The 57671-nt window shown below is 38.6% G+C and carries 61 protein-coding genes and 1 pseudogene (1 of these 62 running past the window's edge); 46 read left to right on the forward strand and 16 right to left on the reverse strand.

Going from position 1 to position 57671, the window contains the following annotated elements; genetic code table 11:
- The coding region (locus AC27FM_RS11800; protein ID WP_487088823.1) for a helix-turn-helix domain-containing protein at window positions 1-101 on the reverse strand (101 nt) is incomplete at its 3' end.
- 102 nt (window positions 102-203) lie between these two features.
- Here AC27FM_RS11800 and tnpA point away from each other — a divergent pair.
- Window positions 204-407: pseudogene (gene tnpA / locus AC27FM_RS11805) on the forward strand (IS200/IS605 family transposase); the annotation flags it as partial.
- A gap of 226 nt (window positions 408-633) precedes the next feature.
- Here tnpA and AC27FM_RS11810 read toward each other — a convergent pair.
- Window positions 634-2037, reverse strand: coding sequence for an NAD-dependent succinate-semialdehyde dehydrogenase (locus AC27FM_RS11810; protein ID WP_487088567.1), 1404 nt, complete (start codon window positions 2035-2037; stop codon window positions 634-636).
- A gap of 316 nt (window positions 2038-2353) precedes the next feature.
- Between AC27FM_RS11810 and AC27FM_RS11815 the strand changes: the two genes are divergently transcribed.
- From AC27FM_RS11815 to phnW, 6 genes are read left to right on the forward strand one after another with little or no spacing between them, the layout of a single operon-like run.
- Window positions 2354-3388: a phosphate/phosphite/phosphonate ABC transporter substrate-binding protein gene (locus AC27FM_RS11815; RefSeq protein ID WP_487088569.1), complete on the forward strand. Its 1035-nt coding sequence runs from the start codon at window positions 2354-2356 to the stop codon at window positions 3386-3388.
- 11 nt (window positions 3389-3399) lie between these two features.
- Window positions 3400-4155, forward strand: a complete 756-nt coding sequence (gene phnC, locus AC27FM_RS11820; RefSeq protein ID WP_487088571.1) for a phosphonate ABC transporter ATP-binding protein — start codon at window positions 3400-3402, stop codon at window positions 4153-4155.
- Window positions 4155-4946, forward strand: coding sequence for an ABC transporter permease subunit (locus AC27FM_RS11825; RefSeq protein WP_487088572.1), 792 nt, complete (start codon window positions 4155-4157; stop codon window positions 4944-4946). The genes phnC and AC27FM_RS11825 overlap by 1 nt, the downstream gene beginning before the upstream one ends.
- Window positions 4943-5800 carry a PhnE/PtxC family ABC transporter permease gene (locus tag AC27FM_RS11830; protein WP_487088574.1) on the forward strand — a complete coding sequence of 286 codons (858 nt, stop codon included), beginning with the start codon at window positions 4943-4945 and terminating at the stop codon, window positions 5798-5800. Before AC27FM_RS11825 ends, AC27FM_RS11830 begins: the two co-directional genes overlap by 4 nt.
- 16 nt (window positions 5801-5816) lie before the next feature.
- Window positions 5817-6614 carry a phosphonoacetaldehyde hydrolase gene (gene phnX, locus AC27FM_RS11835; RefSeq protein WP_487088576.1) on the forward strand — a complete coding sequence of 266 codons (798 nt, stop codon included), beginning with the start codon at window positions 5817-5819 and terminating at the stop codon, window positions 6612-6614.
- Window positions 6607-7710: a 2-aminoethylphosphonate--pyruvate transaminase gene (phnW, locus tag AC27FM_RS11840; protein ID WP_487088578.1), complete on the forward strand. Its 1104-nt coding sequence runs from the start codon at window positions 6607-6609 to the stop codon at window positions 7708-7710. The genes phnX and phnW overlap by 8 nt, the downstream gene beginning before the upstream one ends.
- Before the next feature lie 80 nt (window positions 7711-7790).
- On the opposite strand, the gene AC27FM_RS11845 is transcribed toward phnW, so the two are convergent.
- On the reverse strand, window positions 7791-8771 hold the full coding sequence (locus tag AC27FM_RS11845; RefSeq protein WP_487088580.1) for a zinc-binding dehydrogenase: 981 nt from the start codon (window positions 8769-8771) through the stop codon (window positions 7791-7793).
- A 157-nt stretch (window positions 8772-8928) separates the two neighbouring features.
- Between AC27FM_RS11845 and AC27FM_RS11850 the strand changes: the two genes are divergently transcribed.
- The 5 genes from AC27FM_RS11850 (at window position 8929) to AC27FM_RS11870 (ending at window position 11181) form a co-directional block, all read left to right on the forward strand.
- Entirely contained in the window at window positions 8929-9519 is a 591-nt protein-coding gene (locus tag AC27FM_RS11850; protein ID WP_487088582.1) for a phosphatase PAP2 family protein, read from the forward strand.
- 52 nt (window positions 9520-9571) lie between these two features.
- A complete protein-coding gene (locus AC27FM_RS11855) occupies window positions 9572-9886 on the forward strand; it encodes a PadR family transcriptional regulator (RefSeq protein WP_487088584.1) in 315 nt (104 codons plus the stop codon).
- A 10-nt stretch (window positions 9887-9896) separates the two neighbouring features.
- Window positions 9897-10505: a hypothetical protein gene (locus tag AC27FM_RS11860; RefSeq protein WP_487088585.1), complete on the forward strand. Its 609-nt coding sequence runs from the start codon at window positions 9897-9899 to the stop codon at window positions 10503-10505.
- A 58-nt stretch (window positions 10506-10563) separates the two neighbouring features.
- Window positions 10564-10809, forward strand: coding sequence for a hypothetical protein (locus AC27FM_RS11865; protein ID WP_487088586.1), 246 nt, complete (start codon window positions 10564-10566; stop codon window positions 10807-10809).
- A gap of 150 nt (window positions 10810-10959) precedes the next feature.
- The gene (locus tag AC27FM_RS11870; RefSeq protein WP_487088588.1) at window positions 10960-11181 is read left to right on the forward strand and encodes a hypothetical protein; all 222 of its coding nucleotides are present in this window, start codon (window positions 10960-10962) and stop codon (window positions 11179-11181) included.
- Between the two features lie 4 nt (window positions 11182-11185).
- Here the strand turns inward: AC27FM_RS11870 and AC27FM_RS11875 are convergent, their stop codons facing one another.
- Together AC27FM_RS11875 and AC27FM_RS11880 are read right to left on the reverse strand one after the other, a co-directional pair.
- Window positions 11186-11497, reverse strand: a complete 312-nt coding sequence (locus tag AC27FM_RS11875; RefSeq protein ID WP_487088590.1) for a helix-turn-helix domain-containing protein — start codon at window positions 11495-11497, stop codon at window positions 11186-11188.
- 256 nt (window positions 11498-11753) lie between these two features.
- Window positions 11754-13163 carry an amino acid permease gene (locus AC27FM_RS11880; protein ID WP_487088592.1) on the reverse strand — a complete coding sequence of 470 codons (1410 nt, stop codon included), beginning with the start codon at window positions 13161-13163 and terminating at the stop codon, window positions 11754-11756.
- A gap of 220 nt (window positions 13164-13383) precedes the next feature.
- Here AC27FM_RS11880 and spxB point away from each other — a divergent pair, with 220 nt between their 5' ends.
- Together spxB and AC27FM_RS11890 are read left to right on the forward strand one after the other, a co-directional pair.
- A complete protein-coding gene (gene spxB, locus AC27FM_RS11885) occupies window positions 13384-15144 on the forward strand; it encodes a pyruvate oxidase (protein ID WP_487088594.1) in 1761 nt (586 codons plus the stop codon).
- 47 nt (window positions 15145-15191) lie between these two features.
- The gene (locus AC27FM_RS11890; protein WP_487088596.1) at window positions 15192-15476 is read left to right on the forward strand and encodes a hypothetical protein; all 285 of its coding nucleotides are present in this window, start codon (window positions 15192-15194) and stop codon (window positions 15474-15476) included.
- Window positions 15477-15498: 22 nt separating this feature from the next.
- On the opposite strand, the gene pstB is transcribed toward AC27FM_RS11890, so the two are convergent.
- The 4 genes from pstB to AC27FM_RS11910 all read right to left on the reverse strand — a co-directional run bounded on the left by pstB (window position 15499) and on the right by AC27FM_RS11910 (window position 19086).
- Window positions 15499-16242, reverse strand: coding sequence for a phosphate ABC transporter ATP-binding protein PstB (gene pstB / locus AC27FM_RS11895; protein WP_487088825.1), 744 nt, complete (start codon window positions 16240-16242; stop codon window positions 15499-15501).
- A gap of 60 nt (window positions 16243-16302) precedes the next feature.
- On the reverse strand, window positions 16303-17190 hold the full coding sequence (gene pstA / locus AC27FM_RS11900) for a phosphate ABC transporter permease PstA (RefSeq protein WP_487088597.1): 888 nt from the start codon (window positions 17188-17190) through the stop codon (window positions 16303-16305).
- Window positions 17180-18109: a phosphate ABC transporter permease subunit PstC gene (gene pstC / locus AC27FM_RS11905; protein ID WP_487088599.1), complete on the reverse strand. Its 930-nt coding sequence runs from the start codon at window positions 18107-18109 to the stop codon at window positions 17180-17182. Before pstC ends, pstA begins: the two co-directional genes overlap by 11 nt.
- Window positions 18110-18192: 83 nt before the next feature.
- Window positions 18193-19086 (reverse strand): phosphate ABC transporter substrate-binding protein, encoded by an 894-nt coding sequence (locus AC27FM_RS11910; RefSeq protein ID WP_487088601.1) that lies wholly within the window; start codon window positions 19084-19086, stop codon window positions 18193-18195.
- Between the two features lie 306 nt (window positions 19087-19392).
- On the opposite strand from AC27FM_RS11910, the gene AC27FM_RS11915 reads away from it, so the two are divergent.
- Window positions 19393-20127, forward strand: a complete 735-nt coding sequence (locus AC27FM_RS11915; RefSeq protein WP_487088603.1) for a winged helix-turn-helix transcriptional regulator — start codon at window positions 19393-19395, stop codon at window positions 20125-20127.
- 41 nt (window positions 20128-20168) lie between these two features.
- Here the strand turns inward: AC27FM_RS11915 and AC27FM_RS11920 are convergent, their stop codons facing one another.
- On the reverse strand, window positions 20169-22829 hold the full coding sequence (locus AC27FM_RS11920) for an HAD-IC family P-type ATPase (protein WP_487088604.1): 2661 nt from the start codon (window positions 22827-22829) through the stop codon (window positions 20169-20171).
- 333 nt (window positions 22830-23162) lie between these two features.
- On the opposite strand from AC27FM_RS11920, the gene AC27FM_RS11925 reads away from it, so the two are divergent.
- The 29 genes from AC27FM_RS11925 (at window position 23163) to AC27FM_RS12065 (ending at window position 48130) form a co-directional block, all read left to right on the forward strand.
- The gene (locus AC27FM_RS11925) at window positions 23163-23951 is read left to right on the forward strand and encodes a tyrosine-protein phosphatase (RefSeq protein WP_487088606.1); all 789 of its coding nucleotides are present in this window, start codon (window positions 23163-23165) and stop codon (window positions 23949-23951) included.
- Between the two features lie 368 nt (window positions 23952-24319).
- Window positions 24320-25171 carry a MerR family transcriptional regulator gene (locus tag AC27FM_RS11930; RefSeq protein ID WP_487088608.1) on the forward strand — a complete coding sequence of 284 codons (852 nt, stop codon included), beginning with the start codon at window positions 24320-24322 and terminating at the stop codon, window positions 25169-25171.
- 696 nt (window positions 25172-25867) lie between these two features.
- On the forward strand, window positions 25868-26155 hold the full coding sequence (locus AC27FM_RS11935) for a BMC domain-containing protein (protein ID WP_487088610.1): 288 nt from the start codon (window positions 25868-25870) through the stop codon (window positions 26153-26155).
- Between the two features lie 11 nt (window positions 26156-26166).
- On the forward strand, window positions 26167-27183 hold the full coding sequence (locus AC27FM_RS11940) for a DMT family transporter (RefSeq protein ID WP_487088612.1): 1017 nt from the start codon (window positions 26167-26169) through the stop codon (window positions 27181-27183).
- Between the two features lies 1 nt (window position 27184).
- Entirely contained in the window at window positions 27185-27469 is a 285-nt protein-coding gene (locus AC27FM_RS11945; RefSeq protein WP_487088613.1) for a hypothetical protein, read from the forward strand.
- 12 nt (window positions 27470-27481) lie between these two features.
- Window positions 27482-27781, forward strand: a complete 300-nt coding sequence (locus tag AC27FM_RS11950) for a BMC domain-containing protein (protein ID WP_487088615.1) — start codon at window positions 27482-27484, stop codon at window positions 27779-27781.
- 18 nt (window positions 27782-27799) lie between these two features.
- Window positions 27800-28108 (forward strand): BMC domain-containing protein, encoded by a 309-nt coding sequence (locus AC27FM_RS11955; RefSeq protein ID WP_487088617.1) that lies wholly within the window; start codon window positions 27800-27802, stop codon window positions 28106-28108.
- Between the two features lie 17 nt (window positions 28109-28125).
- On the forward strand, window positions 28126-29580 hold the full coding sequence (locus tag AC27FM_RS11960) for an aldehyde dehydrogenase family protein (RefSeq protein ID WP_487088618.1): 1455 nt from the start codon (window positions 28126-28128) through the stop codon (window positions 29578-29580).
- A 22-nt stretch (window positions 29581-29602) separates the two neighbouring features.
- A complete protein-coding gene (gene cutC, locus AC27FM_RS11965; protein ID WP_487088620.1) occupies window positions 29603-32170 on the forward strand; it encodes a choline trimethylamine-lyase in 2568 nt (855 codons plus the stop codon).
- Window positions 32171-32195: 25 nt separating this feature from the next.
- Window positions 32196-33149 (forward strand): choline TMA-lyase-activating enzyme, encoded by a 954-nt coding sequence (gene cutD / locus AC27FM_RS11970; protein ID WP_487088622.1) that lies wholly within the window; start codon window positions 32196-32198, stop codon window positions 33147-33149.
- A gap of 50 nt (window positions 33150-33199) precedes the next feature.
- A complete protein-coding gene (locus AC27FM_RS11975; protein ID WP_487088623.1) occupies window positions 33200-33550 on the forward strand; it encodes a BMC domain-containing protein in 351 nt (116 codons plus the stop codon).
- Window positions 33547-33978 carry a EutP/PduV family microcompartment system protein gene (locus AC27FM_RS11980; RefSeq protein WP_487088625.1) on the forward strand — a complete coding sequence of 144 codons (432 nt, stop codon included), beginning with the start codon at window positions 33547-33549 and terminating at the stop codon, window positions 33976-33978. The genes AC27FM_RS11975 and AC27FM_RS11980 overlap by 4 nt, the downstream gene beginning before the upstream one ends.
- A 15-nt stretch (window positions 33979-33993) precedes the next feature.
- Window positions 33994-35136: a 1-propanol dehydrogenase PduQ gene (locus tag AC27FM_RS11985; protein WP_487088627.1), complete on the forward strand. Its 1143-nt coding sequence runs from the start codon at window positions 33994-33996 to the stop codon at window positions 35134-35136.
- Complete coding sequence (locus AC27FM_RS11990) at window positions 35136-35708, forward strand: hypothetical protein (RefSeq protein WP_487088629.1); 573 nt, start codon at window positions 35136-35138, stop codon at window positions 35706-35708. Before AC27FM_RS11985 ends, AC27FM_RS11990 begins: the two co-directional genes overlap by 1 nt.
- A complete protein-coding gene (gene eutJ / locus AC27FM_RS11995; RefSeq protein WP_487088827.1) occupies window positions 35695-36531 on the forward strand; it encodes an ethanolamine utilization protein EutJ in 837 nt (278 codons plus the stop codon). The genes AC27FM_RS11990 and eutJ overlap by 14 nt, the downstream gene beginning before the upstream one ends.
- A gap of 19 nt (window positions 36532-36550) precedes the next feature.
- Complete coding sequence (locus AC27FM_RS12000) at window positions 36551-36853, forward strand: BMC domain protein (protein WP_487088631.1); 303 nt, start codon at window positions 36551-36553, stop codon at window positions 36851-36853.
- Entirely contained in the window at window positions 36847-37110 is a 264-nt protein-coding gene (locus tag AC27FM_RS12005; RefSeq protein ID WP_487088633.1) for a EutN/CcmL family microcompartment protein, read from the forward strand. Before AC27FM_RS12000 ends, AC27FM_RS12005 begins: the two co-directional genes overlap by 7 nt.
- Window positions 37111-37124: 14 nt before the next feature.
- Complete coding sequence (locus AC27FM_RS12010; protein ID WP_487088635.1) at window positions 37125-37751, forward strand: cupin domain-containing protein; 627 nt, start codon at window positions 37125-37127, stop codon at window positions 37749-37751.
- A gap of 11 nt (window positions 37752-37762) precedes the next feature.
- Complete coding sequence (locus tag AC27FM_RS12015) at window positions 37763-38431, forward strand: BMC domain-containing protein (protein WP_487088637.1); 669 nt, start codon at window positions 37763-37765, stop codon at window positions 38429-38431.
- 26 nt (window positions 38432-38457) lie between these two features.
- Window positions 38458-40008 (forward strand): acetaldehyde dehydrogenase (acetylating), encoded by a 1551-nt coding sequence (locus AC27FM_RS12020; protein ID WP_487088638.1) that lies wholly within the window; start codon window positions 38458-38460, stop codon window positions 40006-40008.
- Between the two features lie 17 nt (window positions 40009-40025).
- The gene (locus AC27FM_RS12025; protein ID WP_487088640.1) at window positions 40026-40685 is read left to right on the forward strand and encodes a phosphate propanoyltransferase; all 660 of its coding nucleotides are present in this window, start codon (window positions 40026-40028) and stop codon (window positions 40683-40685) included.
- 12 nt (window positions 40686-40697) lie between these two features.
- Window positions 40698-40994, forward strand: a complete 297-nt coding sequence (locus AC27FM_RS12030; RefSeq protein ID WP_487088641.1) for a BMC domain-containing protein — start codon at window positions 40698-40700, stop codon at window positions 40992-40994.
- A gap of 93 nt (window positions 40995-41087) precedes the next feature.
- The gene (nox, locus tag AC27FM_RS12035) at window positions 41088-42419 is read left to right on the forward strand and encodes a H2O-forming NADH oxidase (RefSeq protein ID WP_487088643.1); all 1332 of its coding nucleotides are present in this window, start codon (window positions 41088-41090) and stop codon (window positions 42417-42419) included.
- A gap of 132 nt (window positions 42420-42551) precedes the next feature.
- Entirely contained in the window at window positions 42552-43232 is a 681-nt protein-coding gene (locus tag AC27FM_RS12040) for a DUF4867 family protein (protein ID WP_487088645.1), read from the forward strand.
- Between the two features lie 686 nt (window positions 43233-43918).
- Window positions 43919-44893 (forward strand): mannose/fructose/sorbose PTS transporter subunit IIA, encoded by a 975-nt coding sequence (locus AC27FM_RS12045; RefSeq protein ID WP_487088647.1) that lies wholly within the window; start codon window positions 43919-43921, stop codon window positions 44891-44893.
- Window positions 44894-44925: 32 nt separating this feature from the next.
- Window positions 44926-45735, forward strand: coding sequence for a PTS mannose/fructose/sorbose transporter subunit IIC (locus tag AC27FM_RS12050; RefSeq protein ID WP_487088649.1), 810 nt, complete (start codon window positions 44926-44928; stop codon window positions 45733-45735).
- Window positions 45736-45753: 18 nt separating this feature from the next.
- A complete protein-coding gene (locus tag AC27FM_RS12055; protein WP_487088651.1) occupies window positions 45754-46665 on the forward strand; it encodes a PTS system mannose/fructose/sorbose family transporter subunit IID in 912 nt (303 codons plus the stop codon).
- A gap of 110 nt (window positions 46666-46775) precedes the next feature.
- Window positions 46776-47156 carry a DUF956 family protein gene (locus tag AC27FM_RS12060; RefSeq protein WP_487088653.1) on the forward strand — a complete coding sequence of 127 codons (381 nt, stop codon included), beginning with the start codon at window positions 46776-46778 and terminating at the stop codon, window positions 47154-47156.
- Window positions 47157-47398: 242 nt separating this feature from the next.
- Window positions 47399-48130, forward strand: coding sequence for a CPBP family intramembrane glutamic endopeptidase (locus AC27FM_RS12065; protein ID WP_487088655.1), 732 nt, complete (start codon window positions 47399-47401; stop codon window positions 48128-48130).
- A 56-nt stretch (window positions 48131-48186) separates the two neighbouring features.
- On the opposite strand, the gene AC27FM_RS12070 is transcribed toward AC27FM_RS12065, so the two are convergent.
- Window positions 48187-48984 (reverse strand): DUF5067 domain-containing protein, encoded by a 798-nt coding sequence (locus tag AC27FM_RS12070; RefSeq protein ID WP_487088657.1) that lies wholly within the window; start codon window positions 48982-48984, stop codon window positions 48187-48189.
- 256 nt (window positions 48985-49240) lie between these two features.
- Here AC27FM_RS12070 and AC27FM_RS12075 point away from each other — a divergent pair, with 256 nt between their 5' ends.
- Both AC27FM_RS12075 and AC27FM_RS12080 read left to right on the forward strand, forming a co-directional pair.
- On the forward strand, window positions 49241-49456 hold the full coding sequence (locus AC27FM_RS12075; RefSeq protein WP_487088659.1) for a hypothetical protein: 216 nt from the start codon (window positions 49241-49243) through the stop codon (window positions 49454-49456).
- Between the two features lie 427 nt (window positions 49457-49883).
- The gene (locus tag AC27FM_RS12080) at window positions 49884-50552 is read left to right on the forward strand and encodes a 2,3-bisphosphoglycerate-dependent phosphoglycerate mutase (protein ID WP_487088660.1); all 669 of its coding nucleotides are present in this window, start codon (window positions 49884-49886) and stop codon (window positions 50550-50552) included.
- Between the two features lie 37 nt (window positions 50553-50589).
- Here AC27FM_RS12080 and AC27FM_RS12085 read toward each other — a convergent pair whose 3' ends face one another.
- The 5 genes from AC27FM_RS12085 to AC27FM_RS12105 form a co-directional block, all read right to left on the reverse strand.
- Window positions 50590-52674, reverse strand: a complete 2085-nt coding sequence (locus AC27FM_RS12085; RefSeq protein WP_487088662.1) for a KUP/HAK/KT family potassium transporter — start codon at window positions 52672-52674, stop codon at window positions 50590-50592.
- A 111-nt stretch (window positions 52675-52785) separates the two neighbouring features.
- A complete protein-coding gene (locus AC27FM_RS12090) occupies window positions 52786-55230 on the reverse strand; it encodes a Xaa-Pro dipeptidyl-peptidase (protein ID WP_487088664.1) in 2445 nt (814 codons plus the stop codon).
- A gap of 98 nt (window positions 55231-55328) precedes the next feature.
- Window positions 55329-56669, reverse strand: coding sequence for a C1 family peptidase (locus AC27FM_RS12095; protein ID WP_487088665.1), 1341 nt, complete (start codon window positions 56667-56669; stop codon window positions 55329-55331).
- Between the two features lie 34 nt (window positions 56670-56703).
- Window positions 56704-57393 (reverse strand): ribose-5-phosphate isomerase RpiA, encoded by a 690-nt coding sequence (rpiA, locus tag AC27FM_RS12100; RefSeq protein ID WP_487088667.1) that lies wholly within the window; start codon window positions 57391-57393, stop codon window positions 56704-56706.
- 1 nt (window position 57394) lies between these two features.
- A protein-coding gene (locus AC27FM_RS12105) for a GNAT family N-acetyltransferase (protein ID WP_487088669.1) crosses the window boundary here: on the reverse strand, window positions 57395-57671 show its 3' portion. The gene runs 23 nt beyond the window's last position; only the last 277 of its 300 coding nucleotides appear in the window; its start codon lies beyond the right edge, outside the window — the gene reads right to left on this strand; its stop codon occupies window positions 57395-57397.

Raw genomic sequence — 57671 nt, forward strand, 5'->3', positions numbered from 1 at the left:
ATTTGATTCCAGACAAATCTATTCGCCCCAAAGTTATATTCGATAAGTTCTTGTTGATATTGATTAGGGTATATCCTTAGCTTCTGTCCTTTTAAAGTCATACGTCACCTCCTTTTGTGTTGAACTAAAATAATATTATAACATTATAATATTCAGGAGTATGTATATGTTAAAGAAACAACGAACTAATGTTTATGATTTTAACTTCCATGGTTAAGTCGTTTAAGGGTACGTCGGCAAGAGCGTGGTTCAAAAAGTACCCAGAAACAAAAAAGAAACTGTGGGGTGGTCACTTATGGTCGAGCAGTTTCTTCATGGGTACGTTAGGAAATATTTCTAAAGACGTAGTAGAAAAATATATTGAGGATCAATTAAAAAAATACAACAATGGTCGCCCAAGACGTTGATTCATCACGGCAATGAATTACTGTGTTTTCTCAATTGACGACCTTATAAAAAATAAAGATCGATTGAATTGGATCTAGATTAGCTGATATTGGTTAAACCCAATATCAGTTTTTTTATCGATATTTTGATCTGCTCTCAAAACAAAAATAGTATGACGATCCTCAGTCAAAAGCTAAGAATGTCATACTATTTAGAATGCATATGTAATTTTTTTGATCGTCAGAACTAGAACAAACCACCAGCCAAGTTATCTAGATCGGGTTTATCAACAGCAACGATAAGTTTTTCGTTTACGAATGCCTCTAATCCGAGGCCACTCATTTCACGACCAAATCCTGATTTTTTGATACCACCAAATGGTAATTCAGGGAGTGTGAACATGAATGTGTTGACAAATACCATACCAGTTTCGATTTGTTTAGCGATGTCAGTTCCGTGTTGTTTGTCACCAGAGAAGACGATGCCACCAAGTCCGTATTCGGAATCATTGGCGAGAGCAACAGCTTCCTCATCACTAGCAACCTTGAATACTTGCGCAACAGGTCCAAACATTTCTTTAGAATAAGCTGGATTTTCTGGTCCAATGTCAGTTAGGACAGTTGGCATGAAGAATTGACCAGGTAGGTCGATTGGTTCGTTACCATATTGAACTTTAGCACCAGCTTTGACAGCTTCATCTACTTGTTTAGTAAGTTTCTCTTTAGCTCTAGCTGAAGACATTGGAGCTAGAGTAGTGCTTGGATCCATTGGATCGCCAGGTTTAAATGTGGCAAATTGCTCTGTCAGACGTTCAACGAACTCGTCATAGAGATTGTCAGCAACTATGAAACGTTTAGAAGATGTGCAGACTTGACCAGCATTATAGATTCTAGCTTTAGCTGCTACGCTCATTACTTGGTCGATATCAGCATCACTTAAGACTACGAATGCGTCAGTACCACCAAGTTCCATAGTTGATTTCTTGAGGTTTTCACCAGCAACTTTATTAACTGATTGTCCACCACGTTCTGATCCTGTTAGTGCCACGCCTTGAACACGTTTGTCAGCAATAACATCAGCAACTTGATCATATGATAGGAATAAGTTAGTCAAACTACCCTCAGGTGCGCCAGCTTCATTGACTATTTCTTCAAAAGCAACAGCTGATCCGGGAGTGTTTGAAGCATGTTTCAAGATCATTGGATTACCAACCATGAAGTTTGGTGCGAAGACACGCATGATTTGGTAGTAAGGGAAGTTCCAAGGTTCAACCATCATGATCGTACCTGTGGCTTGTTTTTCAACCCAAGCTTCACCGGCAGTAGATTTGATAGGTGTTGGTTTGAGTAATTCTTCTGAATTGTCAGCAAAGTAGTCAGCGATTAAGGCGCAGAGTTCTACTTCACCCTTAGCTTCACCGATTAATTTACCCATGTCTAAGACCATTGTTTTAGCAAGGTCATCCTCATTTTGTCTCATTAAATCTGCGATTTTATGTAAGATAGTTGCACGTTCTGAAAGAGGTTGCTTCTTAAAAGATTGATATAGCTTACCATCTATTTCTAGAGTTTTTTGGATATCTTCCGCAGTTGCGTTGTCATATTCCTTTACGACTTCGTTGTTGAACGGATTGATTGTTTTATATGCCATACTAAAATACCTCCAAATTTTGATTACGTTAATATCATACATGTTAGAGTATGGTTTAAGTCAACCGTTTGCATTGATAGTAATTTCACTATCTTTGAAAATTTTTGAGTATCTTTTTGATGATATGAGGTCAAAATAATATCTATTAATCCACTGAAATATAGTTTTCAATAATATTACATTTACATTGTAAATTTTCAGTAAATTTTTAATTTACATTCATCGTCAAACTTTACATTAAATATATAAAACATATACATCCCTTTGTTAAGCTAAATCTGTTCAAAAAAAGAAATAGAAAGTTGGGTATTTTTTAATGAAAAAAGGGAGATTTATAACAGTTTGTTTAGGGTTGATGTTATTACTCGTTGGGGTACTAACAGGTTGTTCGAGTCAAAACTCAGCAAGTGCCAAAAAAGATTCAGGAAAGATTTCAGTAGTATTTTATCCTAATGAATCTGCAAAGAACTTCACCGCTTCACGTGAGGAAATGAAGAAACAGATTCACGAAGCAACAGGTAAGGAAGTAGATATTCAAACAACTACTGATTACAACGTTGCGATCGAAGCTATTGCTTCTGGTAAGGCTCAATTGGCATTCATGGGGGCTGATGGTTATATTCAAGCACATGCACAAAACAAAAAAGTTCTTCCATTCTTACTACAATCTGGTGAAGATGGAACAACTAAAGGTGCCAGTTACCGTTCTTATTTGATGGTACCAAAGGACAAGGCTGATTCTTATAAGAAGGACGGCAAGTATAATATCGACAAGATCAAGGGTGAGAAGATCTCATTTGTTTCAACTAGTTCAACATCAGGTTATGCTGTTCCAACTGATGAAATTCAAAAGCACTTCAAGTTAGCCGATAAAGACAAATTAGCTGAAGGTGGCAAGTTCTTCGACAAAGTTCTTTACGGTAGTTCACATCCCGGTTCAGCTATCAACTTATTGAAGGGTGACGCTGACGTAGCTGCATTCGATGATATTGATTTAGCACCATTCCTAGAAGTTACAGACGGTAGTTATGACAAGATCGGTTCAACATTCAAAGTTAAAGAAGACGCTGATGCTCCATTCGCAGACTTCAAGGGTAAAGAATTAATTAACATCTCAGTTCTACCAGTACAAAATGGTCCATTCGTAGTTAATACAGACTCACTAAGTGAAAAAGATCAAAAAGCTATTCAAAAACGTTTCACATCAAAAGAAGTAACAGAAAATCCTAAGTTATTCTCTAAAGAAGGAGCAAAGAATCCTACTTTATGGCAAAAGAAGAGTGCTAAAACAACACTACTTCCAGTTAACGACGACTGGTACAAACCTACTCATGAATTAATCGGCAAGTAAGGGGTCAAATCATGTTAGAGGTTAAAAACTTAGAAAAGAGCTATCAAAAAGACAAGCCAGCATTGACCGATATCTCGTTTTCTGTTGAACCGGGGACTTTTGTTGCCATCATCGGTCCTTCAGGTGCTGGTAAAACCACAATTTTACGCAGCTTAAATCAATTGATCAAGGATGATGGTGGTCAGATCCTTCTTGATGGTGGTGATCTTAGAACGGCTAACAAGACACAATTACGCAATTATCGTAGACAGATCGGAATGGTTTTCCAAAATTATAATCTGGTAGAACGTCTAACGGTGATTGAAAATGTCTTGCACGGTCGTCTCGGATACAAATCAACTCTAGCGGGGATGTTCGGACGATATACCGAAAAAGAGAAGCAAGAAGCAATGACATTGCTAGGTAAAGTTGGACTTGAAGAGTTCGCTCTCAGACGCTGTTCTGAATTGAGTGGTGGTCAAAAACAACGTGTCGGTATCGCTAGATCACTGATTCAACATCCCAAGGTAATACTCTGTGATGAACCGATTGCTTCATTAGATCCAGCTTCATCACAGACAGTTATGAAATTACTAAAGGATTTGACAACCGAATTCAATATTATTTGTATCGCTAATCTGCATCAAATTGGTCTGGCTAAAGATTACGCTGATAGAATTATTGGAATTCGAAATGGGAAGATGGTTTTTGATGAGGATGCAGACACATTATCAGAAGAAATATTGGGAACATTATATGATCAAAATGTTACTGAGGAGCATAGTTAATGCAGACGCCGGTAAATTACATAGCCAGAAAACACTGGAAACAAACAGGAATAATCGTGCTTATTGGAGGTATCTATTTATTAAGTAGTTGGATATTAAAATTCAATGGTGCCAGTGGGATTCTTTCCATCCCCAAAGCATTCTCTTGGTTATTGATCAATTTTCAACCAACCACTAGATCCGTAAATTACCTGCCAAATATCTGGCAAAAATTAATATCAACTGTCATGTTGGCAATAGCTTCCACTGTCGTAGCGTCTTTAATTGCTATCCTAGTAGCCATATTAGGATCAAAAGTCACAGGTGGTAATAGTTTTGTACAACTGATCGTTCGTGGAATAGCATCATTCTTAAGAAACATTCCATTAGTTGCTTGGGCGATGATCTTACTTTTCTCTTTCAAACAAAGTGACTTCACTGGCTTTTTAGCTTTGTTGTTATTGTCGGTTGGATACTTGATCAGAGCTTTTATGGAAATAATTGAGGACGAAGCAAGTGAAACGATGTTAGCTTTGAAGGCGACTGGTGCCAGTTATTTCCAAGTCATCTTTCAAGCCGTGTTACCACAAATAATGCCAAGTTTAATCAGTTGGATTTTGTATATGATTGAGAATAATGTCCGAGATGCCACTCTGGTAGGTATTTTGACTGGTACTGGTATTGGTTTTGTCTTTGATATATATTACAAAAGTTTTCGATTTGATGCAGCAGGAATGACGGTTCTTTCAATTATCGTTGTGGTAATTGTTCTAGAGCTTTTATCTAATCAAATCAGGAAGGTTATCCTATGATTTCTAATAGTAGTGATGAGAGATGGGTGATGAAGCCTAAGTCTCCACAACCTGAAAAAATAAAATTACGTAATCCTAGTTTATCTAGTTACATGATAAAAGGTGTTATCACCACCTTGGTTTTGATAACCATCTATACATTGATGAATTTGAACACGGCAGATGTAAAAATCGGTGCTGCGTTCCAAGGGTTGATGATGACATTGGATCAAATGTTTTTACAACCCAATGCCGGTAGTGATGGAATGGGACTGCTTCTACAAGCCTTGGGTGTCAGTTTGTTGTTGGCAATTATGACAACGATCATCGGTGCGGTAGTGGGATTTTTCTTAGCAGTAATTGCATCAAAGAATCTAACCAATGCTTGGCTCAGTGGGGGCATTAGAGTTTGTATGGCTGTGATCCGTGCTATTCCTACTATCATCTGGGTATTAATCTTTTCCATCGTTAGTGGTTTAGGTACGAATGCGGCGATATTAGGATTAAGTTTTCACAGTATTGCCTATTTGACTAAGGCTTACTCCGAAAGTATCGAAGAAATCGATCCGTCAATTATCGAAGCTCTTAAGGTTACAGGTAGTAAGTTTTGGGTAGTAGTATTTCAAGCAATTTGGCCCACAATAATTGCTTCATTAGTTTCTTGGACGTTTATCCGTTTAGAGATTAATTTTGCCAATGCAGTTGCCGTTGGTGCCGCAGCAGGTGCTGGTGGTATCGGTTATCAATTATTCGTAGCCAGTGGTATGAGCTTTGATTTCCATGAGGTAGGTATGATTGTTTATTTGATTATTGCAGTAGCAATTTTACTAGAAGTTATCGCAGTTAAGTTAAGGAAGGCATATATCGCTAAATAGGTGAGAGGATAATTATATGATTAAAACAGTAATTTTTGATTGGGCAGGTACAACTGTTGATTATGGTAGTTTGGCGCCCGTCATTGCCTTTAAAAAGGCGTTTGATCGTGCAGGGATAAATGTCCTAGATTCAGAGATCAGACAAGATATGGGAATTGCTAAATGGGATCATATCGGAAAAATTTTGGAGATTCCCAGAATCAAAGAGCAATGGAAAGAGGTTTATCATCGTCTTCCTAATGATGAGGATCGAGAAAACGTCTATGGGTTATTTCAAGAGTCACTGATCAATTACTTGAAGACAACGACAGAACTCAAACCAGGAGTTTTGGATGCTTTCCATTATTTGACTGCACATCACATTCGTGTAGCCACGACAACAGGTTATACCTTGGAAATGATGAATATCGTGAGAAAAAATGCTGCTAAATTAGGCTATTTACCTGAATTAGTAGTTACATCTGAAGATGTTGCAGGTCAAGGCCGTCCTTCTCCCGCAATGATCAAGATGATCCTTTCACAATTTAGCATTGATGAATTAGAAAGTGTTATGAAGATCGGTGATACTATCGCAGACATTCAAGAAGGTAAGAATGCTGGAGTAATTACTGTTGGTATCGTCGAAGGTAGTAGCCTAATGGCATTATCAGAGGAAGCCTTTGCCCGTTTGACGGAGGATGAAAAAATCCTCAAGCGTCGTGATGTTCGCAAGGCCTTTGAGAATGCTGGGGCTGATTTAATAGTTAACAATATGTCAGAATTGCCAGATGTTATTGAAACTTTGAACGCATCTGAGGAGGTTACCAATGGATAATAATTATTTACTACTAACACCGGGACCACTTACTACAAGTGCCACTGTGAAGAAGGCAATGGAATTTGATTACTGTACTTGGGACGATGACTACAAAGAAATCACCCAGTCTATCCGCCAATCATTATTAGCTCTAGCAGATGTGAATCCCTCCAAATACACAGCTGTACCGATTCAAGGTAGTGGTACATATGGCGTAGAATCAGTTATCAGTTCGATCATTCCAGATTCTGGAACTATCTTAATAGCTATGAATGGTGCGTATGGTGAGCGTATTGGACAAATGGCAGATGTGTACGGCATCGACCATGTTGATTTAGTTATCGACGAACAGAGTCCAGTCCTGTTGTCAGACGTTAAGTCAATGATTGAAGAACATCCTGAGATCACTCACTTTGCAATGGTTCATTGTGAAACGACCACGGGTATTTTAAATCCGATCGAAGATATCATTCCTTGGGTTCATGAACGAGGTATTGTTACGATTGTGGATGCCATGAGTAGTTTTGGTGGTATTCCAATTGATGTCAGTGGTATCAATATCGACTTCTTGATCAGTAGCACTAACAAATGTATACAGGGTGTACCCGGTTTTGCATTTGTAATTGCTAAAAAATCTATATTAGAAACAACTGCTGGAATGGCCAGAACTCTCTCACTCGACTTGTATGATCAATACAATGAGATGGAAAAAAGCAACGGTAAATGGCGCTTTACATCACCAACTCATGTTGTTCATGCGTTCGCACAAGCACTAGAAGAACTAAAACTTGAAGGTGGTCTGCAACGTCGTTATAAGAGATATTTATCCAACCAAAAACAGTTGGCTTCAGGAATGGAACATCTCGGTTTCAAAATATTAATAGATGAAAAATGGCAATCACCGATCATTACATCGTTCATTTATCCAACTGAAGATTTTGATTTCAAAGAATTTTACAATGAGCTTAAAGAATCCGGTTTCGTTATCTATCCTGGTAAAATCTCTCAAATACCAACTTTCCGTATTGGTAATATTGGTGAAGTTTATCGAGATGATATTGCTAGATTACTTAAAGCAATCGAGCAAATTCAAAATAGAGAAACAGCGCTGTAAGATCACTTAGTAATAGCACAAGATTATAATATCTTTAGCAAAAAGGCATGTCGCCGATATTTTATCGGGGACATGTCTTTTTATAATGTAGCAATTATTTTACCGATAGTCTTTCGTTCACTAAGTTTGGTAAGACCTTCAGGTATATCTTGAAAAGCAATTGTCTCTGTAATAACCGGATCTAGTTTACCTTCTGATATTAATTGTGCTAGTGATTCTGCCATAACTGATAGGTCGTCCAATTGGTTAGCATATTCAGATTGATGGACTCCACCTAGATTCAAAGCTAAAATACTTTGTCCCTTCGCAGGCAGACTATAATTACTGATTTCAGGTGTATTCAAAATGCAAACGAGGCCACCATTGTAGGCGAGCCTTGATAAATCAGCTTCACTGTTACCAATGTCATTAATGATAATATCTACACCACTACTGTGGGTGATTTCCTTTATTTTATCGTCTATATTCTCATGACGATAGTCAATGATATAGTCGGCTCCTAATTTTTTGACGATATCTTTTTTGTGTTCGGAAACAGTAGTAATGACAGTCAATCCGGCTAATTTAGCAAGTTGAATTGCAATAGTTCCGACTCCACCAGCACCTGCGTGAATCAGGATTGTATGTTTTCCAGTTAGGTTCATTTTTCTATACACGGCTTGATACGCAGTTAAGCCACTACATAAAATAGCGGCCGCTTCTTCATATTTGACCTTTTCAGGTATGCGCGCAACAACGTTATACTTTGCCTTGGCATATTCAGCAAATACTCCGGGTTTGGACAGATCACTGTGGAAAAATACACGTTCACCGATCTTGAAATTTTTAGGGTTATCAATTCCGACAGCAACCACCTCTCCGGCAGTGTCTAAACCCAAAATGTGAGGATAAGTCCACGCTGGATTATGACTTTCAATCAATTTGAAATCCACAGGATTCAAACCTAGGGCGTGTACTTTGATCATTACTTCATCACGTTCGACCACTGGTTTCTCGACATCTTTTAAGGTTACATCACTTATTTTGGTATCATTTGGCGATTCGACGACTAATGCTTTCATAAAAAAACCTCCTCAATTAACTTGATTATAGCAAGCAATGCCAGGATTAATAACAGCAATAGTATTTTATTTATAAAAAGTACCTTGTGTTATTGAGTAAACTACTTTATATTATTTGTTAATCAAGTACTCAATAATATTAAGTAGAGGTTTCATTATGGATATTTATTTATTCAGATTGGTCAATAACCTAGCTGGCAAGTCAGATTTGCTAGATAGCCTAGGTATTTTTACCGCTAAATATACAGTCTATCTATTAGCCGCAGTGATGGTTTACTTATGGATCGCTAAGCGCAACGATTTTCAAACTAGAAAAATGTTGTCGATTGGCTTTGTTTCTTGTGTTATTTCTGAATTAGTAGGTAAGTTGGTTGCAGGGAATATTTATTATCATCGGCAACCCTTTGCGGTGTTATTAGGAGCGCATCAATTAATACCTAAGAGTGTTGGCAATAGTTTTCCAAGTGACCATACGATTGTTTTCTTTAGTATCATGATTATTTTTTTCATTTATTCTAAATCTAGACTACGCTATGTGTTTCCAATTATTGCGTTAATAATTGGCTTGTCTCGAATTTTTGTGGGAGTTCACTACCCAATTGATATTTTTGTTGGTGCAGCGATCGGTACAACGATCAGTATCATCAGTTATATTTATCTCAATGATTCAAAATTTATCAAGAAACTGCTAATGATGATTCACAAATTAGAAAATAAGATATTTAGACGGAGCTTTATTAGTAATTAGGGCTGGCATTCTGTAAAATAGAAGTAATACATCACTTAGGGGATCTGGCCAAATGAATAAGGAAATGTTGAAGGGAACGATAGACTTATTGATTCTATCGGTTCTCAAGGAAGAAGATAATTATGGATATCAAATTTCCAAAACAATCACGGACAAGTCTGATGAAACTTTTGAAATTCAAGAAGCCACTTTATATTTAGCTTTGAAGCGACTAGAAAAACAGGAGTGTGTTGAAGCATATTGGGGTGAAAAAACTCATGGTGGTAAGCGAAAATATTATCATATTACAGATCAAGGAATTAAACAATTAGATAGTATGAAGCATGATTTTAAATCATTATCCGAAGTCGTTCAAATGTTTATGTGAGGTGGATGCGATGAATTATTTTTCTATTAAACAAATTAGTTATAAAACTATCTTAGTCATATCAATGATCTTGTTCTTTGTTTGTTACTATTTGGACAGCATCATTGACCCTAGACAGACGGAGTTTGCCTTCGTTGTCGGATACATGTTTGCAATCATGTTAGCAGCATTTTGGTCGATCATTAATTATATCGATCATCTTAGGATCAATCCGTTGTACAAGACTTATGAATCCATCAGCCAATTTGCCCATGACTTGAATACTTCTGATGATGAAAAGATGGAGATACAGACGATGATGGTCGATTATGTCGAGGATCAGAAGTCACTAGGTAAGGATGAAGATGCGGCTATCTTAGAGATTATCAGTCAGTTCAAAACAGAAGAGTTGCACAAGTCGAACAATAGTGATGTCTTCTTTGTCCACGTTCATAAGTACCTATTAGGTCTAGGTGGAATTCTATTGATTGCTGGGATTTTTGTATACGTGGTGAATAATCTAACGTCTAAGAATGAGGTCTTGACGGTTTTGGAAATAACTTTGATTTGTTATGCCGCTGGCTTTTATTTATCTTTTATTATGTATAACATTTTAAATAAGGTACTAATAAAGAAGTGATATTTCACACTTCCTTCATTTACTAATGCTATAATCTAGCATCATAAGGAGGAATGAAATGCTTACATTAATGGCAACTAGCACATCTAGTTCAGCACCACTTTTAATTGCGATCGGAGTGGCGGTTCTGGTGATAATTTGGTTGTTTATCAAAACAGGCGCCGCACTCTTGCGTCATCCTTTTATCGGAATCTTGTTGATAATTTTTGGTGTTTTAGGCCTATGGAACTTTTTCATCATTGGAATCGGCATTATCGTTGGTGGGATAGTGTTCCTAATCATGACACAATTCTTTAATAACTGATAAAACAAAAGGAACCTCTTGCTTTGACATATCGTCAAAGTGAGAAGTTCCTTTTTTAATAGTTTTATTGCTAAAAGCGTTTTCAAAAATTAAATCATAGGTTATTCTAAAGTTGTAATCAGATTATTTTTAATCAAGGGGGATTAAAAAATGAATGAAACAAAATTATTAGAAAACTTGAAAACTTTACAAGATTTAAAATTTGAAATCTATAATCATTGTTCAGATTCAATTGACTATCATAATTTTGATATCTTAACATTGAATCTTCCAAATCAGACGATCGACTTAGTTGGCGTCTATAAAAAATATGGAGAAGATCACACCGTCGAAGAAATTGCTGATTTAGTGGTAGATGAATACGAACTGTAATCGATTATAGATTGATTACTTTTAATAGTACTTCTGAGACACGTTTTCTTTCGTCTTCCGATAGGTTAGAAAGATATTTGATCAAGTCAAGCGTATAAACATCCGAGAGATTGGAGTTGGTAAAAAAATCTGACAGTTGCATATTTAAAGCAACCGCAATGTCGTTTAATTTTTTTATCCTAACATTATCAACCTCGCCTCTCTCAATACGTGAGATGAAACTCTCAGAAACACCTGATTTTTCAGCTAACTGTTCAATTGTTAAATTCAAAGACCTGCGACGTTCACGAATAAGCTTACTTATTTTACCAAGCATTAAAATGGTACCTCCAGTCAAAAAATGATTCTCTTTAACGATAGATTAATTAGATTGTTCATTGAAGAGCAAGGTATGATTAATTAGTTTATCAAAAAGGGCATATTAGCACAATCAAAAGCGCTTTCAAAAATTTTTATCTTGCTTTATGTTTGTGAAAATACGTCAATGAAACTTTTTTACAGCATTTACCACAATTATATATTTTATTCCTTAAAGAAAACTAAAAAATCTCAAGTTATTTTCAAGAATAATACTAATTTCTTAATTTAGAGTGCTTGTATGAATAATTAAAATAGATGATCAATCCAATTGAGAACCAGACAACGAATCTCAACCAAGTTTCCCAATTTAGACCGGCGACTAACAGAATACAAAAGGCGATAGCGATTATTGGTGTCACAGGTACCCAAGGTGCGCGGAATCCACGATGGATATTAGGATACTTGTGTCTCATCCAGAGCACTCCAGCTGATACAAGGATAAATGCTGTAAGTGTACCAATATTAACTAATTCCGAAAGAATATTCAAATTTATGAACCCAGCTGCGATTGCTGTGATAATACCGAAGAACCAAGTTCCTTTGTATGGGGTCTGATGTCGCAGGTCAACTTCACCAAAGAACTTGGGAAATAAGCCGTCACGTGACATGGAATAGGTGATACGTGATTGACCGTAAAGTTGAACCAAGATAACGGTTGTCATTCCCAGAATAGCACCAATACTGACGATGATGCCCAACCAAGTTTGTCCAGTAGCTTTTAAAACTGCCAAAATAGGAGCATCGAGGAACTTGGAAAAGACAGTGTATTTAACGACACCAGTCATGATCAGTGTCATTGCGATATATAGAATGGTTGAAATCCCAAGGGATAACATGATCCCTCGTGGTAATGTTTTGCTGGGGTTCACAGTTTCTTCAGCACTAGAAGAAACTGAATCAAAACCAATAAATGAGAAGAATACAATTGATGCGGCAGGGATGACACCTGCGGCAGTGCCCTTGTGGAAGGAATACAGTCCATAGGGCGTGAATGGTTTCCAGTTGCTTGGTTTGATGAACCAAATCGTGCATGCAATAAATAAAATAATAACGCCTAATTTTATTAGAACCATCGTGTCATTGACGTGTTTAGTAGTATTGATGCCCATCGCCAAAATACAAGTTATCAATAGGATGATCAAAAATGCTGGCAGATTAAAGTAAGTCGTAACTCCGGGAGTCGTACCAGCTGCGGCTGTTAATACTTTTGGGATATGGAAACCGATATTGTCCATTAAGTTGACGAAATAACCTGACCAACCAGCCGAAACAGTTGCGGCACCTAGTGCGTATTCAAGGATCAAGTCCCAACCGATGATGAAAGCAACGATTTCACCAAAGGAAATATACGAATAAGTGTAGGCCGACCCAGCTACGGGTGCCATTGAGGCAAACTCAGCGTAACAGAGACCGGCGAATCCACAACAGATAGCAGCAATCAAAAATGATACTGCGAGTGAAGGACCAGTTGTTAAAGCCCCCTTGCCAGTCAAAACGAAGATACCTGTACCAATAATGGCTCCGATTCCGAGGAATGTCAGATCCCAAGTATGCAAGGTCCGCTTCAAGGGGGAAGTGCGGCTTAGAAGATCATTAATGTCTTTCTTTTCAAAAACTCTCATGGTAAACACCACCGTTCAATAATTTTGGATAATTTTACAACTTGTTTAAACATATATCCAGAAAAAAGTATTTCTAAAATTGTAAAATTAAATTAATGAATTTGGCAAACTGACAAATTGATCGCGCCATAAGAAAGAATCTTTGACAATTTTCACGGTTATTGTAAAAATGATCGTGAATTCGTTTTCACAAGAAATTCAGTTGAAGGGAGCTTTTATTATGACAAAAATGATAGCAGGTCAAGCACTTGTCAAAGTGTTAGAAGAGTGGGGCGTAGATCATGTCTACGGAATCCCTGGAGGCTCGATCAATCATACAGTTGAGGGACTGTATTTGGAAAAAGAAAACATCAAATATATTCAAGTACGTCACGAAGAAGTAGGTGCCATTGCGGCTTCAGCTGACGCAAAATTTACAGGTAAAATTGGAGTTGCGTTTGGCTCAGCAGGTCCTGGTGCAACGCATTTATTCAATGGGTTATATGATGCTAAGATGGATCATGTTCCAGTTCTTGCCTTAGTAGGACAAGTACCACAAACTACTATGAATACTAATTATTTCCAAGAGATGGATGAGACACCAATGTTTGCGGACGTTGCAGTCTATAATCGAACAGTTACCACGGCTGAACAGATTCCTTATGTAATCAACCAAGCTATCCGTGAGGCCTATCGGCAGAAGGGTGTTGCTGTTGTGACATTACCAGAGGATCTGACGGCTGCCGAGATAGACTACGAGTCTCCTAAGACACCTAAGGTAGTGGAGAACAACTTTACACAGACTATTAACCCAGAAGATGTGGCTAACACATTGAAGATGTTAAAGGAGGCCAAGCATCCATTAGTATATGCTGGACGTGGCTTGTTAGGCGCTCGTGAGACTTTAACGAAGTTTTCGGAACAATTTAATCTACCAGTTATGAATACAGTTCCTGCCACAGGTGTTATCAGTACTGATCATCCTAATTTCATCGGTACATTTGGACGCTTAGGGAGTAAATCTGGATTTGAAGCACTGCAACATACAGATCTAATCCTCTTCCTCGGTTCAGAGTTCCCATTTGCCGGCTTCTGGCCTAAGAACCTGAAGATAATTGAAGTTAATAATAATCCTTACGACATTGGCAAGACGGTCGCAGTTGATTACGCAGTTATTTCCGATGCAAAGAGTTACTTACAAGCATTGATCGATACAGGGGAAACTCTACCAGCTGGTGATTGGCTAGAAGCTAATCAAACTAATAAGCACAATTGGGATGCATGGCTTGCACAGCGCGCTCAAGATGACAGTCAGGGATTGAACCCTGAAACGATCACCGCTAAGATTGCTGAAATGGCTGGTCCTAATGATACTTATGGTGTCGATACAGGAAATGTTTCTGAGTTTGGAGTTCGTGGCTTGCCAATGAATCAAAATCAGCGTTTTGCCTTATCAGGTTTATTTGCTACGATGGGATTCGGGCTTCCAGCTGGCATTGCTGGAGCTTTGAGCGTTCCAGATGGTCAAGCATGGACATTGTCAGGTGATGGTGGATTCTCCATGGTAGCTCCAGATATAATTACTGAGGCTCGCTACGAATTACCAGTTATCAATGTTGTTCTATCCAACGAGAGATTAGGCTTTATTTACTATGAACAAGTCGCTACCAAGCAGCATTTATACGGAGTAGATTTGACAGGTGCTGATTGGGCTAAAGTTGCTGAAGGACTAGGTGGCATCGGATTCACAGTTACTAATATTAAGGAAGCCAATGAAGCTTTTGACCAGATCAAGAAATTAAAGGCATCTGGAAATAAGAAGCCGATCGTGATCAATGCTGTTATCAAGCAGGAAGATCCGATTGCAACTGCCTTCATGCCACTAGATGCTAAATTATACGGTCAGGATGCTGTAGATGCATTTTCAGCTCAATATGACATTGACCCTAAGACACAGCCATCGCTGGGAGAATTACTACGTGCTAAGGGAGATAATCTTTAGACTTGACCGACAATATGGCATAATAAAGTCACTAGGAGTGATTAATTATGAAAGTTGCGGATCAAACCGAATTGTTTCAAATGGTGTTTTCTCGTCAAAATAATATTTATGTCATTGGTGAAGCATATGAAATCTGTCGTTCAGTTTTGTATTCAGTTGATGAAATAGCTGACAAACCGAATGTTTTGAAGAAATTCACAGGAATGTTTAGAAGTTCAGATAAAAAACAATTGGATAACTTACGCCGAATTATTGCTAATAAATATCATATTAAAGAAACAAAAACTGACGGAGAGTATCGTCTGGTTTTACGGCACAAGAAAAGCATGTGATCAAAAGTCACATGCTTTTTGATTACCCAAAATCACCGGAGATATAGTCATCAGTTGCTTTGATTTTTGGCTTAGTAAATATTTTTCTAGTTTCGTTGTATTCGATAATGTGTCCCATATGGAAAAATGCCGTGTAGTCACTAATACGAGAAGCCTGTTGCATGTTGTGAGTCACGATTATAACAGTCAAACTTTTGCTCAACAGTTGAACTGTATCCTCGATCTTGGAAGTTGAAATTGGATCCAGCGCACTGGCTGGCTCGTCTAATAGTAAGATGTCAGGCTTCATCGCAATAGATCTTGCGATGCATAGGCGTTGTTGCTGACCACCTGATAATGCTAAAGCACTGGTATCCAATTCGTCTTTTACTTCTTCCCACAGGGCTGCGTCTTGCAGACTTACTTCCAAACGTTCTTCCAACTCATTCTTATCGTGGATGCCGTTTTCTTTTAAAGCAAATTGGATATTTTCTCTAATTGATTTAGCAAACGGGTTAGGGCGCTGGAACACCATTCCGATGTGCTTTCTCACTTCATACACATTAGTTTTAGGATCATTGATATCTACATTACGATACATTATTTTTCCGTCGACAGTCGCAATTTTATCATTCATTCGGTTGAGGCATCTTAAATAGGTAGACTTACCTGATCCTGATGCACCGATCAGTGAAATTATTTTGAATCGAGGAAATTTCAAACTAGTGTCAAAAATAGCTTGGTTGTTACCGTATGAAACTTGAATGTTATCAGTTTCGATCGCCATTTCTGCATTCAAATCAATTATGTATTGGTCATTAAAATCGTATGTTTTCAAGGTAATACCTCACTTTGCTGCGGTCATTTTTTTGTAGATTCTATTTCCTAGGAATCTTGCGCCGAGATTAAAAATCAAGATAACGATGATCAAGACGGCAGATGAACCGCTGGAAATGATATGAGCATCGGGAGTAACAGCTTCAGTATTAACTTTCCAGATGTGAACTGCTAAAGTTTCAGCTGGTCGCATCGGATTAAGAAAACTGTTGGGGTCAAAAATGTTCCAATTTGTATATGATACAGCGGGAGCACTTTGACCAGCTGTATAAATCAAAGCAGCCGCTTCACCGAAGACACGTCCAGAACCTAAGATGACACCAGTTAAAATTCCGGGTAAAGCTTCAGGGATAATGATTTTGGTGATAGTCTTCCAATCAGATAACCCTAGTGAGATACCGGCTTCTTTTTGGAGATCGGGCACACTGTTTAGAGATTCTTCAATGTTACGTGTAAGTAATGGGAGGTTGAAGAAGGTCAATGCAATGGCACCTGAAAGGATCGAAAAACCCATGTTCATTTGATTAACTAATAATAAGTAACCGAATAATCCAACTACCACTGAAGGTAGTGAACTTAAAACTTCGATCGAAGTTCTAATAATATCTGTTATCCAGTTGTCTTTGGCATACTCTGCTAGATAAATCCCAGCACCTAAGGCGATGGGAAATGAGATGATCAAAGTTAACAGTAATAGGTATAGCGAGTTGAACAATTGATCACGAATACCACCACCAGCACTTACTGATTGAGCTTGAGATGTTAGGAAATGCCAGTTGATATCAGGCACACCGTTAAATAGGATATAACCGATTAAAAATACTAAGATGGCAACCACAGAGACAACAACTGCATAGATGACTCCCGTGGCGATTTTGTCTGTATATTTAGGCCGCATTTTTGATGTTACCTCTCTTTCCAATGAATCTCACTAACATATTAAAGAAGAGTGACATTAGTAAGAGGATCAAGGCTAATGACCATAGTGCGTCATTTGGTAGAGTTCCCATGACGGTATTACCAATATCGGTAGTTAATTTACTAGTTAAAGTTGATGCTGGAGAAATCAAATTCTTAGGCATCAAGATGGCATTACCGATAACCATTTGAACGGCTAAAGCTTCACCAAATGCACGTGCCATACCAAAAATAATGGCTGTCAATATTCCCGGAGTGGCTGATCTTAAAATAACCTTGTAAATTGTCTGCCAGCGTGTGGCACCCAAGGCAAGTGAGGCTTGACGATAATGCATTGGCACAGCTCTCAAACTATCCACGGTCAAAGAGGTGATGGTCGGCAACACCATTACGAAAAGGACTAAGGTACCAGATAAGATACCAAATCCCGTTCCACCGAAGATATGTCTGATGAATGGAACTATCAGTGATAGACCGATAAATCCATAAACAACAGAAGGAATCCCTACTAGTAATTCGATGACAGGTTGAAGCAACTTAGCACCACGTTTAGCCGCAATCTCTGTCATGAAGATAGCCACACCTAGGGCAAAGGGAGTCGCAACCAATGCCGAGAGTAGGGTGACACTAAACGAGGTCACGATCATAGGTAAGGCACCAACTATCGGGTGTCCTTTACTATCCATACTGGCAGGTTCCCAATTAGATGTAGTCAAGAACTGCCAGACGTTGACGTTATCTTTGGTGAAAGTAGCGAAACCTTTTGAAGCAATGAAATATAAGATACATGCGACCAAGAGAATGATCATTCCGATACAGAAGTAACAAATAGTTCTTCCTAAGTGATCTTCTCTGGTGGCTTTTGAATTTTGTTGTAATTTGCGTTGAATTTCGTCCATAGCATTTAGAGCCTCCTGTGAATTGAGACATGAAAAAAGGACTTTGACAGTCAACAATACTTACTAGTCAAAGCCCCTCAGAATTATTTGTTAGAAACAGTACCTTTGGCATCTTTTTGAACTTTCATGTCATGGATACTGATGTATCCCATTTTACCAACTAGGTCTTTTTGAACGTCACTTGATTCCATGTATTTTAGGAATTTAGCTGTTGCATCTTTAGCTTCACCCTTTGTATACATATGTTCATATGACCAGATTGGCCAGTCGTTCGTTTCAACATTTGCATCTGTAGGTTTAACATCGTTGATTGATACAGCTTGAACTTTATCATTAATGTATGAGAATGCTAGATAACTGATAGCACCCGGTGTGCTTTCAACAATCTTTTGAACTGTACCGTTTGAATCTTGTTCTTGTGACTTAACTGCTTTGTCGCCACCTAAAACGGCATCTTCAAATGTTGCACGAGTACCACTACCTTCAGCACGGTTAACAACTGTGATTTCTTGGTCTTTGCCACCAACATCTTTCCAGTTAGTAATCTTACCAGTGAAGATATCTTTCAATTGATCCATTGTTAGGTTCTTAACATCGGTTTCTTTGTTAACAACTGGAGCCATACCAACTACGGCAACTTTATGGTCAACTAGCTTCTTAGCATCGATACCATCTTTTGCTTCAGCAAAGATATCTGAGTTACCGATTGCTACTGATCCATCTTGAACTTGGCTAAGACCAGTACCTGAACCACCACCTTGAACTGTGATGCTGATCTTGCTGTTGTCCTTTTGGAAATTGCTTGCTGCCTTTTCAACCAATGGTTGAAGAGCTGTGGAACCTACCGCAGTTATTTTGCCTGAAGCATCAGAACTTGATGAACTAGAACTGCTCTTATTATTGTTACTGCAACCAGTTAATACGGCGATAAAAGCACCGAACAACAGGATAGCAGAGATAATATTTTTCTTTTTCATAACTAACCCCTTATTAACAATATTTAATACATGAACCAAATATAGCTCACGGATGTATAAAACTTGTTTGTTGTTTGTAAAGATTGTGTAAATATAGTATTTATATTTTTATTACAAGTGTATAAACAAGTTAATTTGAAATTGCCGTATCGGTCAATTATTCTATTTGTGTTGGTCTATATCAAATTGGATAGTTTATTCTGTGCAAATTAGATTACGACCATGATGCTAATAAGTTATAATCATGATGCATAAAGGGAAGACAGAATACTAGATATGATACTTGAGTAGAAAGAGGTTGGACGTATGCGACCATTGGTGTTATTAAGTAAAAATCTGCCGTTATTTATCGAGATGAATAGCTATTGTAATAGTCAGGGATGGTTTATTCATAATATGACCACGCCTGAAAAAACGGTAGAGATGGTAAGTGAAGACGATGTATCTGGTTTGATCTGGGATCTGTCAACGACGGATTTGAACACTTCATTGGAAACACTCAAAGAAATACGTGAGAAGATCGACGGTCCAGTTGTTGTTTTGTCCCCAACAAAAAAGAGTAACGAGAGTAAGTTGTTTTATGATATTAATGTTGATGCCTATTTAGTTGAACCATTGGAATATCCAGAACTGATTTCTAAGTTCAAACAGTTATTCTGGGTTTACGATAAGTTTGCTGTTAATCAGGCTAAGAAAAAAATATCAAAGGATGTTAAACACACTGTTCAATGTCATGATTTGTCGATCGACCTAAAACACTTTCGAGTTTCCCATCAGGGGGTTGATCTGGGACTTACTCCAAAAGAATTCAGCCTGCTATGGTACTTGATGCAACATCGTGGTCAAGTCCTTAGTCGGGAGCAATTATTATCTGGTGTCTGGGGATATGATTCAGCTGGTTCTAGCCGTACGATCGATATTCACATCAGTCATTTGCGCGATAAGCTAGAAGAGAATCCGGCATCGCCAACGTGGATCAAAACAGTCAGAGGTTTTGGATATATCTTAGATAATGATTATCCACTAGTAGCTACACAATAAAATACACCCTTGCCTATTATTCTAGACAAGGGTGTATTTTATTATTTATTTTTATTCATTATTAGCCGAACGATTTTATCCAATTCAGCAACTGAAAGAACGATGATTCCTCCAATTATAGCCAATCCCCATTCTTGCAATCCAATAGAGCCAGTGTGGAAAATACCTTGCATGAAGGGCACGTAAGTTAAGATCAATTGTAAGATTATCATTAATCCTACGAAGACAAAAACATAGGCGTTTGAGAATAATTCTTTTGATAAAGCTAATTTTGGTGTTCTGATATTGAATAGATAGAAAATTTTACCAACAACTAATACGTTGACCATAGTCGTACTTGCGATAGTTTGGCTGACACCATTGCCGATCAACCATGCATCTACCAGTAAACTCACACCAGCTATGAGTATTGCAACGTAAGTCATCTGGAAGACATCGTGTCGATTCATAAACTTAGCACCAGTTTTTCTGGGCGCTCGATTCATGATTCCTTCCTCAGCTGGTTCGAAGATCAGCGCAAATTGAATCGTGATGGCTGAAACCATATTGATCCATAGCAGTTGGGTCGGGTGAAGCGGGATTTCATTTTTCGTCAGGATCGCATATGCAACGATCAATCCTTCTGAGAATGAAATCGGTAATAAGTAGAGAATACTTTTTTTGATATTATCGAAGATACGACGACCTTCTTTAATAGCTGTGGAAATAGTAGCAAAGTTATCGTCTGTTAAAACCATATCAGCTGAATCTTTGGCAACGTCGGTACCTTTAATACCCATTGCTACACCGATATCGGCACGTTTAAGGGCAGGAGCATCGTTGACACCATCACCGGTCATGGCAGTAACTTTATTATTTTTTTGTAATGCTTCGATGATTTCAATCTTATTACTAGGTGTAGTTCTAGCAAAAACTTGATTGTTATCGGCGGCTTGCACACGCTCTTCATCATTTAACTGATCCCATTCAGGACCAGTTATGGCGTTGATTTTATCAGCCAAACCAAGTTTTTCACCGATAGTTTTGGCAGTAATAGCATTGTCACCAGTGATCATTTTGACATCAACACCGGCAGTACGCATGACCTTCAGTGCTTCGATCACTTCTTCACGTGGTGGATCAATGATGGCGGCTAATCCTAAGAAATTCAAACCATCAGTGATCATCTCATGAGTTATCTCGTTCAGGTCATCAGGCTGTTCTTCATAACCGACCGCAATGACACGCTTTCCTTCTTCAGAAAAGCGTTTTACTAGTGAGAACCACTTGTCGTAATCAAAGTTTGGGTCATTCTTTTGAGCCATATCTAATAACTTATCAGGAGACCCTTTAACGAATAACAGTCGATTATCATCTTGATCTTTAACGAGCTTTGCCATATAGCGGAAATCAGAATCAAACGGTAAAATATCAAGTTCTTCGTAATTACTTTTTTCGTTATGAGGAAATACCTTGTGATAAAGCGTCAGGAAGGCACCGTCAGTTGGCTCACCATTAATGACCCAGTGATTATTTTCTTCCATCAAGTCAGTGTCATTTGCTTGATATCCAGCTTCTAAGAAAAGTCTGAATTGTTCAGTTATTTCTACAGGTTTGCTATCTTGGGTGATTTGACCTTCCGGACGATAACCGATACCGCTGACTTGATATTCAGCATCATCGATCATTATGTCAGTTACAGTCATCTCGTTCTTAGTCAGCGTACCAGTCTTATCAGTTGCAACTACGTCAACTGAACCAAGAGTTTCTACTGCTGGCAAGGTTTTAACAATAGTATTTTGATTCTTAGCCATATCACTGACGCCTTTGGCTAAGATAACAGACGTTGTTGCAGGTAGACCCTCAGGAATAGCACCAACCATCATCGCAACGACGGCTAGAGCCAAGACTGAGAGTGAATAAGTATCGAAGAAAAACCCGATTATGAAAATAACGATTGAAGCAGCAACGATAAAGTAAGAAGTGTTAGTTCCTAATTTATCAATAACCGTCATCAATGGAGTTTTTCTTTGTTTTACAGAACTTACAGATGTAGAGATCTTACCGATCTCGGTATCTTCAGCTGTTGCGACGACTAGACCAGTACCACTACCATTAGTAACTGCAGTAGATGCGAACGCCATATTAGTCTGGTCAGCTAAAGCAACCGTCTCTTCATCGAGTGCATCGTCGATCTTTTCGACTGAGTTGGCCTCACCAGTCAAGGCAGATTCTTGAATTCTCAAGTTATCTGAATCAACGATTCTCAAGTCAGCAGGGACATTGTCACCAGCTTCTAAAAAGACTAGATCGCCAACAACTAAGTCCTCGGCAGGGACATCTGTTCTCTGACCTTCACGGTAGACAGTCGCATCAGTTGAAAGCATTTGTTTGATTTTTTCTAACGCATCTGACGCGTTAGTTTCTTGATAGTAACCGATCAGCGCGTTGATAACTACCACCATACCAATGATGATAGAATCAGAATAATGTCCCATTAGTAGGGTGATCAGGGTTGAAGCAATCAAAACGTAGATGACCATACTTTTGAATTGTCTCAAGAAGACTTTCCACTTGGGAGTTTTCTGTGCTTCAAGTTTATTAGGACCATCAGCTTCTAGCCGTTTGGCGGCCTCTTTATTAGTTAATCCAGTTTTAAAATCCTCAATCTTATTTAATTCTTTTAGTTCATTTAATCCCATTTGAAAAAATTTCTTTTTCAATTAGTAACTCTCCTCAATTATTAGTTTTTTTGAAAATAGGGTTAAAAAAAGCGCGTTGCCAAATAGCAGTGCGCTGTAAATAAACGTGATTAGCTTTTAATACTGGAAGTAATTGTGATGTTCGTTTTCAGTCCAGTTCCACTCCTTGCGAATATTTGTAGTAATAATTTATCAGGTTTTTGTTATCATGTCAATCTTAATAACTTTATTAGTTGAAAGTTATAAATATATATATTTATTGATAATTTGTATTTTATAAGCTAGGATAGTGCAATTTTAGTAGTACAAAACTAATATATGCAATGATATGTTTCGATCTAGGAGGCAATTAAGATGGAATTGATAGATTTGCATTGTCACATGTTGCCTGGAATTGACGACGGTTCAAGAGATATGGATATGAGTTTGGAAATGGCACGTTCTGCAGTTAATCAGGGAATAAGTCATCTGTTGTTGACACCGCATCATATGAATAATCAGTACGTCAATCATAGACAGGAAGTTATAGATAAAACCACGAAGTTTCAGATGGAACTAAATAAGTATCAGATTCCGTTAAAAGTCTATCCCGGTCAAGAAGTCCACTTAACAGGGAGTTTATTGGAAGCAATCGCGAATAATGATATTTTATTTATGGACGAATCTAATCGGTACCTACTGCTGGAATTGCCACACAATAGTATTCCCGAGTATTCAGAAAATATGATTTTTCAGTTATTGACCCAAGGTATCACACCGGTCATCGCACATCCAGAGCGTAATATGGGATTTCAACAAAAACCAGATCGACTGTATGATTTCGTTGAGCAGGGATGCTTGACGCAGTTGACTAGTGGCAGTTATTTAGGTATCTTTGGTAGACGCGTTGAAGAATTCACTGAGAGTATTATTAAGGCAAATTTAGGCTTTGCTTTTTCATCCGATGCACATGATTTAACAGGTAGACGCTTTTTGATGAGTGATGCTTTCAATAAATTATCTAAGCATGAAGGAAATGGAAAGGCAAAGCAGTTTAATGAAAATGCTAAAAAAATTCTCAACGGTGAAGATGTTAGTTCAGAAAACATCTTAAAAATATCTTCTATGGGTAACAAGAAAAAGATTTGGGACATATTTAAATAAAATTATTATATTTGTTAGTATTAATAAGATTATTAACTTTGTCAGAGCTAGTATAAGAGCAAAACAGCACCTTTGTACCATAACACCGTTATATAACGATACAAATGAAGTTATTTATAAAAATATATCCAAAATTACAAAAATATCGTCTTATTTCCGCAAAAAAAACCTAAAAATAAAATGTTTTCTACTATATAATAATCAAATACAAACATATTAATGTTAAGAACACGTTACAATTTTGAAAGCGCTTGACAACTTGTGAAAATTCAATCATAATTTGAATTGGTTAAACATGTGGATCAATAATTACTACGATGGGCAACTATTGCATTCGCAATAGTTGTTATTTAGTTGGGAGGTAACAAATGGATATGGCAAAAGCAGATTTGGAAAAACTTCATACCATTGGTGAGACTGCCAAAATTTGTGGAGTTTCTCGAAAAGCATTACGCTTTTACGAAGAATTAGGTTTACTAATTCCAGATTATGTATGTCCAGACAATGGATACCGCTATTACAGCGATGATACATTGAATATGGTCCCAATTTTGAAATATTACAAGCAAATGGGCTTTCATTTACAGGAAATGAATGGTGTTGGGGGTACTTGTGATAGCTTCTTTCATGAACGGAACTTTCTTGCTAAGTTAGACGAACTGAAAAAAGAAGAGAAAGAACTGCAGAATCGCTACCAGGCAATTTATGACTGGGTTGGAATGTTACATGAGGGAAACACAGCGATTGAGAATGGTCTTTCTAGTATCACTTTGAAGTACGTGGAACAAGAACAATACTACTCTCTGGAACAAGATTTTAAATACGATTATAAAGATTCTATTATTAACCTACCGTGGGTTAACCACTTGGAGGAATACGGCAGTGCAATTACTGGTCCCGTGATATTGTCATTCAACAACTATCAAGAGAAGGCATCTGGTAAAATCTCCAAAGCTACAATTATGCAGAAGCCAGTCAGAAATGATCCACATCGTTTACAGACAATCGACTTCGGCGGACAAATGTTTTTATGCACTTATAATGTGGGCGCACCGAACACCTCGGCGTCTAAGTACCACGATCTAGAAGTTTGGGCAGAAAGTCACGGATATGAATTGAGCCCTGAATGTTACGAACGTTACTTAGTAGATTATTGGGCTACTAAAGATGAGGATGCGTTTGTCTGTGAGATTATGGTACCGGCAGAAAAATTACCTTAAAAAATAAGTTTTGAGTTGTGGTGAGGCAACTTGAAACTTATTTTTTTGTCTAAAATTCAACAATATCGTGAAAAAATCACAATATCAAAAATAATAGAAAAAAGGATTAATTATCAGTGAAAATCCAGCTTTTATCAGAAGTTTTATTTTACTAAAAAAACTTGTTACATATTTTGCATATTTGATAAAAACAGAATGGAATAATTATTCCTTTGGTATATAAAAGATTATACCTTGACCCGCAGGTCACTGTTGCTAAAAATATAATTATTTCTGTGATTATTGGTTAAATTCCCTTGCAACATAAGGGAGATTGATATTATTCCAATTTGATTCGTTTGTTGGAATATTTTTTGAAAATCTGTCTCAAAATATTAAAAATGTGTTTTTTATTCCTAAAATCATGGTTAATATTAAATAATTTTTTTTATTTCAAAAAATGTTTTTGGTGGTATTTAACTATCAGATTCACTATCAAATGAACTAGCAAATGCCGTTTAAACAGCATTTCACTCCAAAATCGTGCCGTATTTAGTATCAATAAATTCAAAGTAAAATCGTGCCAAATCAACTAAATTGTGCAGAATTACACAAAACTAAAAATGCTTGTTGACCTCTACCATAGGGACAGGCCATATAGTGTATTTGTTAAGTTATGTAAGCGTTTTAAATACATACAAACTAGGAGGAACGATTATGAAGTTCGATGCATTAGGTATGGTAGAAACAAAAGGTTTGGTAGGTTCAATCGAAGCGGCAGATGCGATGGTTAAAGCCGCAAACGTAACATTGATCGGAAAAGAACTTGTCGGTGGCGGAATCGTTACTGTAATGGTAAGAGGCGATGTTGGAGCTGTTAAGGCTGCTACGGATGCTGGTGCAGCAGCTGCTGAAAGAGTTGGAGAAGTATTATCAGTTCATGTAATTCCTCGTCCACACGGAGAAGTAGAATCAATTCTTCCCAACGCAACTGTAACTGAATAAGGAGGGTTCTCATGAATAGTGGAAAGAGCATTACAAATACTTCCGTAATTTCTGCGGATACACAAATGAAAGCCGCTGGAAAAAAATTCCAAGTTTCTGGAATTTCCAACGGCTTGGTTTCTGGATTGACATACGGTATTTACTCAACATTAGTTGTTGTGGCTAGTGGATATAACCCATTAGTAAGTGCTGCTGGTATTTTAGCAGCACCGTTTGTTGCTTCAGGTTTAAATGATTTATTTGCCGGTATTTGGCTATTATTCTATAACGCAAAACAAGGTCGTCTAAGAGAATTAGGACGTACATTGAAAACTAAACCGGGATTGATGTTAGTTGTTGGTTTCCTATTAGGTGGACCAATCGCTAACGGTGCTTATCTAGTTGGATTGGCACTTGCAGGTGCGTATGCGATTCCTATCTCAGCTACATGTAGCTTGTTCGGATCGTTATTCGCTTGGATTTTCTTAAAACAACGTCCTACTAAACGTGTGTTTTTCGGAATGTTCCTATGTGTTGCTGGAGCAATCATCATCAACTTTGTTAAACCAGCCGGTGCACCAAACTTTACTTTAGGAATTATTTGCGCATTGATCGCCGCTATTGCTTGGGGACTTGAAGGTGTGTTCTCAAGTTTCGGTGGTGCCATGATCGATACTGACGTAGCAGTTAACCTACGTGAATTGATTTCAGGACTATTCGCATTATTGATCGTTGTTCCACTTATCGGTGGAGGAATGAAATTACTTGGTGGCACACTTACATCTGTATCACCAATGATGTGGTTAGCAGTTGCCGGATTGAGTGCCGGAATTTCATTCGTTACTTGGTACAAGGCTAACGCAATGGTCGGTGTTGCCATTGGTATGTCACTTAACGTTACATACGCATTCTGGGGAGTTTTATTCTCAGTTATGTTCTTAGGACAATCATTAACAGCAACAATCGTTATTGGATCAATTGTTATCGTACTTGGAGCTATCATCGTTACAATGAATCCTTTGGATCTCTTTAGAAAAGGAGATGCATAAGATGTTATTACCTAGCAGAACAGCAGTTTTAAATTATATGTTTGATAAAGGTGAAGTAAGCGTCAAGTCAGTTATGGCGGCATTAAAAGACGACTACGGAAAAGAAAAACAATTTAATGAAAAGATGTATCTTGACCATTTGATGTCACTTGAGGCCAACGGCCTAGCTGAAATGACTAGCTATGATTTAGATGACAACGACGAATTGGTTATTAGATACACGATCACTGAGGACGGTAAAAGTACCGTTGAAAAATACGTTGATAAACGTTATCGGATTGCGTAAGGAGGCAGAGATGTGAGATTTAGAGGTGAAGAAGCGGTAGGATTCGTAGAAACTATTGGTTTAGTGCCAGCACTTAAGGCAGCGGATATCATGCTAAAAGCCGCAGACGTAGAGTTGATCTCTTATGAGAACATCGGTTCCACATTAGTAACAATCATGATCAAAGGTGACGTAGCCGCAGTTGAGGCATCAGTTGAAGCTGGAGCCAAAGCAGCCGATGCAATCGGTAAGTTAACTGCTCAAAACGTAATCCCAAGACCAATTCCAGCAGTTGGAGATATCGTATCAGTACACGATATCGATCATCAGTAAAGTACGAGGAGAGAGAATATGAAGACATACCAAGCAATCGGTGCCATTGAAACATTCGGACTCGTCTTTGTAGTTCAAGCAGCTGATGCAATGTGCAAAGCCGCAGATGTCGATGTAGTCGGTTATGAAAATACGGCTTCAGGTTATATCTCGGTAATCGTTCAAGGTGACGTAGCCGCATGTAAATCAGCCGTCGAGGCAGGGGTTAAATCAGTAGAAGCAATGGGAGCAGAAGTATACAGCTCAGTAGTTATCGCAAGTCCTCATCAAGACTTGACTAAGATAATCGATCGCTACTCATTAGACATATTATTGGATGAAGAATAAAAAAGGAGTTGGGCAATATGCAGTTTGTGGATAAAGATCTGAAATCAGTTCAGGAAGCCAGGATATTAGTCGAATCTGCGCGCGATGCCCATGTTCTTTTGAAGGAATACGGTCAACAAGATCTTGACCGAGTAATTGATAAGTTAATGTCAGAAATTTTAATTGAGATTCCTGAATTGGTAGATTTAGAAATCGCAGAAACAAAATCTGGCGTTAAAGAAGACAAATTAAAACTATTTGAAGGATTTCTTCCACTTTTAGAAGATAAACTTAAAAATCAAAAAGTTATCGGAAGCTTGAAGGAAAATTCCCATAATCAAATCGAAACGATCGGTGTTTCATTAGGAGTAGTCGCGGTCTTACTACCAACTGAGAATATTATTTTAAACAGTTTGTACGCGACCTTGATCGCTCTCAAATCTGGTAACACGGTCATCTTGGTACCACAACCAAGAACCGAAAAAGTCGTTGCAAGATTTTTTAGTAAGGTAACTCAAATTTGTATGGCAGCCGGACTTCCAAAGGGAGCCATCGGTTATATGGAAAATACAGCTGATGAAGGTGTTACACAAATTCTTGAGCATCCTGATACTGCGATCGTCATTGACATTGGTGTTCCAAAATATTTTGATAACAATCACGTTATCAACAAACCAATGATCTACGGGGGGACAGGATCAACACCAGTCTTCATCGACCACACGGCAGATGTTACACAAGCAGCTAGGTCGATCGTTGACAGTCGTTCATTTGATAATGGACTATTACCAGCAGCTGAACAATTTGTTCTCGCAGAAGGCGTCGTAGCTAACGACGTGAAGTCACACATGAAAGAGTCCGGAGCTTATTTCATGACAGACGACGAGGAAGAACAATTACTAGGAAGCTTATTCTTAGACGAAGATCATGTAAATCCATTATTCGTAGGACAGAGCGCCACTTGGTTGGCAAAGCATTCAGGTTTCAGCGTACCAGAGAGTACAAGGGTTCTTGTTTCAGAGAAACCTTATATCTTCGATGAAAATCCATTTACGAATGAGTTGAAATGTCCAATCTTAACATTCTATGTTGAACCAGATTGGATGCACGCTTGTGAGAAATGTATTAGATTGTTGAAACAAAAGAGAAATGGTCACACGTTAGCAATTTATTCAGAAGACGAAAAGGTCATCAAGGAATTTGCCTTGAAGAAACCAGTCGGCAGAATGATCGTTAATGGACCAGCAAGTTTTTCAAGTATCGGAATTAATTCAACATTACCAGTTTCATTGATTCTAGGCGGTTTGACTACCGGAAGAGGATTTATTTCCAAAAACGTTGTAGCTGATGACCTAACTTATCAAAGAGACATCGGGTATACAAAACCAAATATTCGCAATAAAGTACAAGTTCAAGAAGTAACTGAAGAAAAAGATATTTCAGCGGACAAAGAATTATTAGCTAAAGTATTACAAAAAATTATGGAACAATAAATTTGAAAAGTGAGGGAGTCAGATGGACGTTAAAGAATTTTCAACTAAACTCGCCGCAGCAACACAAGACTTAAGCCAAGATGAAAGAAATGCATTGATGAAGATGTTCTCAAAGGTTTCAAATGAAATCGGTGGAGAAGCAACTGATCAAGGATGCGCATATACAGTAACTGGACAAGATCACTTGGACAGCACTGAAACAACAGAAGTTCCAGAAGGTATCACACCAAGATTGAGTTCATTGAAAGACAACTACTTGGATCAAGTACCTTCAATCACAACATATCGTGCACGTGCCATTACTAAGATTGCTAAAGAAAATCCTGGTATGCCAAAAATCGAATTACGTGCTAAATGTTTCCGCTACTGTTGTGAGACAGCACCTCTAGTAATTCAAGATAACGAATTGATTGTTGGTGCTCCTAATGGTGCACCTCGTGCCGGTGCCTTCTCACCAGATATCGCATGGCGTTGGATGGAAGATGAAATCGATACAATCGGTACTCGTCCACAAGATCCATTCTATATCTCAGACGAAGATAAGAAGATCATGCGTGATGAATTATTCCCATTCTGGAAAGGTAAGTCAGTTGATGAATATTGTGAAGACCAATATCGTGAAGCTGGTGTATGGGAATTATCAGGTGAATCATTCGTTTCAGATTGTTCATATCACCAATTAAACGGTGGTGGAGATTCAAACCCTGGTTACGATGTAATCTTGATGAAGAAAGGTATGCTTGATATTCAAAATGAAGCAAAAGAACACCTTGAACAATTAGATTATGAAAACCCAGATGACATCGAAAAGATCTACTTCTACAAGTCAGTTATCGACACTACTGAAGGTGTTATGATTTATGCTCGTCGTATGTCAGAATTCGCTGCTGAAAAAGCTGCTAAAGAAACAGATCCAAAACGTAAAGCAGAACTTCAAAAAATTTCTGAAATCAACGCTAAGGTTCCTGCACACAAACCAGAAACATTCTGGGAAGCAATCCAAGCTGTATGGACAGTTGAATCATTGCTAGTTGTTGAAGAAAACCAAACAGGTATGTCAATCGGACGTGTTGACCAATACATGTACCCATTGTTCAAGGCTGATATGGAATCTGGCCGTATGAACAACTATCAAGCCTTCGAACTTGCAGGTTGTATGTTGATCAAGATGTCAGAAATGATGTGGATCACAAGTGAAGGTGGTTCTAAGTTCTTCGCTGGTTACCAACCATTCGTTAACATGTGTGTCGGTGGTATCACAAGAGAAGGTCAAGATGCTACTAACGACTTAACATACCTACTAATGGATGCTGTAAGACACGTTAAGGTTTACCAACCATCACTAGCATGTCGTATCCATAGCCATTCACCAAGAGCATATCTCAAGAAGATCGTAGATGTTGTTCGTGCCGGAATGGGATTCCCAGCATGTCACTTCGATGATACACATATCAAGATGATGTTAGCCAAAGGTGTTTCCATTGAAGATGCTCGTGACTACTGCTTGATGGGTTGTGTTGAACCTCAGAAGTCTGGACGTCTATATCAATGGACATCAACAGCTTATACACAATGGCCAATTTGTATCGAGTTAACGCTTAACCACGGTGTTCCATTATGGTATGGCAAGAAAGTATGTCCTGATCAAGGTGACCTATCACAATACAAGACATTCGAAGAATTTGATACAGCTGTTAAGGAACAAATCAAATACATCACAAAATGGACTGACGTAGCTACAGTTATTTCACAACGTGTACAACGTGACTTAGCTCCAAAACCATTGATGTCAATAATGTATGAAGGTTGTATGGAACATGGTAAAGATGTTTCATCCGGTGGTGCAATGTACAACTTCGGACCTGGTGTTGTTTGGTCAGGATTAGCTACATATACAGATTCAATGGCAGCTATCAAGAAGTTAGTCTTTGATGACAAGAAATACACATTGGATCAAATGAACGAAGCTCTAAAAGCTGACTTCGAAGGATTCGACCAAGTACGTACAGACTGCTTAAATGCACCTAAGTACGGTAATGATGATGACTACGCTGACCTTATTGCAGCTAACCTTATCAGCTTTACAGAAACAGAACACAGAAAGTATCACACATTGTACTCAATCTTGAGTCACGGAACATTATCAATTTCAAACAATACACCATTTGGTCAAATGACAGGTGCATCAGCTAATGGACGTAAAGCTTGGGTTCCATTATCAGATGGTATCAGTCCTACACAAGGTGCTGACTACAAAGGCCCTACAGCTATTGTTAAATCAGTATCTAAGATGGCAAATGACAGCATGAATATTGGTATGGTTCACAACTACAAGATCATGGCTGGACTTTTGGACACACCAGAAGGAGAAGAAAGTTTGATCACATTGCTTAGAACAGCAAATGCTCTAGGAAATGGACAAATGCAATTCAACTACTTGGATAATCAAACATTGATCGATGCTCAGAAACATCCTGAACAATATCGTGGCTTGATCGTTCGTGTTGCTGGATACAGTGCCTTCTTCGTTGAATTATGTAAGGATGTTCAAGACGAAATCATTAGTCGTACAATGCTAACACAATTGTAGATTATAGAGCTGGAGATGAGAAAGTATGATTGATACACAAGAAAAAGAACGGATAGAAAGACAGGCCTTTATTTTCAACGTACAAAAATACAGTCTGTATGACGGCCCGGGAATCCGAACCATCATCTTTCTCAAGGGTTGTCCATTACGTTGTAGATGGTGTGCTAACCCAGAAGGCCTCAATCGAAAATTCGAAGTAATGTACAAGGAAAGTATCTGTAGTCAATGTATGTCTTGTGTTGATGCCTGTCCTAAGGGCATTCACTATATAGATGAGAACGGAAATCATCAAGTTCGTCGTGATATTTCATGTGATGGCTGTCGTAAATGTGAAGAAGTTTGCCCAATGAGTGCACTTCATATCACAGGTGATGTTAAGACAGTTTCAGAACTCATGAAGATCGTTCATGAAGATGATGCCTTCTACGAAACATCTGGTGGTGGCGTTACATTGAGTGGTGGCGAGTGTACTTCTCAACCTGATGCAGCCTTAGCAATCCTTAAGGCATGTAAGGAAGATGGAATTAACACGGCTATCGAGACATGTGGACATAGCCAAATGAATCGTTTGATGGAAATGGCTGATTACATCGACTTGTTCCTATTCGACATGAAGCATATGGATCCAGTTAGACACAATGAATTGACTGGTATCAGCAACGAAAAGATCCTTGCTAACTTGAAAGAATTATTCAAGCGTGGCTATGACGTTAAGATCAGAATGCCAATGTTGAAACAAGTTAATGATAGTCACGAAGAAATTCAACAAATCGTTGATTTCTTGATGCCATACAAAGACTTACCTAACTTCCATGGAATCGACTTGCTTCCATATCACAAGCTAGGAGTTGCCAAATATGGTCAACTAGGTATTGATTATCCAGTTAAAGAAGATCCAAGTTTGTCAGATGCTGACTTAACAAGAATCGAAGGCTGGATCAAAGAATACGACTTCCCAGTAAGAGTTGTTCGTCATTAATCTAGAGAGCACGTAAGAGCATCTCTATTATAGAAGGGGGATGAATTTCAATGGCAGACGGAAAAGAAACAACGCAACGTATGATCGAAGAATCGATTCCGGGTAAAACAGTAACATTGGCACACGTAATTGCCTCACCAATTCAAGATGTCTATCAAGCCTTAGGAATCGAAGAAGAAGGAGCCATTGGAATATTAAACGTATCGCCCTTTGAAACGGCAATGATTGCTGCGGATACAGCCGCCAAAGCTGCTGATGTAACGGTCGGATTCTTAGATAGATTTACTGGTTCAGTAGTTATCTCAGGAGATGTCCAAAGCGTTGAAGTCAGTTTGACCGAGGTTCTGCGAGTATTCAGAGATGTACTTGGCTTCGAAGTAGTAGGAGTAACTAAGACATGAGACCGAGAGTGATGCTCGTTGGACCAAGGTTGAGCGGTAAGGCAACAATTGCCACCTACCTAGAACATTCAGAAGTACCACTGAGAAAAGTTGACAATATCGTTTATCGCAAAGAGACAGTTACTGTTCCAGATAATTACTTAGAATGCCCGTGGATGTACAACCATATCATAGCGTTACAACAAACAGCTAAGTGTGGACTATTCATACAACCGATGAAAGCATTTAAGGATACTTATCCACCGAATTTCGCAAAAGTATTTCGAATTCCGATCTTTGGAATCATAACTTATCACGATTCATACACGGAGGACGAGTATTCTTACGCCGAAAGATTGTTGAAGGAAACGGGAATAACCAAAATAAACGCAGTTATCGATCTGGACAAACCAGAGGAATTTGAAAAATTAAATGGCTTATTAAATTAGAGAGGAGGCGAAAAAATGGGAAGTTTCAAAATGCCTACAAAGATATATTCGGGACACGGCGCAGTTGATAAGATTCGTGATTTCGGTATCAACCGAGCACTCGTTATCTGTGACCCATTTATGGAAAAGTCCCACAAAGTTGACAATATCACCAAAGTATTTGATGAATTGAAAACACCATATGCAGTATTTTCAGAAGTAGTACCTGATCCAAGTATCGATGTTGTTTCAAAAGGAATCGCCAAAGCAATTGAAATTGAACCTGATGCAATCATTGCGTTAGGAGGTGGTTCCGCATTGGACACAGCTAAATCAGTTAGACACATTTATCTCGGAGTAGAAAAAGATAAACAAATCCAATTGATATGTGTACCAACTACTAGTGGAACTGGTAGTGAAGTTACATCTTTCGCTGTAATCTCTGATCCAGCCAAAAATGGTAAGTACGCTTTGGTTGATGATTCAATGGTTCCGGATATTGCAATATTAGATTCAGAATTTACATTAAGTGTACCTGCTAGTGTAACCGCTGACACAGGTATGGACGTATTAACTCATACACTTGAGGCATACGTTTCAACTGATGCGACGGACTTTACAGATGCCCTTGCTGAGAAGGCAATGCGCATTATCTGGGAAGATCTAGTGGAAGTCTACAAAGACGGAAGTAATGCAGCGTTAAGAGAACGAGTTCATAACGCATCATGCTTAGCCGGAATGGCATTCAGTGAGGCGTCATTAGGAATCAGCCACAGTTTGGCACATGCCTTAGGCGGAAGATTCCACATAGCACACGGAAAATGTAACGCTATGCTGTTACCTTACGTGGTTGCTTATAACGCCGGCATGGATTTGCCAACTGATAGCGAACCAGCATTAGCTAAGTATCAACAAGCAGCTAAGATGTTAGGAGTTCAATCAGGAACAGCTAAGACTAGTGTTACCTTATTGATATCAAGGATTCAAAGAATGTCCAAACAAATGAATATTCCTAAGAATGTTCAGGAACTGGGAATCGATGAAGCTGAATTCTTGGAAGCAATTCCAGACATGGCTGAAGCCGCTATGAAAGACAAATGTACACTTACAAATCCAAGGCAACCTAAGAAGGAAGATCTCGAAGGGTTGTACAAGAGAATTTGCAGAGGTGGATTCTAATGCATTTCATAACAGAGCAAGATATTCAATTTGAAAACAGAAAAGCACCATTATCCAAATTCTTTCTTGCCTCTGACGATCGATTAACACCTGGAGCTCGACAGTATTTGGTGGATCATCAAATAAAAGTAGTCGACTCCAATTCCAAAGTTGATTCAGCAACGACCACAGTCGAGGATGTTGTCAAAAAAACTGAGGAGTTGAGTCACGACTTCCAATTGTTGGAAATAGAACTTCAAGATGCTGCTCTCAAAGCTAACGAAGTCGATCTAGCAGCCAGTCAACGAATCTTTTCATTGTCTGAACTGCCTGTGAAAATTCAACAAGATCAAGTAGTTGATTCATTAGAAGAAATTGTTCCAAGTAAGGAAGAACAATCTCAATTAAACAAACAAAATCTCCTTACACCACAAGGGAAGGTCTTACTCAAACTGAAACGCAGTTACTTGATTGCCGAAGGTTTGAAAACTAGGACCACGGATTCCCAAAGTGATTCATTGGACAGTTTAACTCAATGTATCGACAACGAAATTCATTTATTGATAGGAGAAAGCCATGATGGTAGCGAATGATATGCAAAAATGTGACGAGCTGGTAAACCAATTCGAACAAGTAGTTAAAAAGCCTATTGTTAGTAAAACAAAGACTTATTACACTGGGGTCGATTTGGGAACAGCCTGCATTGTGTTAGTAGTAATGGATGAAAATTATCAGCCAGTCGCTGGAGCATATCGTTACGCAGATGTTGTCAGAGATGGAATGGTAGTCGATTACATCGGTGCTATTACGATAGTTAGAGAATTAAAAGAACAGTTAGAAGAACAACTTTCTACTGAATTGATCTATGCAGCATCAGCTATTCCTCCAGGGACAGATACCTTGGACGGAGGAGCAATCAAGAATGTTGTCCAAAGTGCTGGTTTTGAACTTACTAGTGTCTTAGATGAACCAACAGCGGCAAATCTAGTCTTGAATATCAAAAACGGTGCGGTAGTTGATATCGGTGGTGGAACCACAGGTATCTCGATCATAAAGGATGGAAAAGTTATCAAAGTAGCCGATGAGGCAACAGGTGGAACACATCTAACCTTGGTAACAGCTGGATCATACAAGCTTCCATTCGATCAAGCAGAGTTGTTCAAACGCAATCCAAAGAACCAACCAGAATTAATTACAGTTCTAAAACCAGTAATTGAAAAAATTGCTTCTATAATTACTGAACAAATCGATGGATACGATGTTGATGGATTGTACTTAGTTGGAGGAACAGCATGTCTAGGTGGACTTGAAGATATCATCGAAGCCAAAACTAAGATTCCAACATTCAAACCTACGAATCCAATGTTTGTTACACCATTAGGAATCGCTTTGAGTTGTACGGATCAAATAATGTAAGGGATTAGGAGGAAATATCATGGACTTGAGAATTATCAAATCACCAGGCGAAGGTACACTTGCTATCTTGAAACGCCGTAAAGGTTCAGGACCTAGGGAAGACATTCCTACTCCTGATGCAGTTGGTCTAGTACAAGGTAAGTTGATCGAAATGGTATGTGCAGCAGATTTGGCTGAAAAAGCCGTAGGAGTAACAGTTGAAGACATCCGTGGGTCATGTCCACAAAATATGATCATGCTAGCGATCTTTGGCGACACCGCATCAGTAATGTCGGCCATGGAGACCATCGAAAAGGGAAGTAAGGCTCAACAAGAATGGTAACAGCAAAACTGATCGATAATATTTGGGCAACTAGAAAGTCAGAACGTTTGAATGGCTTGAAGCTCATGCTTGCAGAATTGATTGGTGGTTCTCGTGATGGTGAACGACTAGTAGTCTGCGACGTGATTGGCGCAGGAATCGGTGATCGAGTAATCGTGACTACCGGATCTTCTGCCAGAAGAATGCTGGAAGATGATGCGATTCCAGTTGACGCGGCTGTGGTTGGTATTATTGATGAAAATTGCGAATCTGTATAGGAGAGGGCTAGGCTATGAAAAAATTGATATGTGCTGAAGATGTTACTAAGGCACACGAACAAGGCACTCAAACGATTTGTATTGATGGTAAAAACACTATAATCACACCTTCAGCAAGAGATTTAGCAGACTCGTTGGATCTCAAGTTTGAAGAAGGGACAGCAAAAGAAGATAGTCCTCTAAATGTTGCCCTACCAAATGATTTGACTAAAGAGACACTTGTGGAAATGTTAAGAGCAATCCTAGCTGGTGATACAGCTAGCGACAAGCCATTTATCTATAAGAAACACAGTAATGGCTTGAAGACAGTGGATGGGTCAAGCGTCAAGATGGATGTATTCGATACAGGCAATCCAGATGCCAACGTTCATTTTCAAGAAATTATCAGCAAAGAAGAATCTCATATCAGCGCTGGATTCTTAGAAATCGATCATTCCAATTTTGATTGGGAATTGACCTATGAAGAAATCGATTATGTTATCGATGGAACATTGACGATTGCAATTGATGGCACCACATATACGGCTACGGCTGGAGATGTTGTTTTCGTACCAAAAGACAGCAAAGTAACTTGGGGTTCACCAGATAAAGTGAAACTCTTCTATGCTACTTATCCAGCTAACTGGGCCGACTTGGTCTAAAGGAGTAAGCGATGAAAGCATTAGGATTAGTAGAAACCCATGGTTTGATTGCTTCAATCGAGGCTCTCGATGTCATGTTAAAAACAGCAGAAGTGCAGTTGCATTCTAGAGAATTCGTCAGAGGCGGCTTAGTAACCGTAACAGTTGTTGGCGATGTCGGTGCTGTAAAGACAGCCGTAGACGCAGCTGATTCTGCAGTCAGAAATCTCGGTGAAGAATTACTTTGTTCAACTCATGTAATTCCAAGGCCTGATGGAAGTATCGAGGGATTGTTTCCACAAGGACCTGAAACGATCAAATCAGACGAAGATGATGTAGCAGAATTAATGAAAGAAACAGAAAGTCAAATAGACGAGGTCAAATCCAGATCACAAGAACAAGATTCGGATGTAACTGATGAACATGATGAAGTGGATTCAGAAGAGCAATTGACAGATGAAGCAAACACAACGGATGTTTCGACAGATAATCCTGACAATGCTGATTCGGCAGATGTGCCAGAGAATGATGATACTTCTGAAGGTGACTTGACTGAAGAAGACTTGAAGAGCATGAAAGTAGTCGATCTAAGAAATATAGCTAAGAAACATTCAGATTTCCCGATAGCTAGAAAAGATCTCTATCGAGTAAATAAAGACAAGCTTATTAAAGCGTTGATTGACTACTTTAATAAGGACTGACCTGAGGAAGTAGAGGAGTATCAGTAATGAATAACTTTGACAAAGATTTACGTTCAATTCAAGAAGCACGTGATTTAGCAAGAGCCGGACATAAGGCAGCCGTTGAAATGGCTACTTTCAATGATACGCAAGTGAATGCAATCCTTGAGAGCATGAAAACTGCCGCAGAAAAATTCTCCGTTAGCTTAGCTAAAGCAGCGGTTGATGAAACAGGTTTTGGTAAAGTTGCTGATAAAGCATACAAAAACCATGCTGCATCAACATTATTATATGAAGAAATAAAAGACGAAAAAACCGTAGGTATCATTCATGAGGACAAAGAGAAGGGTCTTCTAGATGTTGCTGAACCAGTTGGATTGGTACTTGGTATCGTTCCATCAACTAACCCAACTTCTACTGTGATTTTCAAAGCTATGATCGCTTTGAAATCAAGAAATGCTATCGTCTTCGCTCCACATCCTGCAGCAGCTGATTGTACTAAAAAAGCTGCTGACATGATGAATCGCGCAGCTGTTGCTGCCGGAGCACCAGAAGGTATCATCAGCTGTGTTGCCAATTCAACTATGGGATCAACAAGCGAATTGATGCACGCCAAAGAGGTTAAATTGATCATCGCCACTGGTGGTCCCGGTATGGTAAAGGCAGCCTATAGTTCAGGTAAACCTGCTATCGGTGTTGGTGCAGGTAACTCACCTGCATATATCGAACGTAGTGCTAATGTTAAAGAAGCTGTTGCTAAGATCGTAGCAAGTAAAACATTTGATAACGGAACAATCTGTGCTTCAGAACAATCAATCGTTTGTGAAGAAGTCAATAAAGATGAAGTTATCAGTGAGTTGAAAGCTAAAGGTGCTTACTTCATGTCACCAGAAGAAACTAACATGGTAACAAAAGTTCTCTTCAAAAATGGCGGACATGCGATGAATGCTAAATTTGTTGGACGTACTCCACAAGTTATTGCTGATGCTGCTGGATTCACAGTTCCATCAACTGCTACCTTATTGATCGGTGAACAAGGTGGTGTCGGTGATGGATACCCACTATCATACGAGAAGCTAACGACTGTTCTTGGATTCTATGTAGTCAAAGACTGGGAAGAAGCTTGTCAATTGAGTATTGACCTACTACAAAATGGTATTGGACATACAATGAGCATCCACACTAATAACCGCGATATGGTCTTGAAATTTGCTGCTAAACCAGCATCACGTATCTTGGTTAATACTGGTGGTAGTCAAGGTGGTACAGGTATCAGTACCGGACTACCAATTGCCTTCACACTAGGTTGTGGTACTTATGGTGGAAGTTCAGTTTCAGAGAATGTTAGTCCTAAGCATCTACTTAATATCAAAGAAGTTGCATATGGTCTAAAAGATGTAACAACATTGGTTGAAGATGATAAGTCATTCAACCATCCAGAACTAATTGATAGTTTTGGTGAGGATGAAGATTGTGAAGACTCAAGCTGTCAAACAGCTCCGGTAGAACAATCAGCTCCTAAGAAGGACTTCTCAGATGATGATTTGAAACAATTATCAGATGTAGTTCGTAAAGTTTTATCACAAATGAACGCTTAAAGAAAGGTGGGTAAAAAGTGGAAGATTACGAAGAATTATTAGGTACGCTTCTTGAGAAATTGAGCCCTAGTGCAGCTACAACAACGACGGCATCTAATGATCAAACGATTCCAGTGGGAATTTCGAATAGACATATTCACCTTTCTCAAGATGCGTTAGATAAACTTTTTGGAACAGGTTATCAACTAACTAAGTTGAAGGATCTGTCCCAACCGGGTCAATTCGCAAGTAAAGAATGCGTTATGATCTGCGGTCCTAAAGGGATGATCAATAAAGTGAGAATCCTCGGACCAGTTCGTCCCCAAACTCAAGTGGAAATTCTACAAGGAGATTCATTCAAGCTTGGAGTTAAAGGAGTTCTACGCTTATCTGGAGATTTGAGTGGAACACCTGGAATTACGATTGTTGGACCTAAAGGTTCACTGGAGATTCCAGAAGGAGTGATCGTTGCAAAACGTCACATCCACATGCTTCCAGAAGAAGCAGCTAGATTTGGAGTTACTGATGGTGAATCCGTTGCGATTAAATTCGATGGTCCAAGAGGCGGAACACTGACGGATGTTATTATTCGTGCTAAAGCGAATTCTGGCTTGGAAGTTCATATTGATACTGAAGAAGCCAATGCACTAGGAGTTACACCGGGTACAAAAATTAAAATTATTAAGAGTGAAAATTAGGAGGAATAAAAAATGAAATCAGATGCATTAGGTATGATCGAAACTAAAGGACTTATCGGTTCAATTGAAGCAGCGGATTCTATGGTAAAGGCTGCTAATGTAACACTTGTAGGTAAAGAAAGAGTTGGCGGAGGTATCGTCACAGTTATGGTTCGTGGAGATGTTGGAGCTGTTAAAGCAGCTACAGATGCAGGAGCAGCCGCAGCTCAACGTGTTGGAGAATTACTATCAGTTCACGTAATTCCTCGTCCACACGCAGAAGTAGAATCAATTTTGCCACACACAAACGCAGCAATTACAGAAGACTAATCTAAAAAATAAAATAAGAAGCTGGCCGGATATTATTCGTAGAAGGTTCAGCTTCTTTTTTCTTAACTGACAACAGATTAAGTAGGTGAAATAATGACAAAAACGATTATCATTGGTTCAAATCATGCTGGCATAGCCGCCGCTAATACATTATTAGATAATTATCCCGATCAAGAAGTAACGATGATCGATCAAAATAGTAATTTGAGTTATTTAGGTTGTGGGACAGCTCTGTGGGTTGGTCGCCAGATCGATTCATACGAAAAATTGTTTTATACGAACAAATCAGACTTTGAAGCTAAAGGTGCCAAAATCTATTTGGAGACCTCTGTTTCAAAAGTTGATTTTATCGCCAAAAAAGTTTATTGCAATTCATTAGACGGTAAGTCGTTTGTTGAAAAATACGACAAGCTAGTCTTGGCAACTGGGTCAGTACCTATTAAACCTGATATTCCCGGTGCAGACTTGGACAATATTCACTTTTTGAAGTTATTCCAAGATGGTCAAACGGTTGATAAATTGCTGGACCAATTCGACATTCGCAATGTGGCTGTTATTGGTGCGGGCTATATCGGTGTTGAAATCGCTGAGGCCGTTAAGAGACGCAATAAGAAGGTGCTTCTATTTGATACTGCCGATCGTTCTCTATCAAGCTATTATGACAAGGAATTCACTGATCAAATGGATCAAAATCTAATTGATCACGGAATTGAAGTTCATTTTAACGAACGAGCTCAAGAATACAAAGGTACTACTAAGGTAGAGTCTGTAGTGACCAACGCTGGCGAGTATCCGGTTGATTTAGTTATCAACGCGATTGGTTTCTTACCTAATAATTATTTGGGTAAGGAGGACTTAGAGTTATTTCGCAATGGAGCCTACTATGTCGATAATCATCAACAGACATCAGATACATCAGTTTATGCGGTAGGTGACTGTGCAACGATCTATTCGAACGCACTGGATAAAACCACTTATATTGCATTAGCTACTAATGCAGTACGTTCAGGTATTATCGCTGGTCATAATATTGGTGGAACCAAATTGGATGCGTCCGGTGTTCAGGGCTCCAATGGTATTTCTATTTTTGGATTGAACATGGTCTCTAGTGGATTGTCAGTCGCTGCAGCCCAGAAGAATGGTTTTGACGTTTTATATACTGACTTTGAAGATACACAAAAGCCGGGATTTATGAAGGATAATGCCAAAGTCAAGATCCGTATCGTTTATGATGCCAATAATCGTCGAGTTCTAGGAGCTCAGATGTGTTCGAAAGCTGATATTTCGATGGGGATTCACATGTTCTCATTGGCAATTGAACAAAAGGTGACGATCGATCAATTGAAGCTATTAGACATCTTCTTTCTACCACATTTCAATCAACCTTATAATTACATCACTATGGCAGCATTAAATGCCAAGTAAGGCTGCTATATCACGCTTTAACGCTTATTAAACACCTTGATTATTGCTAAGTTAGACTTGACTAAAACGTTTTCAAATGTTAGATTATGTTTGAAATAAACAACAACAAACAGTAAAAGGGGAAAGCGTTTAATGAGCACATACGAAGATTTTCAAAAACTTAATCCAGACTACAAAATTCTAACTATCGATAATCCAGACTTTAATGACTACGGTACTGTATATACTGACTATGATATTAGTGAGATCAATGATTTTATGAACAGTAAAGTCGAAATCTCAAGTCCGGGGAATACTTACGTACCTTCTAATCCAGACTTGAAAAAGATACCTGCTATTCAGGAGATCGGCACGGATGTATTTGCTGGAATGCCTATCGAAGCTGGCGAATGTACCGGACAGTCAACTAGCTTCACGGCTATTGAATACCATCAAGGAAGCGAGTTAAACATCTTCCAGACTGACGTTATTATGGTCTTAGGTAAGCGTCAGGTCTTGGATACAAAGGGCTTGTACAGTCCTAGTGAAGACGGACAAATCTTCTTTGTACCAGCTGGTACGGTGGTTGAATTTTATAGTGATACATTACACTACGCACCGATCAAGGTTCATGATTCAGGATTCAAGTTTATCGTCATGTTAATTGAAGGTACTAATCAAGAATTACCTGCCGGATTCAAGAGCAATAACCCTAGAATTGTTAAGAAGAATAAATTCCAAGTTGTTGATCCAAGCCGTGAGGATAAGATTGCAATCGGTGTTCAAGTTGGTTTAACTGGGAAATTAGTAACTATGAAGCCATTAGATGAATAAGCAAGTCAATTAAATAATTACACTTGAGGTTGGGACAATGTCCCAGCCTTTTTTGTATATTCTCCAATCAAGACATAATTTGGATAAAATATTTCATAAACGGTTAATAATGGTAGCTACCACTTTCAGTAAGCAAATTGGTCGCTACCAATATTTGATTTCATTGATATAAGCTAGAGCCCTTGGCATCACTGATAAAATACGTCTTTTATATGGAAGTATACTTTAATAAATCTTAAGAAATTTGAATGAAAATGTAAAAATAAAAAAAGTCCCTTAAAATGGAACAAAAAGGTGAAAGGATAGGCTAATGTATGGCTTTTCAGGATTGTTAGCTGTCTACTATTGTTCGATTAGAACATTAGTGAACTTTGGTTTATACCAAAGTACCAAGGTCTCAGGAGCGTTATAATGGCGGGCTTTTCACATGCTTATTAAGACGTTATATATACCAAAAAAACGAATTATTAATATTTGACTGAATGCCAATTTACGTGCCAATTGATTTTTTTTGTTTAAAGTAGTGTTTTTTTTCAGAAAAGAATGATACTATGAAAGGGTTCACATGAAGGGTGAGCTCATTAAGGCGTTTTGTTATGAAATAATTCAATTTTTATTTTTTTGTGCAGAACCTAGTGGTCTGTGTAAGCGCTTTAATACATATAACAATATAAGGAGGATTAAAGATGGTAGGGATTATCATTGCTAGTCACGGTGAATTCGCCAAAGGCATCAAGCAATCCGGATCTATGATTTTCGGTGAGCAAGAAGATGTACAAGCTGTTACGTTGATGCCTGAAATGGGACCTGATGACTTGAAGGCAAAATTGGAAGAAGCAATTGCTTCCTTTAAAGATCAAGATCAAGTATTGTTCCTAGTCGATCTTTGGGGTGGTACACCTTTCAACCAAGTCAATGGCTTGTTTGAAGCACATAAGGACAAGTGGGCAATCGTCGCCGGCTTGAACTTACCTATGTTGATTGAAGCATATGCTTCACGTCTTTCAATGGAAAGTGCACAAGAAATTGCTGCACATATCATTGAAACAGCTAAAGAAGGGGTTAAGGTTCGTCCAGAAGCTCTTCAACCTAAGGAAGCTGCTGCAGCTCCTGCACAATCAACTACTGCCAATGCAGGTAGACCTGGATCATTCGATTACGTCCTTGCACGTGTCGATTCACGTTTACTTCATGGACAAGTTGCTACTGCCTGGTCTAAGTCAGTAACACCTACACGTATTATCGTTGTATCTGATGCTGTTGCTAAAGATGAATTGCGTACGCAATTGATCCAACAAGCAGCACCAGTTGGTGTAAAGGCCCACGTTGTTCCAGTTGATCAAATGATCAAGTTAGCCAAAGATGACAAACACTTTGGTGGTCAACGTGCATTGCTATTATTCGAAACACCTCAAGATGCACTACGTGCAGTTGAGGGTGGAGTTCCATTGAAAGAAATAAATGTTGGTTCAATGGCTCATTCAGTCGGTAAAGTTCAACCTAACAAGGTTTTGGCTTTCGACCAAGATGACATTGACACATTTAAGAAGCTTGAGGATAAGGGTATCAAGTTTGACGTTCGTAAAGTCCCAACAGATTCAAAGGACGACATGGATGCAATCATGAATAAAGCTCAAGAAGAAATAAACAAAAACAAATAATTTTTTAGATTATATATGGAGGGTTAATACTTATGCAATTAAATGCTATTCAAATTGTATTAGTCGTTCTAGTATCATTCTTAGCTGGTATGGAAGGTATTTTGGATGAGTTCCATTTCCACCAACCAGTTATTGCATGTACATTGATCGGCTTGGTTACAGGTAATTTAATACCTTGCTTGATCTTAGGTGGTTCACTACAAATGATCGCCTTAGGTTGGGCTAATATCGGTGCCGCTGTTGCACCTGATGCCGCATTGGCATCTGTAGCTTCTGCTATTATTCTTGTTTTGGGTGGTCAAGGCAAAGCCGGAGTTCAATCAGCTATTGCTATCGCTATCCCACTTGCCGTTGCTGGTTTGTTACTAACAATCATCGTTCGTACAATCGCAACAGGTATTGTCCACATCATGGATAAGGCTGCTGAAGAAGGTAGCTTTAGAAAACTTGAAATGTGGCAAATCATTGCTATCTGTTTACAAGGTATCCGTATTGCTATTCCTGCAGCATTGATCCTTGCTGTTGGTGCTGGTCCCGTTAAAGCTATGCTTCACGCTATGCCAGCATGGTTAACTGACGGTCTTGCCGTTGGTGGTGGTATGGTTGTTGCCGTAGGTTATGCTATGGTTATCAACATGATGGCTTCAAAGGAAGTTTGGCCATTCTTCGCTATTGGTTTTGTTCTAGCAACAGTTACAAATCTTACACTTATCGCTCTTGGTACAATTGGTGTTTCATTCGCATTGATCTACTTAACTCTTTCTAAGAGTGGTGGTTCAAATGACGGTGGTGGAAGTTCAAACACCGGTGATCCAGTTGGCGACATAATAGATAATTACTAGGACGGAGGAAGATAGAAAATGGCAGAACAATTAAAATTATCTAAAAAAGATAGAATCTCCGTTTGGTGGCGTTCGACATTTATCCAAGGTTCATGGAACTACGAACGTATGCAAAACGGTGGCTGGGCATATTCAATGATTCCAGCACTTAAAAAGTTATACACAACTAAAGAAGACCGTGCCGCTGCTTTGAAGCGTCACATGGAATTCTTTAACACTCACCCATACTTAGCTTCACCTATCTTAGGTGTTACTATGGCCCTTGAAGAAGAGCGTTCTAACGGTGCACCCGTTGATGACGTTGCTATCCAAGGTGTTAAAGTTGGTATGATGGGTCCTCTAGCTGGTATTGGTGATCCTGTGTTCTGGTTCACTGTTAAGCCTATTGTTGGTGCCTTAGCTGCTTCATTGGCTATGACAGGTAACATTCTTGGACCAATCATTTATTTCGTAGTATGGAATGCAATTCGTATGGGATTCATGTGGTATACACAAGAACTAGGTTACAAAGCTGGTTCAGCTATCACAGAAGATATGTCTGGTGGCTTGCTACAAGACATTACTAAGGGTGCTTCAATTCTAGGTATGTTTATCTTAGGATCCTTGATCAACCGTTGGGTTGTTGTTAAGTTCACGCCGACTGTTTCAACAGTTAAACTTGACAAAGGTGCTTACATTGACTGGGCACATCTTCCAGCAGGTGCACAAGGTGTTAAAGAAGCTCTTATTCAACAAAATGCTGGTCTATCATTAACAGCTCATAAAGTTACAACATTGCAAGATAACTTGGATCAATTGGTACCAGGTTTAGCTGCATTACTTCTTACATTCTTATGTATGTGGCTACTAAAGAAGAAAGTTTCACCAATCGCTATTATCCTTGGATTATTCGTTGTTGGTGTTGGTCTTCACGTATTACACATTATGTAATAATAAAAACGAGCATTTGGCTCCTTATTGGATGGACTCTTATGGGTTCATCCTTTTTTAGTTGTATAATATTAATAATTATTAATTGTCACAGAAATGGAGTGGATTAAATGGTCCAATCGATCAACACAAAATCTGACCTTGTCATGGACGGTACTTCTCATATGGGGTTGTCCGAATATGGGAAGATCATGGTTGGAGATAAGGGATTCGAGTTTTATAGTGACCGAGATAAAAAGAATTTTATTCAAATTCCTTGGAAAGAAGTAGATAAAGTTGTCGTATCGGTCATTTTTGGAGGTAAGTGGATTCCACGTTATGCCTTTAGAACTAAGAAGAATGGTATGTATACCTTTTCCTCCAAGGATCCTAAAAAAGTTTTACGTGCGATCCGTAAATATGTCAAACCAGATAATATCGTCCAATCATTAGGATTCTTCCAAGTGATTAGTCGTAGTTTGAAAAATATTTTTCGAAGAAAAAATAAATAGACGCCATTGGCGTCTATTATTTTGTCATATTAAGGTTATTTATAACCTACTTGAGGGAATCATTTGAAGGGTGAGCTCTTTCAAGTGGATCAATGATGATTGAGAGAGTGTCGATTAGTGGTAATTACCACTTCTTGTCGACATATATAGGATACTATATCGAACGCGTTCCATGTCAAATGATTTTGGAAAATAGTTAAAAATGTTAGAATTACTGGAAAAAGAAAGAATGAGGCGTAAAAATGAGAATATTTAAATCCGTGCCTCTAAAAATATTTGTAGTCTGGTTGATATTTCCGATTATGTTATTTATAGGTGCGGCATTAGTCCCTACTGGATTACCGACCAGTCTCAAACAAGGGATGGTCGATCTAATTATTTTTTTTGTGGCATACTTGCTCAATCTACTGTGGTTTCATCAAAAAATCAACTGGCTTAATAACGACCGAATACTCAGTCAATTCAGTACGTCCTTACCAACGATTATTTTTATTGGATATACTAGTTTAGCGCTGTTCTTTGTGGGAGATGCGACCTTTCAACTAAACATCCTGATCATGACCATTTTAGTGGGATTAGCGGAAGAATTTTGTTTTCGAGGACTATTGATACCGTTGTTCTTAAAACAGTTCAGAGGTAATGCCTATTACGCCGTAATAGGCTCCAGCATATTATTTGGATTAATCCACTTGATCAACTTGAAGAGCCTGTCTATAGGTTACGTTTCGATTCAGGTCATCTTCGCCGTCTCATTCGGATTGTTGCTAGGAGCTATCTATGTCAAAACCAATAATTTGATTTTAGTGGTGACGTTGCACATGCTCAAGGATTTCTTCCCACTGCTATCACCATCCACATTGAAAGTAGCAGCTAAAATGCAATTTTCTATTGCGACACTGATCGTTTGTATCATATGGTTGCTAATAACGATCGTCATCGTTAGAAAGCAGACTAGAGGATTGATTATTGAATAAAACATAGCCTGACACTTTTTGGATAGTGTCAGGCTATGTTTTTTGATTAAAATGAATTATTTCAGCTTGAATGGCTGCATAGTATCCATCAAATCGTTAGTTTTAATATTTCTAAAGTACATGTTTACGTCAGAATCGGTATTGTTGACTTTGACTAGTAGGGCGCCGTCAAAACTTGCTCCTGGTTGAACTTGTTGTGTATTAGTAGCATTCACCAAGTCAGCGTAATCCCCAGTAGCGCCAGTGGGTTCAAGTTGCTTATCGTCTTGTTTCAAGATGATAGAGTTAGCTTGGACTTGTTGAGGTATTTCAGCTGTCTGAGTCTTATTAGTGTAGTTGTATTTGACTAATAAGGCTGCATCCCCGTTAGCATCTTTGACCAGTTTGACATCGTTGGATAATTTGAAGGTGAACCAGTCAGTATCATAACTTAATTTATTGTATGTGCCAGCATTATCAACTGAACTTGATTTAGACTCAGAATTCTTGTCGTCAGACTGATCATTGGTTTCATCTTTTGCCTTTTGTGAGTCTGGTTTTGTAGCCTTCTTTTCAGGCTTAGTCTTTTTTGACGTAGTTTTCTTACTTGGCTGAACCTTTTCAATATTGTCAGATTTTGGTGACGAATTGTTGGCAGCATTGACGCGCCATATGATAATACCAGCAACTATTGCTACTATCACTACAATAATCATTGAAACAATGAATGATGTTTTCTGATAAAATGGTGTTTTTTTACGACGCAGTGCCCCCCGTGTCGAGCGGCTATTCATAGTATTTGGCTGTGAATTACGCTGTGCTCTAGTTTGGCTTGATTTGTTGTTATGTTTATTTCGATTAGAACGTCTATCCATAATTTTCTCCCTAAATGACGCATCTCAAAAAAGTTAATTAAATTGATTAAAATAAAACCGATTAAAGTAAATGAAATTCTTACCCTAGCTTACTTAGACAATAATATCATATTTTATTTTATGGAAAATAAGAAGTGCTACTAAAAAGAGAATTAAGAAGAATTTGAGTAATAGGTGTTGTATAGTTCTCTGGAAAGTGGTATAAATATCTGGTCGAAACATCAGGGGTGTTTATCATTTTACGAAGGGGGTCACAATGATGTTGTTTTTTGGTAATCATGGCGATTATGAAGTAACGTGCAAATTCTTAGATAAGACAGGCCAACGAATTGCTAAGAAGCGCATTTGTCACAATGTTTCTAAGAAAGAAGCCAGTGACAGTATGAGAGATTATGTTACTAACAGATTCTCTGATATTATTGATGTAGCTCATCCAATTAAAGTTGTAGCTAAGCCAGCTGCAACAAAATAATGGACATATTGTGAAATAAGCTGGGTGTCAGATCAGCTTATTTTTTTTGCTCTCGGAAGAGTAATTCAGTAATTAGTCGATTCTTCATTTATAGCCTCTTAGATGAGTTTTTAAGTGAAGTAATGATTTTACCAATGGAGTGATCCAAACGAGCTCTAAAATCAAATTTTTAGCATTAATGTGATATTCTAATCCTACACACAGATGGAAATTTAAAATGGTTTTTTGCAGTTATTTTAGTAACTATCCAAATTGTATCTGAAAAGATATTTTGCCGTTGTGAGATTTCATTGCAAGGATAGTTTGCGGATCGATTGAAGGATTCAGCAATGACTGATTTATTAAGTGAAAAGCCATATGGGATTTTCAATTTATTTTTTGTGATAAAATAAATAATATATTGCAAGAAAGTTGGTAATGTCGGAATATGGTAAAACTTATCATGATTAGACATGGACAAAGTACAGCCAATGCAACGAATGATTACACTGGTTGGAATGATGTTGAGTTAACTCAAAAGGGAATCGAACAAGCTCATGAGGCCGCTTCAAAAATGAAAGATATGGATATTCAATGTGTGCATACTTCAGTGTTAAAACGTGCAATCATGACAGCTTATATTATTCAAAATGATCTCGATATCAATTATGTTCCAATTATTAAATCATGGCGATTGAATGAGCGTCACTACGGAGCTTTGAGAGGTCAGAATAAAGATGCGACTCGAGTAGAATATGGTGTGGAGCAAGTACGGCTATGGCGTAGAAGTTACTATACGATGCCACCTAAGTTAGCTAAGCCTGATCCTTCAGTAGGTCCGTATAAATATCTAGATCCACGGGTAATGCCAGTCTCAGAGAGTTTATATCAAGCCTACAAGCGGATCGTTCCTTACTATACGGATGTGGTAGCACCACAACTATTAGATGGTAAGAATCAATTGATCGTTGCTCACGGTAGTACGATCAGAGCTTTGATCAAGTATTTAGAAGATATCGATGATCACGACATTGATGGCGTAGAAGTTGCTAATGGTGTCCCTTTAGTTTACGAAATGGATTCAAAATTGAATATTATCAAAAACAATCGAAAATAAAAAGCTCGTTCCCAGTTTTGGGAGCGAGCTTTATTTGTTATTCATCTTCATCGTCGTCGATCGGTTGATCGATTGGAATATCTTTAAGTGCTGAACGATCTTTACGTACTAGACGAAGTCGATTCATTGAGACTTTGCCTAATACTAATGGGACACGTTCTTCCATAACATCACTGTAAGATAGACCGAACCAAATAGCTGGTGAAATGAATTTTTGCAATGCTAGACGAGCATGTATGATACTCTTCTTGATACCGCTGATCTTCGTATCAGGTGAGAGAACCTCCTTGATAAGAACGAAGGAGAAGTCACCAACTTGACGGTCAGGGATCGTTGTGTATTTCTGTGGTTGTGGTTTAATTTCGCCATTTGACATCATGTCATTGACGACTTGCCTCAAGTAGACGTTAACCTTTTGATCAACACGGAAGCCAAGGTATAACTGTACGCTGACCATGTAATCAGTATCGAATGTCTCGACTGAATAGGCTGCGGTATATGGTTCATCGGTAACATTAACTGTTACGAACCAATAAACTTCGGCACGTTTAGGTCGTTTATCGAGGATCGAGTATAGAATATTTTTCTTGATACGATAGCCATCGTGTACTTTTGTCAAGTAAACCAAATTAGTAGTATAAAGTGGATAACTTGGATCTTTTCTCAGGTCATTCAATTGATGTTTGAACGCTAGTAGAGAAGCGAAGTGGCTTCTGTAGGTATTGTCGTCCATCAGACGATCACCGTATCTCCAAATGAACATGGCGATGATGAGTAGGGCGGCAATAGCCATAGTGATATAAGCACCGTGAACGAACTTGCTACTGTTCGTAACGAAGAAAATACTCTCGATTATGAAGAAGAAACTAATTATCACAGTCGTAAAGAGCCGGTTCACTCGTTTCATCAGTAACCATTGATGCAACAGAATCGTCGTCATCAACATTGTGATAGTGATTTCAAGTCCGTAGGCGTTAGACATATTCTCAGAAGTCTTGAAGTAGAGAACGATGAATAAACAAACTACCCAGATTATCGAGTTAACAGTAGGGATGTACAATTGTCCCTTAAAATTAGTAGGATAATAAGTTTTCAAACGAGGAAAGATTCGTAATTTTGTTGCTTCAGATACCAATGTATATGAACCAGATATCAAAGCTTGAGAAGCAATGATGGCAGCCATAGCTGATAACAAGATGCCAAACAGTCTGAGATTATCAGGCATGGATTGGTAGAATGGGTTCATCGATGAACCCATAGCCTGTAAAGCATGATTGTCACGGAGACGTAGCAACCAGACAGCTTGCCCTAAGTAACTTAGAAGCAAGCAGATTTTAACAAAAGGCCAACTAGTGTAGATATTAGGTCTTCCAACATGTCCCATGTCCGAGTACAGAGCCTCAGCACCAGTTGTTGCTAGGAAGATGCTACCAAGAATGAATATTCCTCGAATATTCATCGGGCTTCGTAGTAGTTCGATAGCATAGTAAGGGTTCAGAGCACGAATGATCGTCCAATCAAATGAGATATTATAAATTCCCATTAATCCAAGAAAAGAGAACCAGACTAGCATGATCGGGCCGAAGGCTCGTCCAATCAACTGTGTACCGAATCGTTGGATGAAGAACAAGGTTGATAAAATAATCATGGTAATGATGATTACTTGAGTTTGATTGCTGATCAACACGTTATTGTTGAACTTGATGCCCTTTAGACCTTCTATCGCAGCGGTTACAGTAACGGCAGGGGTCATCATTCCATCAGCCAAAAAAGTAGCTCCACCGACCATAGCTGGTATTAATAGCCATTTAGCACGCTTTCTAACCAAGGTATAGAGGGCGAAGATACCACCTTCACCACGGTTATCAGCACGTAGAGCAATCAACACGTACTTTATAGTCGTAACCAAAGTAAGTGTCCAAAATATTAAAGAGACACTACCTAAGATAAAATTGGTGGACATTTTACTCAATCCACCATTTCCCACCATCAACGAGTGCATAACGTATAGAGGAGATGTTCCAATATCTCCATAGACGATACCTAACGCGATTAAAAATCCCGCAGCGCTCATTTTTGAATGGGGATTACTTTTTAGTGAATTCAATTGATTTTTTTCCATTATAATAATCTCCAAATTAAACAGTTCAACCGCGATTATAACATTAGAAATGGCTACATGGAACCATTTAATTTTGGTCTAGTTAGATAACCCTGACACTAATGTTAAAACCTATTTTTGGTTTAAATCGTTGAGTTGATTATGAATCGGAACAACGATATTCGATGTACCAGATTGAACTGAATATTCGATATTTTGATTACCACGAACTGTCATACCAAAGTCAGTTGAATAAACGATCAAACCTAGTTGATGGTCTTTTGGCAGACGATAAAAAGTAGGTTGCAGTTCAACCGAGATAGGATAGAAAGTATTTGGCTGCAAGTCGTTGGTCTTATATGCATTTTCGCGATTTTGTAAATTAATATGACCCTTAGATATCATCTTATAAGATGTTGGAGAATCTAAAGTAAATTCACGTAGATCGTCTTCACGCCAATCGTAAGTCCCAGCGATGCCGTTGTGAACAAACAAAGTAGGTGAAACTGTAAGACGTTTGGCAGTTCCATAGTCGATCAATTGAAAACTCAGCATACCGAAATTCTGACTTGATGCAACGTTCAGGTTAACAGTTACTTTACCATCAATAATAGTTTCTTTCATATTATTAGTAGTAAATATCAGACGATGATGTGACATTTTATCACTTGATAAATCTGCCAAGTTTTGCTGCCATTCATCGTTATGATTCTTATAACGGTCAAACAATGGCTTATCTAGTTGATCATTGAAACGTAATAATCCAGTGTTGGCTTCAGTAGTTAACAGCTTATCGTCTGATAAATTATATTTCATTTCCTTAGCAGATTCGTCACTCCAGTCTTTGTAACTATTCCAAGTCTCGGGTTGAACGTTGTCTTGGATAATGACGTTAGGGATGATCGCCTCGGCATGATTATCGATTCCATATAATTCATGGGATAACCAGAGGTTGATAATATCTGTATAATCAATGGAACGAAATGCGTTGATATAAATATGTTGTCCTTGATGTAAAATTATCTTATTTGTAGCGCCGTTATGGTGGATACCGTTCCACAGCCTCTCAACGTTACGAGGCTTAACGTTCCAGTCATTGAGACCATGTATCATTAGAACATCAGCTTTGATATTGGCAAAATTCTTATGATAGTTTCTAGCATCCCAAAAGGTATTGTAATCGCCAGTCGTTCTGTCTTGGTCTTTGTCGATTTCGGCCAATTTTTTCTCCCACAATGGTTTTACTTTATGGAAGTTTCCAGGTTGTAAGCGACGACTGAAGGTTTCTTCTGCTAAAACATCAGCATCTTCACCAGGGAAGCCACCAGGTGCAATGACTAATCCGCCGTCACGATAATAATCATACCAACTCGAGATAGCAGCTTCACTAATGATCGTCTTTAGACCTTCGACACCTGTGGTAGCGGCGGCAGTGGCTAATGTTCCAAGATATGAACGTCCCGTCATAGCGACTAACTTATTTGACCACCAAGCTTTAATCTCGATATTATCGGTTCGATTAGTGAAGGCATGACGATTTCCGGCTAACCATTCAATGATTGCGACTGTCGACGTCGTTTCTTCTGGACCACCAGTCGTTCTGACACCATCTGAATCCTTAGTCCCAATTCCAGAAGCATAGACGACCGCGAAGCCACGTGCTAGGAAGTAGTCATTCATTGTGTATGACGTTTCTCTAGTAAAAGTCTCCTCTGCGGCTTCGACATTACCATTGATGGTTCGAGGCTTAGGTAAGTTCTCGACTGGAGTCTTATATTCGATGTCCTCGTATGATAGATTGTTCGGTTCTTTACGTTCTAATGGAACATTGACATTATGCATCAATCTTTCACCGGTTTCATCGTTAGTGCCTTGGTTGTATGGACTAGCTGTATATAGTGTAGGAACTTCTAATCCGTCATTTGTTTCAGCTGGTCGTAAGATATCAGCTTTGAGCAAGTCTAATTTACCATCACCATCCGTATCTTGTGATGATTCTACATAGACCACTTCTCTGATGAGCTTGTGTGGATCGAAGACAGGCATAGACTTACCATTGAAGAATAAAGGTTCACCAATTTCCCCATAGAATGGCAAGAAATATCCATTGGCGGCTAGTGAATCAATGAATGTTTGACCGTTCTTGTTATGTGTAGCCAGTAACCAATACCAAGCTGATTTTAATTCATTGATCGTGAAATCATCATCTTCATGATCAGCAACGGTTAATTGGATTTTTTTCATTGCAGCAAGTGGATCTTCAAACGAAAAATCAACATCTGGATTGAATTTTAATAACTGTAATGCAATGTTGTAAAATACTTCCACAGATAATTCATCATGACCTTCAATGTATTCAAGTGCATCTTGGTCAGACGTTGCCATATAGTTCGACAGCTTTTGTTCAAAAGTTGCTTTTGACTTTGCTTCTAATAAACTGAGTTTCAAAAAGTCCGTGAACAGCTTGACTGGACTATCCATCATCTGATTATTAGACGTTAGGAAATGTAGATCCTGTAACTCTTGAATCTGAGTTTCAAAGTCAGTTGGACGAATGGCAAATTGATTATTTTTCATACGAATTCCCTCCCTTAATATAATTTTCATTATAGGGTATTGGAGGTATTAAAAAAAGGCAAGGGCGCTTTTTATGCACTCTTACCTCGAATAAATAATTAAGCTAGGGCACCCATTGGATCCCAAGGTGCTAATACCTTTGGTTCTTTTGATTCAGTTTCAAACGTATCTTTAAGCTCATCGCTCAAGAATTTTTTATTGATAACTAATTGATAAACATATTCGTCGAACCATGAGTCACTCATGACGAAGTAACCTTTAGTACCAACTTTTTCACCCCAAGAGTTTTCCACTTTCCACTTGAGGGGGTTACCGTTATCGTCTAGGTCGACACCAGTGATCACCATGGCGTGTGTCATCATACTCTCGATGTAGTCTAGTCGTTCGGCCTTTGTCATTGCAAGGTCGGTATTGAATAGTCCTTCAACGTCATAAATATTTGTATCCATGATCCCGATCTTACGGTCAGAGCTTTGACCAACATCGCTACCGAACCAAACAGCTTCACCGGTTTGTAGTTGTTTAACAGCAAGGTTCTTAAAGTCGTTGATCTCAAGGTTCAAATGGCTAACTTGGCGTCCACCCAAAACATTGCCTAGCATTTCCACTGTGTAGACGTGATTGTAAGGCTTGTCAGCAGTTGGAGCATTGATAGTGGAGATATAACTATCCAAGTCCCAGCCGACATATTTCTCGAAAAATTCTTGTGGAGTAATACCAGTTTCCTTATGATAATTTTTGTCATCATCACGATAGGCCCAGTCGAACTTTGCGGGTGGTTCACCGACTGTATAAACTAGGATTTTATAAATCTCACTCAGCATTTCATTTTTAACACGTTCGACATCTTCTTCAGACTTGTTGGCGTTGACCATTTCTCGAAGAACGATAGCATTTTTACGTAGTTTTGTATTCAAGACGGTGTTTAATTCAGATGACTTAGTCCTACTGTATGTATCGGGCATCACTGCCTTAGGAACAACGCCGTATTTTTGAACCAATGCCATGATCATATTCCATTGACCACCATCTTGTTGAGGAGTAGTCATTAGGAAGTCGACTTTGCGATCACCCACAGGAAGGGCGGCAGTATTGATAACATTTTCGTAGAAGAAATTAGATTTTTCTAACTTATCCCAGAATAACATGTAACCTTCTGATAACTCAAAGCCCTTGATTTTGAATTTAGTTTGAATAGGGTGTCTCATAGTGTTCAATGCTGCGAAGACCCAGCATAGTCCGGATTGTTTTTGATCAGAGACTGCACCTGTATCCAATTCAACTGAAAAAGTAGGGTCCATCGCTACTTTAGAAGCAATAGTTTCACTTGATTGTAAAATACCATTGGTAGCAACAGCATTTTTGATAGCAGATGAGCCAGGTGTTTGCTCAAAGGCCTTTTGAAATTTATCTAGTTCTTTTGAAGTGATTTCCTTCATATAAATATCTCCTTTGATTAGTTAAACAATTAAATTAACGAACGTCTTTTAGCACCCTTGGTCCATCATCGTAACCGACGATAACAGTGTTGACTAAGTCTAGGAACAGACCGTGTGCAACGATGCCGACTTGATGATCGAGCCAATCAGCCAAGAGATGAGGATGCTCGATCTCACCCATCTTTAGATCGATAACGTAATTTTTATTGTGAGTCAATACTCGCTCTCCATTGTCATCCAAACGGAACTCAGGATGCAACTCTTCTGCCTCAAGGTCAGCAAAAGTCTTTTCGCAACCAAATGGGATTACTTCCAGTGGGAGTGGGAAACTGCCGAGGGTATCAGCCATCTTAGATTGATCAACGATCCAGATGTTCTTGTGTGAGTTAGTGGCTACCATTTTTTCTAGTAGATGAGCAGCACCGCCACCCTTGATACCTTGGAAATTTTTATCAATCTGATCAGCTCCGTCGATAGTTAGATCGATATGGTCCACATCGTTGAGATCTTTCATAGGGATGCCAAGACCTTCGGCTTGTTTCTGTGACCGTGATGATGTAGCAACACCGACGATATTCGTGATTTCTCCAGCTTGGAATCTCTTACCAAGCTCCTCGATCATATAATAAACAGTGGATCCAGTTCCTAATCCAACAACTGTGTTACTTTCAATGAAGTCAACGGATTTGATACCGACGGCTTTCTTTAATTCATCTTGATTCAAATTAACGTTCCTCCTCCAAGAGTTTTTGGTAATTTTCGGTTAATAAGTAACGTATTTCCGGTTTGCTTTTGAATGCATGCTTGGCATACGAACAGACAGGGACGATCTTTAAATCATTCTCATCAGCGTAATCTAAAACCTCATTGAGAAGCTTACCAGCAATACCTTGACCACGATAATTGTCATTCGCAAAAGTATGATCGATCGAAATGACATTGTCCTTCACAGATGAATAAGAAATTTCACCGACCAATTCAGTTTCTTCAATGAAAAAACGA

It is taken from the genome of Companilactobacillus sp. y65-5, assembly GCF_057541095.1.

Bases quoted from the DNA above. Each gene is read 5' to 3' on its own strand.
- AC27FM_RS11870 (WP_487088588.1), top strand. From the start codon at position 10,960: ATGAATGAAACAAAATTATTAGAAAACTTGAAAACTTTACAAGATTTA.
- AC27FM_RS12055 (WP_487088651.1), top strand. From the start codon at position 45,754: ATGGCAGAACAATTAAAATTATCTAAAAAAGATAGAATCTCCGTTTGG.
- AC27FM_RS12065 (WP_487088655.1), top strand. From the start codon at position 47,399: ATGAGAATATTTAAATCCGTGCCTCTAAAAATATTTGTAGTCTGGTTG.
- AC27FM_RS11975 (WP_487088623.1), top strand. From the start codon at position 33,200: ATGGCAGACGGAAAAGAAACAACGCAACGTATGATCGAAGAATCGATT.
- AC27FM_RS11825 (WP_487088572.1), top strand. From the start codon at position 4,155: ATGCAGACGCCGGTAAATTACATAGCCAGAAAACACTGGAAACAAACA.
- AC27FM_RS12005 (WP_487088633.1), top strand. From the start codon at position 36,847: ATGGTAACAGCAAAACTGATCGATAATATTTGGGCAACTAGAAAGTCA.
- AC27FM_RS12080 (WP_487088660.1), top strand. From the start codon at position 49,884: ATGGTAAAACTTATCATGATTAGACATGGACAAAGTACAGCCAATGCA.
- AC27FM_RS12085 (WP_487088662.1), bottom strand. From the start codon at position 52,674: ATGGAAAAAAATCAATTGAATTCACTAAAAAGTAATCCCCATTCAAAA.
- spxB (WP_487088594.1), top strand. From the start codon at position 13,384: ATGACAAAAATGATAGCAGGTCAAGCACTTGTCAAAGTGTTAGAAGAG.
- AC27FM_RS11860 (WP_487088585.1), top strand. From the start codon at position 9,897: ATGAATTATTTTTCTATTAAACAAATTAGTTATAAAACTATCTTAGTC.
- pstA (WP_487088597.1), bottom strand. From the start codon at position 17,190: ATGCGGCCTAAATATACAGACAAAATCGCCACGGGAGTCATCTATGCA.
- eutJ (WP_487088827.1), top strand. From the start codon at position 35,695: ATGGTAGCGAATGATATGCAAAAATGTGACGAGCTGGTAAACCAATTC.
- AC27FM_RS11925 (WP_487088606.1), top strand. From the start codon at position 23,163: ATGGAATTGATAGATTTGCATTGTCACATGTTGCCTGGAATTGACGAC.
- cutD (WP_487088622.1), top strand. From the start codon at position 32,196: ATGATTGATACACAAGAAAAAGAACGGATAGAAAGACAGGCCTTTATT.
- AC27FM_RS12030 (WP_487088641.1), top strand. From the start codon at position 40,698: ATGAAATCAGATGCATTAGGTATGATCGAAACTAAAGGACTTATCGGT.
- AC27FM_RS12040 (WP_487088645.1), top strand. From the start codon at position 42,552: ATGAGCACATACGAAGATTTTCAAAAACTTAATCCAGACTACAAAATT.
- AC27FM_RS11880 (WP_487088592.1), bottom strand. From the start codon at position 13,163: ATGAGAGTTTTTGAAAAGAAAGACATTAATGATCTTCTAAGCCGCACT.
- AC27FM_RS11980 (WP_487088625.1), top strand. From the start codon at position 33,547: ATGAGACCGAGAGTGATGCTCGTTGGACCAAGGTTGAGCGGTAAGGCA.
- AC27FM_RS11915 (WP_487088603.1), top strand. From the start codon at position 19,393: ATGCGACCATTGGTGTTATTAAGTAAAAATCTGCCGTTATTTATCGAG.
- AC27FM_RS11955 (WP_487088617.1), top strand. From the start codon at position 27,800: ATGAAGACATACCAAGCAATCGGTGCCATTGAAACATTCGGACTCGTC.
- phnC (WP_487088571.1), top strand. From the start codon at position 3,400: ATGTTAGAGGTTAAAAACTTAGAAAAGAGCTATCAAAAAGACAAGCCA.
- AC27FM_RS12015 (WP_487088637.1), top strand. From the start codon at position 37,763: ATGAAAGCATTAGGATTAGTAGAAACCCATGGTTTGATTGCTTCAATC.
- AC27FM_RS11890 (WP_487088596.1), top strand. From the start codon at position 15,192: ATGAAAGTTGCGGATCAAACCGAATTGTTTCAAATGGTGTTTTCTCGT.
- AC27FM_RS12095 (WP_487088665.1), bottom strand. From the start codon at position 56,669: ATGAAGGAAATCACTTCAAAAGAACTAGATAAATTTCAAAAGGCCTTT.
- AC27FM_RS12060 (WP_487088653.1), top strand. From the start codon at position 46,776: ATGGTCCAATCGATCAACACAAAATCTGACCTTGTCATGGACGGTACT.
- AC27FM_RS11850 (WP_487088582.1), top strand. From the start codon at position 8,929: ATGGATATTTATTTATTCAGATTGGTCAATAACCTAGCTGGCAAGTCA.
- AC27FM_RS11865 (WP_487088586.1), top strand. From the start codon at position 10,564: ATGCTTACATTAATGGCAACTAGCACATCTAGTTCAGCACCACTTTTA.
- AC27FM_RS11810 (WP_487088567.1), bottom strand. From the start codon at position 2,037: ATGGCATATAAAACAATCAATCCGTTCAACAACGAAGTCGTAAAGGAA.
- AC27FM_RS12070 (WP_487088657.1), bottom strand. From the start codon at position 48,984: ATGGATAGACGTTCTAATCGAAATAAACATAACAACAAATCAAGCCAA.
- AC27FM_RS11815 (WP_487088569.1), top strand. From the start codon at position 2,354: ATGAAAAAAGGGAGATTTATAACAGTTTGTTTAGGGTTGATGTTATTA.
- AC27FM_RS11875 (WP_487088590.1), bottom strand. From the start codon at position 11,497: ATGCTTGGTAAAATAAGTAAGCTTATTCGTGAACGTCGCAGGTCTTTG.
- AC27FM_RS12010 (WP_487088635.1), top strand. From the start codon at position 37,125: ATGAAAAAATTGATATGTGCTGAAGATGTTACTAAGGCACACGAACAA.
- AC27FM_RS11940 (WP_487088612.1), top strand. From the start codon at position 26,167: ATGAATAGTGGAAAGAGCATTACAAATACTTCCGTAATTTCTGCGGAT.
- AC27FM_RS11985 (WP_487088627.1), top strand. From the start codon at position 33,994: ATGGGAAGTTTCAAAATGCCTACAAAGATATATTCGGGACACGGCGCA.
- AC27FM_RS11910 (WP_487088601.1), bottom strand. From the start codon at position 19,086: ATGAAAAAGAAAAATATTATCTCTGCTATCCTGTTGTTCGGTGCTTTT.
- phnW (WP_487088578.1), top strand. From the start codon at position 6,607: ATGGATAATAATTATTTACTACTAACACCGGGACCACTTACTACAAGT.
- AC27FM_RS11960 (WP_487088618.1), top strand. From the start codon at position 28,126: ATGCAGTTTGTGGATAAAGATCTGAAATCAGTTCAGGAAGCCAGGATA.
- AC27FM_RS12020 (WP_487088638.1), top strand. From the start codon at position 38,458: ATGAATAACTTTGACAAAGATTTACGTTCAATTCAAGAAGCACGTGAT.
- AC27FM_RS11990 (WP_487088629.1), top strand. From the start codon at position 35,136: ATGCATTTCATAACAGAGCAAGATATTCAATTTGAAAACAGAAAAGCA.
- AC27FM_RS12075 (WP_487088659.1), top strand. From the start codon at position 49,241: ATGATGTTGTTTTTTGGTAATCATGGCGATTATGAAGTAACGTGCAAA.
- phnX (WP_487088576.1), top strand. From the start codon at position 5,817: ATGATTAAAACAGTAATTTTTGATTGGGCAGGTACAACTGTTGATTAT.
- pstB (WP_487088825.1), bottom strand. From the start codon at position 16,242: ATGGCGATCGAAACTGATAACATTCAAGTTTCATACGGTAACAACCAA.
- AC27FM_RS11945 (WP_487088613.1), top strand. From the start codon at position 27,185: ATGTTATTACCTAGCAGAACAGCAGTTTTAAATTATATGTTTGATAAA.
- AC27FM_RS11830 (WP_487088574.1), top strand. From the start codon at position 4,943: ATGATTTCTAATAGTAGTGATGAGAGATGGGTGATGAAGCCTAAGTCT.
- AC27FM_RS12045 (WP_487088647.1), top strand. From the start codon at position 43,919: ATGGTAGGGATTATCATTGCTAGTCACGGTGAATTCGCCAAAGGCATC.
- AC27FM_RS11930 (WP_487088608.1), top strand. From the start codon at position 24,320: ATGGATATGGCAAAAGCAGATTTGGAAAAACTTCATACCATTGGTGAG.
- AC27FM_RS12090 (WP_487088664.1), bottom strand. From the start codon at position 55,230: ATGAAAAATAATCAATTTGCCATTCGTCCAACTGACTTTGAAACTCAG.
- AC27FM_RS11855 (WP_487088584.1), top strand. From the start codon at position 9,572: ATGAATAAGGAAATGTTGAAGGGAACGATAGACTTATTGATTCTATCG.
- pstC (WP_487088599.1), bottom strand. From the start codon at position 18,109: ATGGACGAAATTCAACGCAAATTACAACAAAATTCAAAAGCCACCAGA.
- AC27FM_RS11845 (WP_487088580.1), bottom strand. From the start codon at position 8,771: ATGAAAGCATTAGTCGTCGAATCGCCAAATGATACCAAAATAAGTGAT.
- AC27FM_RS12050 (WP_487088649.1), top strand. From the start codon at position 44,926: ATGCAATTAAATGCTATTCAAATTGTATTAGTCGTTCTAGTATCATTC.
- AC27FM_RS12000 (WP_487088631.1), top strand. From the start codon at position 36,551: ATGGACTTGAGAATTATCAAATCACCAGGCGAAGGTACACTTGCTATC.
- nox (WP_487088643.1), top strand. From the start codon at position 41,088: ATGACAAAAACGATTATCATTGGTTCAAATCATGCTGGCATAGCCGCC.
- cutC (WP_487088620.1), top strand. From the start codon at position 29,603: ATGGACGTTAAAGAATTTTCAACTAAACTCGCCGCAGCAACACAAGAC.
- AC27FM_RS11935 (WP_487088610.1), top strand. From the start codon at position 25,868: ATGAAGTTCGATGCATTAGGTATGGTAGAAACAAAAGGTTTGGTAGGT.